The 57671-nt window shown below is 61.3% G+C and carries 38 protein-coding genes and 1 tRNA gene (1 of these 39 running past the window's edge); 14 read left to right on the top strand and 25 right to left on the bottom strand.

Annotated elements, in window-relative coordinates:
• The 4 genes from bioC to bioB form a co-directional block, all read right to left on the bottom strand.
• On the bottom strand, positions 1–689 hold the 5' portion of the coding sequence (gene bioC, locus CSC78_RS15905) for a malonyl-ACP O-methyltransferase BioC (RefSeq protein WP_162338838.1). 211 nt of this gene lie to the left of the window's left edge; 689 of the gene's 900 nt are visible here — the first part of the coding sequence; it begins with the start codon at positions 687–689; its stop codon lies beyond the left edge, outside the window.
• The gene (gene bioH, locus CSC78_RS15900; RefSeq protein ID WP_162338837.1) at positions 686–1462 is read right to left on the bottom strand and encodes a pimeloyl-ACP methyl ester esterase BioH; all 777 of its coding nucleotides are present in this window, start codon (positions 1460–1462) and stop codon (positions 686–688) included. Before bioH ends, bioC begins: the two co-directional genes overlap by 4 nt.
• A 53-nt stretch (positions 1463–1515) precedes the next feature.
• Complete coding sequence (gene bioF / locus CSC78_RS15895; protein WP_162338836.1) at positions 1516–2715, bottom strand: 8-amino-7-oxononanoate synthase; 1200 nt, start codon at positions 2713–2715, stop codon at positions 1516–1518.
• 118 nt (positions 2716–2833) lie between these two features.
• On the bottom strand, positions 2834–3910 hold the full coding sequence (gene bioB, locus CSC78_RS15890) for a biotin synthase BioB (RefSeq protein ID WP_162338835.1): 1077 nt from the start codon (positions 3908–3910) through the stop codon (positions 2834–2836).
• Positions 3911–3971: 61 nt separating this feature from the next.
• On the opposite strand from bioB, the gene CSC78_RS15885 reads away from it, so the two are divergent.
• Positions 3972–4676, top strand: coding sequence for a ComF family protein (locus tag CSC78_RS15885; RefSeq protein WP_162338834.1), 705 nt, complete (start codon positions 3972–3974; stop codon positions 4674–4676).
• A gap of 18 nt (positions 4677–4694) precedes the next feature.
• Here the strand turns inward: CSC78_RS15885 and CSC78_RS15880 are convergent, their stop codons facing one another.
• Together CSC78_RS15880 and ubiA are read right to left on the bottom strand one after the other, a co-directional pair.
• Positions 4695–6446 carry a DUF11 domain-containing protein gene (locus CSC78_RS15880; protein ID WP_162338833.1) on the bottom strand — a complete coding sequence of 584 codons (1752 nt, stop codon included), beginning with the start codon at positions 6444–6446 and terminating at the stop codon, positions 4695–4697.
• A 116-nt stretch (positions 6447–6562) separates the two neighbouring features.
• Complete coding sequence (ubiA, locus tag CSC78_RS15875; protein WP_162338832.1) at positions 6563–7465, bottom strand: 4-hydroxybenzoate octaprenyltransferase; 903 nt, start codon at positions 7463–7465, stop codon at positions 6563–6565.
• Between the two features lie 229 nt (positions 7466–7694).
• Between ubiA and CSC78_RS15870 the strand changes: the two genes are divergently transcribed.
• Positions 7695–7771: transfer RNA gene (locus CSC78_RS15870), tRNA-Arg, on the top strand.
• 134 nt (positions 7772–7905) lie between these two features.
• Here CSC78_RS15870 and CSC78_RS15865 read toward each other — a convergent pair.
• Entirely contained in the window at positions 7906–8838 is a 933-nt protein-coding gene (locus CSC78_RS15865; protein ID WP_162338831.1) for a hypothetical protein, read from the bottom strand.
• A 782-nt stretch (positions 8839–9620) separates the two neighbouring features.
• Between CSC78_RS15865 and CSC78_RS15860 the strand changes: the two genes are divergently transcribed.
• From CSC78_RS15860 to CSC78_RS18915, 3 genes are read left to right on the top strand one after another with little or no spacing between them, the layout of a single operon-like run.
• Positions 9621–10430: a TIGR04255 family protein gene (locus CSC78_RS15860; protein WP_162338830.1), complete on the top strand. Its 810-nt coding sequence runs from the start codon at positions 9621–9623 to the stop codon at positions 10428–10430.
• A 10-nt stretch (positions 10431–10440) separates the two neighbouring features.
• The gene (locus tag CSC78_RS15855) at positions 10441–11142 is read left to right on the top strand and encodes a Cro/Cl family transcriptional regulator (protein WP_162338829.1); all 702 of its coding nucleotides are present in this window, start codon (positions 10441–10443) and stop codon (positions 11140–11142) included.
• The gene (locus CSC78_RS18915; RefSeq protein ID WP_238391314.1) at positions 11129–12022 is read left to right on the top strand and encodes a glycosyltransferase family protein; all 894 of its coding nucleotides are present in this window, start codon (positions 11129–11131) and stop codon (positions 12020–12022) included. The genes CSC78_RS15855 and CSC78_RS18915 overlap by 14 nt, the downstream gene beginning before the upstream one ends.
• 74 nt (positions 12023–12096) lie before the next feature.
• Here the strand turns inward: CSC78_RS18915 and CSC78_RS15845 are convergent, their stop codons facing one another.
• From CSC78_RS15845 to CSC78_RS15820, 6 genes are all read right to left on the bottom strand, one after another.
• Entirely contained in the window at positions 12097–13899 is a 1803-nt protein-coding gene (locus CSC78_RS15845; protein WP_162338828.1) for an AIPR family protein, read from the bottom strand.
• Complete coding sequence (locus CSC78_RS15840) at positions 13890–14918, bottom strand: PD-(D/E)XK motif protein (protein WP_162338827.1); 1029 nt, start codon at positions 14916–14918, stop codon at positions 13890–13892. Before CSC78_RS15840 ends, CSC78_RS15845 begins: the two co-directional genes overlap by 10 nt.
• On the bottom strand, positions 14902–17778 hold the full coding sequence (locus CSC78_RS15835; RefSeq protein WP_162338826.1) for a Z1 domain-containing protein: 2877 nt from the start codon (positions 17776–17778) through the stop codon (positions 14902–14904). The genes CSC78_RS15840 and CSC78_RS15835 overlap by 17 nt, the downstream gene beginning before the upstream one ends.
• Before the next feature lie 21 nt (positions 17779–17799).
• Positions 17800–19305, bottom strand: a complete 1506-nt coding sequence (locus tag CSC78_RS15830) for an ATP-binding protein (RefSeq protein WP_202924196.1) — start codon at positions 19303–19305, stop codon at positions 17800–17802.
• The gene (locus CSC78_RS15825; protein WP_162338825.1) at positions 19302–21380 is read right to left on the bottom strand and encodes a sigma-70 family RNA polymerase sigma factor; all 2079 of its coding nucleotides are present in this window, start codon (positions 21378–21380) and stop codon (positions 19302–19304) included. Before CSC78_RS15825 ends, CSC78_RS15830 begins: the two co-directional genes overlap by 4 nt.
• A 77-nt stretch (positions 21381–21457) precedes the next feature.
• Entirely contained in the window at positions 21458–23056 is a 1599-nt protein-coding gene (locus tag CSC78_RS15820) for a DNA cytosine methyltransferase (protein ID WP_202924195.1), read from the bottom strand.
• A gap of 30 nt (positions 23057–23086) precedes the next feature.
• Here CSC78_RS15820 and CSC78_RS15815 point away from each other — a divergent pair, with 30 nt between their 5' ends.
• On the top strand, positions 23087–23560 hold the full coding sequence (locus tag CSC78_RS15815) for a very short patch repair endonuclease (RefSeq protein WP_238391313.1): 474 nt from the start codon (positions 23087–23089) through the stop codon (positions 23558–23560).
• Between the two features lie 79 nt (positions 23561–23639).
• On the opposite strand, the gene CSC78_RS15810 is transcribed toward CSC78_RS15815, so the two are convergent.
• Positions 23640–23891, bottom strand: a complete 252-nt coding sequence (locus CSC78_RS15810) for a helix-turn-helix domain-containing protein (RefSeq protein ID WP_056881498.1) — start codon at positions 23889–23891, stop codon at positions 23640–23642.
• 125 nt (positions 23892–24016) lie between these two features.
• Between CSC78_RS15810 and CSC78_RS15805 the strand changes: the two genes are divergently transcribed.
• The 6 genes from CSC78_RS15805 to CSC78_RS15785 all read left to right on the top strand — a co-directional run bounded on the left by CSC78_RS15805 (position 24017) and on the right by CSC78_RS15785 (position 29392).
• On the top strand, positions 24017–24253 hold the full coding sequence (locus CSC78_RS15805; RefSeq protein WP_056881497.1) for a hypothetical protein: 237 nt from the start codon (positions 24017–24019) through the stop codon (positions 24251–24253).
• Complete coding sequence (locus CSC78_RS15800) at positions 24246–25556, top strand: Arm DNA-binding domain-containing protein (protein ID WP_162338823.1); 1311 nt, start codon at positions 24246–24248, stop codon at positions 25554–25556. The genes CSC78_RS15805 and CSC78_RS15800 overlap by 8 nt, the downstream gene beginning before the upstream one ends.
• Before the next feature lie 117 nt (positions 25557–25673).
• Entirely contained in the window at positions 25674–26531 is an 858-nt protein-coding gene (locus CSC78_RS15795; RefSeq protein ID WP_162338822.1) for a hypothetical protein, read from the top strand.
• Positions 26431–26910, top strand: coding sequence for a BPSL0761 family protein (locus CSC78_RS19235; RefSeq protein ID WP_338015139.1), 480 nt, complete (start codon positions 26431–26433; stop codon positions 26908–26910). Before CSC78_RS15795 ends, CSC78_RS19235 begins: the two co-directional genes overlap by 101 nt.
• A 733-nt stretch (positions 26911–27643) precedes the next feature.
• Entirely contained in the window at positions 27644–28441 is a 798-nt protein-coding gene (locus CSC78_RS15790) for a hypothetical protein (protein ID WP_162338821.1), read from the top strand.
• Between the two features lie 78 nt (positions 28442–28519).
• The gene (locus CSC78_RS15785; protein WP_162338820.1) at positions 28520–29392 is read left to right on the top strand and encodes a DUF3553 domain-containing protein; all 873 of its coding nucleotides are present in this window, start codon (positions 28520–28522) and stop codon (positions 29390–29392) included.
• Positions 29393–29955: 563 nt separating this feature from the next.
• Here CSC78_RS15785 and CSC78_RS15780 read toward each other — a convergent pair.
• From CSC78_RS15780 to CSC78_RS15745, 8 genes are all read right to left on the bottom strand, one after another.
• Positions 29956–31761 carry a GmrSD restriction endonuclease domain-containing protein gene (locus CSC78_RS15780; RefSeq protein WP_162338819.1) on the bottom strand — a complete coding sequence of 602 codons (1806 nt, stop codon included), beginning with the start codon at positions 31759–31761 and terminating at the stop codon, positions 29956–29958.
• A gap of 57 nt (positions 31762–31818) precedes the next feature.
• On the bottom strand, positions 31819–32694 hold the full coding sequence (locus CSC78_RS15775; RefSeq protein ID WP_162338818.1) for a lysozyme inhibitor LprI family protein: 876 nt from the start codon (positions 32692–32694) through the stop codon (positions 31819–31821).
• 202 nt (positions 32695–32896) lie between these two features.
• Positions 32897–33919: a TerB family tellurite resistance protein gene (locus tag CSC78_RS15770; protein ID WP_162338817.1), complete on the bottom strand. Its 1023-nt coding sequence runs from the start codon at positions 33917–33919 to the stop codon at positions 32897–32899.
• A 477-nt stretch (positions 33920–34396) separates the two neighbouring features.
• Entirely contained in the window at positions 34397–35053 is a 657-nt protein-coding gene (locus CSC78_RS15765; protein WP_162338816.1) for a hypothetical protein, read from the bottom strand.
• Positions 35054–35124: 71 nt separating this feature from the next.
• Positions 35125–35577, bottom strand: coding sequence for a hypothetical protein (locus CSC78_RS18910; RefSeq protein ID WP_202924194.1), 453 nt, complete (start codon positions 35575–35577; stop codon positions 35125–35127).
• A 596-nt stretch (positions 35578–36173) separates the two neighbouring features.
• The gene (locus CSC78_RS15755) at positions 36174–36530 is read right to left on the bottom strand and encodes a hypothetical protein (protein WP_162338815.1); all 357 of its coding nucleotides are present in this window, start codon (positions 36528–36530) and stop codon (positions 36174–36176) included.
• Between the two features lie 407 nt (positions 36531–36937).
• Complete coding sequence (locus CSC78_RS15750; RefSeq protein WP_162338814.1) at positions 36938–37666, bottom strand: hypothetical protein; 729 nt, start codon at positions 37664–37666, stop codon at positions 36938–36940.
• Between the two features lie 143 nt (positions 37667–37809).
• Positions 37810–42819 carry a hypothetical protein gene (locus CSC78_RS15745; RefSeq protein ID WP_162338813.1) on the bottom strand — a complete coding sequence of 1670 codons (5010 nt, stop codon included), beginning with the start codon at positions 42817–42819 and terminating at the stop codon, positions 37810–37812.
• A 482-nt stretch (positions 42820–43301) separates the two neighbouring features.
• On the opposite strand from CSC78_RS15745, the gene CSC78_RS15740 reads away from it, so the two are divergent.
• Positions 43302–45971: a serine/threonine-protein kinase gene (locus tag CSC78_RS15740; RefSeq protein ID WP_162338812.1), complete on the top strand. Its 2670-nt coding sequence runs from the start codon at positions 43302–43304 to the stop codon at positions 45969–45971.
• Between the two features lie 44 nt (positions 45972–46015).
• On the opposite strand, the gene CSC78_RS15735 is transcribed toward CSC78_RS15740, so the two are convergent.
• From CSC78_RS15735 to CSC78_RS15725, 3 genes are all read right to left on the bottom strand, one after another.
• Positions 46016–49732, bottom strand: a complete 3717-nt coding sequence (locus tag CSC78_RS15735) for a TonB-dependent receptor (protein WP_202924193.1) — start codon at positions 49730–49732, stop codon at positions 46016–46018.
• A gap of 11 nt (positions 49733–49743) precedes the next feature.
• Positions 49744–54753, bottom strand: coding sequence for a DUF7507 domain-containing protein (locus tag CSC78_RS15730; RefSeq protein WP_162338811.1), 5010 nt, complete (start codon positions 54751–54753; stop codon positions 49744–49746).
• A 484-nt stretch (positions 54754–55237) separates the two neighbouring features.
• Entirely contained in the window at positions 55238–55987 is a 750-nt protein-coding gene (locus CSC78_RS15725) for a GntR family transcriptional regulator (protein WP_162338810.1), read from the bottom strand.
• Positions 55988–56109: 122 nt separating this feature from the next.
• Here CSC78_RS15725 and zwf point away from each other — a divergent pair, with 122 nt between their 5' ends.
• Positions 56110–57588: a glucose-6-phosphate dehydrogenase gene (zwf, locus tag CSC78_RS15720; protein ID WP_162338809.1), complete on the top strand. Its 1479-nt coding sequence runs from the start codon at positions 56110–56112 to the stop codon at positions 57586–57588.
• The last annotated feature ends 83 nt before the right edge of the window (positions 57589–57671 follow it).

Raw genomic sequence — 57671 nt, 5'->3', positions numbered from 1 at the left:
CGACGCTGCAACGCATTGGTTGCCCCCATCGCGCGCAGTTCACGCATCAGCGCGGGCAGGTCGTCGTAGGTCAGCGTGAAGCGGTCTCGGTCGAGCACCGGATCGCGGAAGCCCGCCAGCATCAACGCGTCGCCGAACTGCGCGATCGGCGGGAACGGACTGACGTGCGGGGTGTCGTCGGCGTGCGCGAACGCATCGCGAAGCTCCTGCAAGGTCTCCGGGCCGAAGGTCGAACACACCAGCAGGCCGCCGGGCTTCAGCACGCGACGGAAACCGTTGAACGCCGCCGGCAGGTCGTCGACCCATTGCAGACTGAGATTGCAGAACAGTACGTCGACGCTGCCCTCTGCCAGCGGTAGCGAACGCAGGTCCGCACAGACGCGCTGGAACGGCTTCCACCAGCCGGCCTGCTTCTTCGCCTCGCGCAACATCGGCAACGCGAGATCCAGCGCGATGACCTGCGCCTTCGGCCAGCGCTTGCGCATGGCGGCGGCCGCGTGCGCGGGGCCGCAGCCCACATCGAGCACGACTTTCGGGTCGACCGCGTCCTGTCCCTGGCGCAACGTCAGGTAGTCCAGCGACTCCATCAACCGCTTTTCGACTTCGTGCTGCAGCGCCGCCGCGGCGTCGTAGCCGGCGGCAGAACGCGAGAACGCGCGGCGGATGTGGCGTTGGTCGAACGTACTCATGCCGCGACATCCTGCGATAGCGCCTGCAGGAAGCGGTCGACGTCCGCCGCCACGAGGTCGGCATGGCCGAGGAACGGCGCATGCCCACCACCGGCGATCTCGACGAACTGCGCGTTGGGCGCCGCTTCCGCCGCCGCCCGCATCGCCTTCGATGGCACCAGCAGATCGCGACGGCCGCCGAGCCACAGGCTGGGCACGGAGAGCGCTGGCAGGGTTTCCCGCAGGTCGGTCTGTTCGAGCAGTTGCAGCCCGCGCTGCAGCGCCGCTGGCGCCGGTTCGCCGCGTGCGTAGAGATCCTGCTTCAGCGTGCGCAATTCGCTGCGTGCGTGCTCGGACCCCATCGTGTCCAGGGCCAGGAAGCGATCCAGGGTGCCGCCGTAGTCGCCGCTCAGATCGCTGCCGAATTGCGCGAACACACGGGGGAGCACGGCATGCGGCCAGCCGTCGCCGCGCACGAAGCGCGGCGTGGCCGCGATCATCGCCAGCCCGCGCACCTGCGGCGACGTCGCGGCCGCATGCAGTGCGAACAGCCCGCCCAGCGACCAGCCCAGCCACGCGGCGGGTGGTGTGTGCGCGAGAATGGCATCGACGGTGGCGTCCAGCGTCAGCGCGACCTCACTGTCGCGACTGTGGCCATGCCCGGGCAGGTCGACGAGATGGAGCGTGTAGCGGTCGGACAGGCGCTGCACCAGCGGGGCGAACACGCCACCGTGCAAGGCCCAACCGTGCAGCATCACCAGCGAAGGGCCGCTGCCAAGGGTTTCGATATGCATGCCGCGTATTGTCGCCGATCCCGCGCGACGCGGGACCACGCAGGGGCGTGCTGTCAGGCGACGGCGCCGTGCACGCGTTGCACGGCATCCCACGAGCGCGCCAGCGTCGTCACCAGCCCGTCCACGTCCTGCAGCGAATGCAGCGCCGACAGCGTCACGCGCAGGCGCGCCTTGCCATCCGGCACGGTCGGCGGGCGGATCGCCGGCACCAGGTAGCCCGCGCTGTCGAGCGCGGCCGACAGGGCGAGCGCGGTGGCGTCGCTGCCGCACAGCACCGGCTGGATCGGCGAATCCGAGGCCATCAATTGCAGGCCAGCCCGCTGCGCGCCGCCGCGGAAGCGGTTGACCAGCGACTGCAGCTTCTCGCGGCGCCACTGGTCGCGGCGCGCATGCTTCACCGCGACGCGTGTCGCCGCCGCCAGCGCGGGCGGCATCGCCGTGGTGTAGATGTAGGGGCGCGCGGTTTCAGTCAGGTGCTGGATCAGCGTCTCCTCGCCCACCACCACGGCGCCGTAACCGCCCAATGCCTTGCCCAGCGTGACCAGCTGCAGCGGGACGTCCGCGACGCCCATGCGCGCTTCCGCCACGCTGCCACGGCCTTCGGGGCCGCGCACGCCGACGCCATGCGCATCGTCGACGAAGAACAGCGCCTGCTGCATGCGCGCCACCAGGCTCAACGACCGCAACGGCGCGGTGTCGCCGTCCATGCTGAAGACGCCGTCGGTGACCAGCATCGCCGCACCCTCCGGCTGCAGCTTCAGCTGGCGCAACGCGCCTTCCGGGTCGAGATGCGGATAGCGGCGCAGCTTCGCCCCGGCCAGGCGGGTCGCGTCGAGCAGGCTGGCGTGGTTGAGCCGGTCCTGCACGCAGACGTCGCCGTCTTCGAGCAGCGCCTGCTGCACGGCGAGGTTGGCGAGGAAGCCGCTGCCGAACAGCAGCGCCCGCGGATAGCCCAGCCAGTCAGCGATGTCGCGCTCAAGCGCTTCGTGCGAGGCGTGATGGCCACTGACCAGGTGCGAGGCACCGGCGCCGGCACCCTCGCGCGCGGCGGCGTCCTGCAGCGCATTGGTCACTTCGAACTGCTGCGCCAGCCCCAGGTAGTCGTTGCTGCTGAATTCGGTCAGCCAGCGGCCGTTGACCTCGACGCGCACACCGTCGCGACGCGTGACGGTGCGGCGCGTGCGCTGCCGGCCCAAGGCGATGCGCTGCTGGCGCTGGGCGAGGATGCGGTCGTGCAGGTCGGTGCGGGTCATGTCGGCGTGGCCTGGCGATGAAGGCGCCGGGAGTCAGCGGGAGACCGTCGACGACGACGCGCCGGCCGCGTTACCGCGCCAGCGTGCGTCGTCCGATGCTGCCCCCTGTTGCCCCGACTTATGCCGCCCGGCCGCAGGACGGCTCGGAACGGGTGATGTCGGCATGCACCGTACCGCTGCCCGGGGCATCGGTTCTGTGATGGTCGTGCACGTTTTCCACCTGCACCGCCATCGGCCGCAGCCCGAGGCGGGCGAACAGGGCCTGGTCGCGCCCGGTGTCCGGGTTGCCGGTGGTCAGCAGCTTCTCGCCGTAGAAGATCGAGTTGGCACCTGCCAGGAAGCACAGCGCCTGCAGTTCGTCGCTCATCGCCTCGCGTCCGGCCGACAGCCGCACCATCGAGGCCGGCATCACGAGGCGGGCGACCGCGATGGTGCGGACGAACTCGAACGGGTCCAGTTCGGTCGTGCCATGCAGCGGCGTGCCCGCCACCTGCACCAGCCGGTTGATCGGCACCGAGTCCGGCTGCGATGGCAGGTTCGCCAAAGCCTGCAGCAGGCCGGCACGCTGGTCGCGCGATTCGCCCATGCCGACGATGCCGCCGCAGCAGGTCTTCATGCCGGCATCGCGGACGTGCTCCAGCGTATCCAGGCGGTCCTGGTACTGGCGGGTGTGGATGATGTCGCCGTAGAAGTCCGGCGCGGTGTCGAGGTTGTGGTTGTAGTAGTCCAGCCCGGCGTCCTTCAGCGCGTGCGCCTGTTCGCCGCTCAGCATGCCCAGCGTGGCGCAGGTCTCCAGCCCCATCGCCTTCACGCCGCGGATCATCTCGGCGACCTTCGGGATGTCGCGGTCCTTCGGCGACCGCCACGCCGCGCCCATGCAGAAGCGCGATGCGCCCGCCGCCTTGGCCTGCGCGGCCTTCGCGAGCACCTCGTCAGCGTCCATCAGCTTCTGCGCGGACACGCCGGTGTCGTAACGCTGCGCCTGCGGGCAGTAGGCGCAGTCTTCCGGGCAGCCGCCCGTCTTCACCGACAGCAGGGTCGAGACCTGGACCTCGGCCGGGTCGAAATGAACGCGATGCACGGCCGAAGCGCGATGCAGTAGCTCCGGGAACGGCAGGTCGAACAGGGCCAGCAGCTCGTCGCGCTGCCAGTCGTGACGCACGACCGGCGCATCGGAAGAAAAGTGAGCGGACATCGCGACCTCGGCGGAATACAGTCGGGGAAGTCTGGAAACCGGGCCCGGCCCTGTCAACCGCATGGATGCGCTGAAAGTTGACGGCTGGTGGCGCCACGCCACTCGCCTGCTGTTCGCTCCGCGATGCACGATCTGCCGCGAACGTGGCTACATGGACGTCGATCTGTGCTCAACGTGCATGGAACAGCTGCCATGGAACTCCGCCTGCTGCAGCCGCTGCGGGCTGCCGATGGCGGTAGCCGGGGAGTGCGGCGACTGCCTGCTGCATCCTCCTGCACTGACCCATACCCGGGCGGTGTTCGTCTACGGATTTCCGCTGGACCGGCTGGTGCCGCGCTTCAAGTTCCATCGCGACCTCGCCGCCGGACAACTGATGGCGGAGCTGATGGCCGGCCCGCTGGCGTTGGCGCCGCGACCGGACGCGCTCGTGCCGGTGCCCCTGCATCCGAATCGGATGCGACAGCGCGGGTACGACCAGGCGCTCGAACTCGCGCGCCCCCTCGCCGCTGCGCTCGCCCTGCCCCTGCGGTCCGACCTGCTGCGTCGTGTCCGCGCGACCGCGCCGCAATCCGAGCTCGATGCCGGTCAGCGCCAGCGCAATGTCGCCCGTGCCTTCCGGGTCGCGCCGCACGCCGCGATGCCAGACCATGTCGCACTCGTCGATGACGTGATGACCACCGGAGCCACCCTGCAGGCGGCCGCCCGCGTCCTGCTCGGCGCGGGCGTCAGGCGCGTGGATGCGTGGGTGTGCGCCCGCGTGCCGTGACGGCACGCGACCACGTCTTCAGGGCGTGAGGCCCGTGGCGGTGACGCGGCACTGCAGCGTCAGCACGACCTGGCCGCCGGCAGGCAGCGCCGGAATCGTCACGCCCGCCCCGGTCAGACTGGCGACCGGCACGGTGGCGCCCGGACAACTCGCGCCCCCGGACGCCGCGCACGCCGCGGTGGCGACCGGATCCGTGCAGTTCAGGCCGGCGCCCGGCGTGTCGCGGATGACGGTGCCGTTGGCGGCACTGGGGCCGGGATTGTTGGCGGTCACCGTGTAGGTCACCACGCTGCCGGAGAGTGCCGTCGTGGGATTGGCCGCCTTGGTGATCGACAGGTCGGTCCTCGGGATGCGCACGTTGCGGAAGACGCAGCTCAGCTGGTCGCCCGCCGCCGGGGCGAACACGAACGACGCGCCATTGCCGGCGGGTGCCGAGCCGCCGCTGCGCGCATTCGTGCAGGCATAGGTCGTGGTGTAGTCGGACAGGTTCGCGCCAGCTGCGCCGGTCTCGGAGAAGGTGTAGCTGGCGCCGACCGTCGCCGGGCTGACGATCGCGACCTGCGTCGGCGCGTTGGTCGTGCCCGTGGTGGTCACCGACGCGCCGGCGCCGGCACCCGTTCCAGCAATGGCGAGCGCGAACTGGTCCGCGGCCTGCAGGCGGCCATCGGGCAGTTCCTTGCTCAGGCGCAGGATCGGGCGCGCGGTGTTGGTGATCGCGCACACGATCTGGTCGTTGGCGGCCGGCGTGACGTTCCATGTCGGCGACGCCCCGGCCGGGGTGAACGCCGTGCCATTGCGGGTGCAGGCGATGGTCGCCGTGTAGGCGCCCGCGAGCGTCGATGCGCTGCCGGCCGCCATGGTGTCGCGCAGGTAGTAGGTCGTGCCGGTGGTCACCGCGAGTGCCGCCGTGCTGGCCTGCTGGCCCACCCCGGCGCCGGACGTGGTCGCTTCACGCACCGTGCCGGCGGTCGATGTGGTGCCGATCTGCACGGTGAACTGGTCGCTCGCATCGGCGCGCGGCGCGCCCAGCACCTTGTTCAGCGTGATGGTGGTGCCGTTGCCGGTGATCGAGCCGTTGCACCCGTTCGCGCTGGCCGCCGCGGCGGGGTCACGGAACGCCGTCGACGGAATGATCGCCGGCGTACCGCTGCCCGGCAGCGTCCAGCGCAGGCGCGCATGGTTGATGCCGCCATGGTTGAGCCAGTACATGCGCACCAGCGCGCAGCTGTTGGCATTGGCAGCGGTGAACGTGCCCAGGCTGACGTACGTGTCTTCGTTGGCGGTCCAGTCGTTCACCGTGCCGACCGGCACGTCGTACGACGCCGTGCGGTACGCGGTGTTGGCGTAGTCGCTGGAGAAGCCGAGTTCGACATTGTCGTCGTGCGCGATGCTGACGCTGTAGGTGCCCGCCGCCGGAAACCGGATCAGCGCGTACGACACGCGCCCCATCGCCTGCACGTTGCAGGACGCGACGCTCGTGGCCGGCGTGTCCATGTTGCATAGGTTGTTGGCCGCGGCGCGGTAGTTGATGTCCGCCACCGTACCGGTGCGCACGGCATTTGCCGGATTGGCGGCGATGGCCCGTAGCGCGTTCAGGCGGGCCGCGCCGGTGCCGGTGTTGTTGGCGAACGTCGGCGCGCCTGCCGGGCCGGTGTACACGGTGCCGACCCGGTCGTTGCCGCGGTAATCCTCCCACCGTACGGTCTGCGCTGCGGCGTTGCCGAGGCATGCCGCCAGCACCATGCCGATCATCCAGCGGCCGCATTTCACCCCAGGGAATCCTGCGATTCCCGATCCCCTGTCATGTTCTGCCATGTCGTGCGCGTGCGTTGTCACATTGATTAATGTGAACACTATCACGCTATCTCACGCGCATCGTGAATGCACTACGCCGTTCGGCGGGCCAGATCCAACGCCAGTCCGACGAAGATCGCCGCACCCACCCAGTTGTTGTGCAGGAACGCGCGGAAGCACGCTGCACGCTCCCGATGACGGGCCATCCAGAACTGTGAGGTGACCAGCAACGCGGCGGTACCGACGCCCGCCCAGTAATACGTGCCCAGTCCTGCCTGCCGCCCAACCAGATACAACGCGACGAACACCAGGGCATACAGCACGCCCTGGATGATCAGGTCGAGATCGCCGAACAGGATGGCCGTGGATTTCGAGCCGGCGCGCAGGTCGTCCTCACGATCCACCATCGCGTACCAGGTGTCGTAGGCGGTGGCCCACAGGATGTTGGCGCCGTACAGCACCCACGCGACGGTCGGCACGTCGCCCTGCACGGCGGCGAAGGCCATCGGAATGCCCCAGCCGAAGGCCAGCCCCAGGTACACCTGGGGCAGGTAGGTGTAGCGCTTGAGGTAGGGATAGCTGGCCGCCAGGAACAGGCCGACGACACTCAGCCACACCGTCAGCCGGTTCAACGTCAGCACCAGTGCGAAGGCGACCAGCATCAGCACGGCGAACACCACCAGCGCTTCGCGTCCCGATACCGCGCCCGTCGCCAACGGACGCCCGCGCGTGCGCTCCACCTGCGGATCCAGCCAGCGGTCCGCGTAGTCGTTGATCACGCATCCCGCCGATCGTGTCAGCCAGACGCCGGCAGTGAAGACGAACAGCGTCCACCCTGGCGGCATGCCGCCCGCGGCCAGCCACAACGCCCACCATGTCGGCCACAGCAGCAACAGCACCCCGATCGGGCGGTCGCCACGCACCAGTTTCCAGTACTGGCCCAGGCGCTCCCGCCAGCGCGGACCCCCGGCCTCGTCGTAACGCTCGTATCCCATGCGCAAGAGGGTAACAGGCCGGCTCGCGCACCTCGATTCCGCGTCGCGCGGCCGGAACTGGGCCATCACGCCGGTTTGCGGCTAGAATGCCGGTCCCGTGCGCCCGTAGCTCAGCCGGATAGAGTAGTGGCTTCCGAAGCCGCTGCTCATAGGCCAAAATCGGGAACCGCAGTGTCACCGGGCTACTACTCAAAAGTGGCTGACCCGAAGCAAAAAGTCCTTTAAAAACGCGCCTGTAGCTCAGCCGGATAGAGTAGTGGCTTCCGAAGCCATTGGTCGGGGGTTCGAATCCCTCCAGGCGCGCCATCCCCCATGTGACAAATCTGCGCCGAATCTGGGACACAGCCCCGGGGTTTCAGCAGCCCGGACTGAGTAATGGCCTTGTGGCGCGAGCAGAGCTCAAATGAAAAAGCCCCGGCTCATTGGCCGGGGCTTTGTCTTCATGCCGCCTTTGACGGCATCACATGACGCAACACTTGATCCAGCTTCTCCGGCCAACTACGGTCGTGAACGAGGCGCGCAACTGCCAGATCGCTGTTAATGACCTCGGCCTTGGTCAGTCGTGAAACGACTTCCCAGTCCGCTCCGAGAACATAGGTAGCGTTATCCAACATCCGGCTTTCAAGCACGTACAAGCCCTGCCTGGTGAAGCCGAAAACCCAATAGCCGTAGAACCCGGCACGCCCGATTGCGGCGAAGTCGGGGCCGTACTTCTCGACTTGGCTCGTCCGCGCACGAATTACCGGCTGTATGGAAGGCGGGGTCTTTTCGATGACCCGTTCAAGCTCCTTCCTAACCCGATCCCACGGCACCCGCCCCCGTGGAAACACCTCCCAATTGAGACGCTTGATAGGAGTCTTAAGCACCGGCAACAAATCGGCACGCAAGAATTCCACGTCCGCGAATCCTTCCACTACCAGGTTCGCCGCCACGAGCAATTCATCCGACTCGGTCGCAGTGTCATAGACCGGCGAGGCGACGAACCGTTGCCCGTCGTCGCGTTGGAAGATGGTGAACTCGATGCCGCTCCCCGCAACGTAAGTGCGCGGATAACGCTTGTACGACCGCAGGATGAAGTCGTCCACTTCAACCTGATGACTCCCGTGCCACTCCTTGCGACGCCACGATTGGAGACGGAACACTTCCTCCATCGGCGAGTCCCGATGAACGACTTCAAATCCACTGGCATTCCTTCGCGCAGCAGGCCCCAAGTGAACACTGGGCAAGACTGTTTGCCCAACGTCAAAGGGATCAAGAAAACCAAACCGCTTCAAGGCATCTGGACTGAGTCCAGACAGACCAATGGCGGCACGAACCGAGGCTCCAGCCTCGAACTCTGGCAGATGCCTTTCAAGCTTCAAAATGCGTTTCATTTGAATGGTGCTCGTAGGAAGTTGAACGGATGGGTTCAACGACCTCGTGCTTGGGGGCTGGCTTAGCAAGCCCCCGCCCCAAGTCCTCATCCGAGTCAACGACGCGGGTATGAACGGAAGTGCTTGCGGACGTGCTCAGTCCTGCCATGTCGGCGACGGACATAAGCACGCACGGGCACCGGCTTGCTCGAGATCACAGAGAACCCTCTTGTGAGAGGGAACGCACCGTTTCCGAGCTGAGGCTTTGACAGGCGACCAGGGGATATGGATTAATCCCCAAGTCATCTCGCGCAATGGGTTGACAAAGCAGCAACTCTTTAGTAGGCGAACCGTTCCAGTCGTTCGCTCTACCCGGAGGATCCGGTCAGGTTCAGGTGCGTTGGCGCGCACCAGAACCGCCGGGGCAAATCAGGTTGTGAAAGACCTAGGCCCCGCCCTCAGTGGCGGGGCTTTTTGTTCTCGGCCAAAAGGCTAACAGCCCATTAAGCCAAGTGTTGCAGATAACCCTGTGAATAAGTGGCTTGCGGTTCCGACCACAATCGGTCGCCCCCTGACCAACTTAGAACCACAAGATGTACCGTTCAGGCACAGTCCAAACGTACATATGGCCTCGGGCGAAGTCAACGCTTTTTTCTCCACTCTTTTCCTGGCAGATCAATTGCTTAGGTTGATCTCATCGCTTAAGAACACGCCGCAGAGATGGCCGAACTTTTATCAAGACCTCGTTGTCCAAGTGACAAGTACTATGTAAAGTGACAACTGGATTGTCAATCGGGGTTCATATGGGTGCCAAGCTCAAGAACGCGCCTGTGTTTTTTTCACTGGGCCAGATTCAACACAACCCACTGCTGAGCCTGGAGAACTACATACCCGCCATCCAGGAGAGCATGCGCAAGGCCGGCTACCCAGGCTTCAAGCGCACCCTCAGGGTGGCGTTCAACCTGAATCAGGCACTGGCTGGCAATGAAGGCGCCCCCTCCGAACAATTGCCGAGCGAACGGATTGAGATGTTTGTTTTCACAAACATCGACAGCACCAGTGGCTTCGTCATGACGGCTAACGGCCTCGCATTCCAGACGACGGACTACCAGAACTTCGAAGCGTTCTGGGCGGAATTGAGAAAGGGGCTCGAAATCCTGTCCACAGCAGTAGGAGGACTGGCATTTGCGGAGCGGCTAGGACTTCGATATCTCGACGCAGTGATGCCCAAGGCCGGGGAATCCTTGAGCGATTACTTGGTACCCCAGCTACTGGGCCTGCCCACGTGCATGCCGACGGCGCAATTTGCTTACTCATTCTCGGAAAGCCTACTGATAGCCGAGAATGTGGGCAGAGTCACAAGCCGGACAGTAATTCAGGAAGGTGGTATCGGCTTTCCGCCCGACCTGCAGCCACTTGGCCTGAACCTTCTGAACCGGTTTAGCTCTTTCAAAGGAGAGCATGCAATCCTAGACACGGACGGCTCCTTTGCTGAAAGGAGGCCATTTGATCTGGACGAGATTGGCACACACATGGACAAGCTCCATGACTTGGCTAGCGGTTGCTTCAAAGCATCGGTAATGCCGCACGCATCAAAGGCATGGAACGAATGAGGGGGTGGTGATGAGCAATTTGCGTACAGGCGACGATCATCGCTTTGCTGTTGGTGACGCGATCGCCAGGGCGAGGCTCTTGGAAAAGATGGTTGCCGATAAGCCTCAGGCAGCTGAGGCTCAGCCGATCCCCGCCTCACGTTTCCTATCCGGTGGATTGGTTGCCGCCTTCGTCGTTGGAACGGGGGGCCTTTTGACTGCGGACTACGTGGCCGCAAGAAACGACCGCGGATATCGATTGCAGGGGTTCGAATTCCGGGGGGGCGAATTCAAAGCAATATCCCGTCAACTGGTCCGGAGTTCCACGGAGAACCTGGCTCGCGTTCGCCATGTACTACGTCCGACAACCATTGAACTCGCGGTGCTTGTCGGAGTGTCGAGGCAAACCATCTACAACTGGCAGTCGGGACAGATTGTCGCCCCCCATAACGAGGCGCGACTCGAAGAGCTCGCGAAGGCTTCTGACTTGCTGGTTGCCTCCGGGATTTCCGGCGCCCTCCGTCCGTTGACGCGAAAACTGCCCGGTGGAAAGACGATTTTTGAGGCGATCCGCGAAGGCTCCACGCCTGAGGACGCAGTCAAGAAACTCATCTCCATGCTTGAGCGAGAAGTGCGCCAGCGCAATTCGATTTCACAGCGCTTGGCTGGACGGGCTCGGAAACCCATAGACATCAGCGAGATTGGTTCGCCATACCCGGATGAATCAGCCTGACTTGAGCGATGCCAATGTCCCGGAATGGGGGCGCAATACGCCATGGCGCCAAGGGATGTTCCTATCCCACGAAGCGGCGACGGCGTTTGGAATCGCCCATGATGGCGATCAGGATACCGCCATAGTCGTCATCAGCCATGACTGTGACCTTGCCCAGCCTCCCGAATCAGAGCCCGAAGTCGAGATTCTGATTGGCAAATTCATTGAGAAGCTCGATGGCAACTACAGTCACGGAAAGAACACGCGGACCCTTCATTTAGAGTGCACTGCAGGACCAGCGCCTCGCTTTGTTGCTCTTACCGGTTCGAATAAACGGTCGCTGCCAAAACTCAGACCCGGAATGCCATCCCTCGCGGCATTCGTCCCGCGAGACGAGATTCGCATGAGCCCACGGGAAAGGCGAACTCTCCAGCTCTGGCTTGCGTCACGCTACCACCGCTCGGCATTCCCCGATGAATTCGATCGACGGCTCAACGAAGAGACCGGAGTCAAAGAGCGCATTGCAAAGGCGTTCAAGGATTCAGGGGCCTACATATCCGCGATGTTTTTTGATATCGACGAAGGGCACGAGGTTCCGCGGAACGGTGCAGCTGATACCTATTCCCTGTACATCACGCTGATGTACAGCACAGCTTCCGATCCAAGTGAAGCGTTCGACGTTGCGCAGAAGACTGCAGACCGCATTGAGGAGATCTTTAGTTCAAGATGCAAAGTCACTGTAGACGGAGTTGAATCTTGGAAGTGGATCGAACTCTGCGGCATTGATTCTATTGCCGACGACGCAATTACGGTTGCTCAGTCACAAGCCCTGAGCAAGTGGCATGGCGATCACATTAGCTTGCGAACAGATCCCGAGCAGCCCGTTTTTGTTGACCGATAGGGATCTGACCCGGGAAGACCAAAGAGCCGCTCGGCACGAAGGCAACGTACAAGATGACCGAAGAAAACCAAGGGTCACTTTACTGGCGATATCTCTGGTATGAGAGCGCCTGGCGAGGACAAGGCAACTTTCTGGACCGATACCCAACACTCCTCCTTCTTTGCCCACTCTGAAATCATCCGGCCGTTGGCAGACGCATGGAGTGCCTGATTCACCTCTACCGCCCATATCCGGATCTGACTCTTGAAGGCATCTGAAACGTCCTGCTGCTCCCAAATCTTGTCGAGATCGACCTTGCTCGCGTACACGCGGGAAATCATCGAGACAATGTAGATCGCAACGTTGCCCTGAAACGCGGGAAACATGGGGCGCAAAAGCGAATGAACGCGCTTGAACAAGATGACCTTGGCAATCATGCGCTTGTAGCCTTGGACGTCTGGAATCGCGGATACACCCTGCTCCTCCTTGTCCCGAATCTCATCCATGAAGCGCGCGAAGTTCTTCTGTCCGCCCAAGCTCGCGAGGTCCGGCCGACCATCCCAGGCATTTAAGAATTTGGCAAGGTCAGTCTTAGTCAGGCGGCGAGCAGGCGGCACCACGACCGTCTTCAGGTTGCGGTACTTGGCCGGCGTCGATCCCTCCCGCGCCAGCATGGTCGTGTAGCTGCCCGCAGCTCGCTCGTAGAACCAGCGGCCAACACCATCCGGGCAATAGATCCTGTTGGACAGTTTCTCCAGCTCCACATGGAAGGGAGAATTTGCCGACAAGTCAGATTGCTTCACTGTGTTCTGGCTGTTGGCATATCGTGAGATGTCCGAGATCATCGCTTCTTCAGCCGCAGGGTCGTCAGTCTTCAAGACAACCACCTTGGCAGGCACACGGACCTTCCCAAGGTCGATCTCGGAATACTTCTTCTTGGTGAAATAGATCGAAGCGGTAGTCTGACCGCCGTTGACGATCTGCATACCCTTGAGCCATGCGATTCCTGGGCCACCCTGTTTGGTCTGCCCCAGTCTGGCCTCATCTGCGACGATGACGATACCGTTGTTATAGGCAACGAACTTCTCTGGGTCCGAACGAAGTGTCGCCTGGATCCCCTTGTTGACCTTTCCCGTGGCACTTAGAAACGACCGGACGTTGGCCTCAAGAAGGCGGGCGCCGTACTTTTCATAGAGGAATCTGAGGACATCGCCCGGAAAGACGGTCATCGCATAGTCGTAGGTACTCGGATTTCCCTCAATATAGACACAGGGCAATGGTCCGCCAGCGACATCGTCGAAGTTCACAACAAGCTCGTCCCGCGGTTTGCCTTCCGACCAGTGGCGATGAAGCCGCTCGATGTCCATTACTTCCAGCCTGACGGTCTTACCGTTGATCTCCCGAGACTTGAAGTTCTTGGCTTTGACTTGGCCATCGGTCAGGACATAGATCCTGATTTCGTCCAAGCCCGCATAACCCTTTTCAATGTGCACGGCCAGCTCATGGGCGTCATTCGAAGGGTCCATGGTTGACGCAAGTTTCCCTTGCGCCGATAGCGACAAGAACCGCAGGCACTGCTCGGCCGCCTTCTGGGTTGTCGAATCCGGCACCGATTGCAGCGTCTCCGCGTTCATGTAGATGCTGACAAACAGATCGAGTCTGTCGTCATCCTCAGAAACCGAGTAGCCGCTCAGCTTGATGTTGGCATTACCAACCTTGGTGTCGTAGTAGCAGACCTGCGGCTCGTACGTCATCCCCACATCTTCCATATGGCGCATGACGATTTCGGAGAATACGAGCTCGGGATACGGATACGGAGTACCGGATACGGTCATCCGCTCCGCAATTTCATCGCTCACTTCGGCGCGGGTTTGGACAAGGAATTCGATCAGTTCCACGCGACATTCACCCCAAGACTTTCAATGATTTCTTCGCATCTCGTCGCCACTTCAGGTATGGCGTCAAGATCCATCGCGTATTTGACGCGTTGCACAGCCGCAGGAACATTGGATCTAGTCAAACGAGGCGAATCATCGCGAATCAATCTATAGCCAAGATGGACTTGGACGAATCTACGCGTGTACCTCTCCCGCATGGCCTCGATGTAGCCCGCCGATAAGAGTTTGCTCCCCAATGCCGTCGTCGCTCCCGCAGCTTCCTGGACAACCTGCGCCAGTTCGTCACAAAGCTCCGGCAATGTCTGTCCGCTGCTTGTCTGCGAGAGGCGAACTGCACCCACATACAGGGGGCGTCGTAAGCTGTCATCCAGTTGATCGAGGTTTGCAATTTCCGCGACAAATCCCACTGGGGAAACCGTCGACTTGACTTCGACTGCCCCGGTCCCGATCAGGAAGTCGTGCAAACCATCCGCTGGACCTTCCCAAGAATCAATGACATCCGATGCGTTCATGCCGCTCTTCAAGATGTCCTTAAACACAAGTAATTCCCCGAACAGGCCAACTTCCTCTTCCGCTGATAGCACGCCGGTGCGGTCCCGCTTCATGAACTCCTGCCATGCACGAATGCGGGCCATCAAGGCGGAGTAGATGCGGCTTGGGTCCTCGTCACCCGCTTGAGCAAGTAGCGCCACCAGATCTGCGGCCATCAGTGTAAAAAGCCCCAGTTGCCCACCAATATTGCGAGCGAGTGCGAACCATGTCCGCCCAGTAGCCGCATCAATGGTTTCGGTCCGGGTAAGGCTGAATCCCTGCCCCCTTGGCAGCTGGACATCCCGTCCGACCGGAGAGCCTTCGATGCCAATCAGTAGCGATTCCTCATTGCCCGGCGCCCGCCGCCCTGCGTGGACGGTACAGTTTAATTTCCGAACAAGCTCGATAACTCTCCAGCCTTGGCCGCTTTCAGCTCCGAGAGCACGCCACGCTGCGGTCAGCTGATCCTGCTCATTCTGAAGCGCCATACTCAAGCTCCCAGGCGACATTGTTGATCTTGTAGTCGACCTTCACGTTCGATTTGCTTCCTGGGAAACTGATGCCAAAAGCCACAATGCCAGACGTCCCGACTTCGAAGTCGAGCCCGGCACCTCCCGGGTCCAGCACATAGACGACCAGAAGCCCTTCGTCGGGCCGTGGTAGTGCTCCAGGTGCCCCAAGGCCCCTGACCCTCCTGATAGCAGGCCCACTGGGGATCTCCGGCTGTCCGGCTTTCCCGCTTTTCGTCCATGCCTCCGCTGTCAACTCAAGCGCCGCATTCCACTGGGCTTCGTCCAGGCCAATCGATTCGTCCTTGGGGTCCAACAGCACTCCGATCGCGTATCGATCATCGAATTGGGAATCGCCTGTTCGCTTGGCCATGTTCACCGACACCCCAGGCGCAAGCTCAGACGGCCTTCCAGTGCGAACTCCCAATAGAGCAACCGTCCATTTTGTCAGCTCGCCGGAGCCGGCCATCATCCGGATGAAGTCCGACAGAGCGGCACTGTTGACACGATGAGCGGCTTCATTGGTCCTATATCCCTGCAGGAAATCGACAATGTGAGAATGCGGCACATCCTTCCATAGATGGCCATTCCACTGATGGCTGGTTGCACCGAATCTGCGCTCGAAAGCCTCTCCCGCCGATGGACCAAGTGCTCCGAAAAGCCTTGAGGCCGCATCGAAATTCTTCTGGATTTCGGACTTCCGGCGTGGCAGAGATACCGTTTGCATCAGTTGACCACTGAACGATAGCTGCAAGGTGCGGGCACTCCGCATCTTTATCTGCGAAGTAACCAGAAGCTCGGGGTGCGACTGGACCTTTAGTCCATATTCCCTCGGCGTCGCACCGGAATTCGCCATCAGGTCAAATTCCTCACGCAGTTCCGTGGCCGCATCCGAAACATGTCGGAACCAGCGGACAAGATCTGAAGAAGTGTAGAGACGGCTAAGGTCAAGATAGCCCGGCCGATAGCCGAACCACCGACCCATTTGCATCAGTGTGTCGTACATCCTGGACGCACGAAGGAAGTAGCTTGTGCACAGTCCTTCAAGCGTCAGGCCGCGGGCGAGCTTGTCTCCACCGATGGCAATAACCTTCAGTCCTTTGGCTTTGCTTTCCTCGTAGTCCAGCACGTCCTTTGCGGTGCCGTTGATCATTCGAACATCGATGTCATGCATTACATCTGGCAGAACGCCGACGATGTCCGTCCATTCCGGGTCTTCTTCCGGAACATTGCCGACCCCTGCCAAGCGAATTTGCTGCGTCGCGGGCAGGAAGTCAGTCTCCCAAAGCTCCCGAAGCTGCTCGATGATTGCCTCGTGGCCAATCCGGCGACTTATCCTCTGCCGCACGTCCTGCATGTATTCAGCGACTTGCTGATGGACGGCTGCTTGGACCGAGTTGAACCTGGTCACATGAATAAGCATTGAGCTGTGCTCGCCTCCTTGGCCGCGCAGTTCCCTTGCACTGCATGCAAGCAGAAAGGAGTTCAGCGCAGTCTTCAAACTTGGCGGAAGCGCATCGGAGCTCGAATACATTGGAACATGAACGGGCTTGTGCTTCACTGGCATCCAACCCGACTTTTCATCCTCGGACATGTAGTCCGCCACCTCCTTGATGAGAGGGAGCTGGCCTTCCCTACCATTCGGCCCAGGACGCCCGAACACTGTCCCCGGACCGACATAGTTAGACGGTGCGGCGAGATTCTGGATGAAAGCGGAGGGGAAGAGATCCGGCCCCTCCGACTTGGTCGTACCACGCTCGTGAATGAAGATGTTCGCGAACGGCGTGGCCGTGTATCCGACATACGCCGCTCTCGAGAACGAATGGAGTATTCGACGGATCAAGCGGTTGATCGTCGTGGGCTGATGCTCGTCGTCAGGATTTCCGTCTGCATCGACGACGGTCTCACCTGTGTCCACGGAGGCGTTGTCCGCTTCGTCGTCGATGATGAGAAGCGGAAGCTTGGTTACCCGCTTCTTTACTCGCGGCAATTGATCCTTTTCCGCGGTGAATGAATCATCCGAAGCGATCGGCATGTCGGCAACATGGTTCTGGATCCATTTCAACAACTGGACGAGAACAGACTTGTTTTTCTTGACGACAAATAGCCAAGGCCTTTGCTCTGGAGAGATCGCAAGTTGTGTGGCAGCACGGCCGCCAAAATCGCCATTGTTGGCCCGCGTCGTTGCGCAGTTAGGATTGATCGATTGGTCCGTGTCAATGAGCCCTACGCCTATGCGGCGCTGAACATTCGTGGCGCCATTGGTCTCGTATCCAAGAAACCCCTCCTCGAGACGGATCTGTGTCTGAGACCGGAGATTGTTGTGCAGACCGGCCAGCACGATGATGACCTTGTACTGGGCATCTGCCGCCTTGCAAACAAGACCGGTGTAGTTTGCGGTCTTGCCTGACTGAACATGACCTACGACCAACCCACGACGGTCCCACATGCCCGGACGCATTGGGTCTTCGAGCATGCTAAGGATTCTGTCTGTGGACTTGTCCAAAGCGTCCACTGCCTTCCAGGACAACTTCTTCTCTTGGAACTCCCTATAGCGCTGCCAGTAGCGCCAATCCTGCTTTCTCGCTGCATCAAGCCAAGGCTCATGACCCGACGAATCCACAAGCGAGGTGTCTTCGCCTATCCAGACGCTGAATCGGCGTATCAACTCGTCTGTCACAGCTTCACGATCAAGCGCTTCTGCCCATTTCGCGTGCATCCGCAAAACCAGATCGATCTTTTCTGCGATCAATGCCGGAGTGATGACGGACTTGTCCTCTTCGTCGAGGAGTAGCTCTTGAACAATCTTGACTACGCGGCTTGAATTCGAATCGTTCATTGTGTTCCCTGTGTTACGCAGTCAGTCGGCGGCGACATTGTCGGGCAGGCCCATTACCAAGTCGGGATGCAAGTCAAAGGGCTCGGTCACCAACAGTTGTCGACGCGCCATCGCCGGCGCCATACCTTTACGGAGGACAAGGTTCCGATACAGGACGCTCAACACTTCCAGAACCGACGAATCCGGTTCCGCGGTAAAGCCCCCTTTTGGCTGCTCACCGGTCTCGGCGGTGTCCAGCCAGATCCGCTGCACCGGAATGGTTTCCTCGAGCACACGGAGCAACGCTTCCGCTCTTCTTGCTATATCCCCACCCTCTTCCAGGAGGGACCGAACTACTGGATGCGAACGATCAACTCGATACCGGCGACCGGAAGCCAGATTCTCCGAAACCCATACCGGCGCCACTTGCTCGCCCCGCACCAAGGACGTATTCGCTTGGGCGCGGTGAAGAAATACCCTGCGCGCCCTATCGCGGACGTCTTCGGCCAGCCTTGTCAGCTGTTCACGGATCCGTACGGGTGGGTGCGCCGTAGACTTCCGTATGTCGATCTTCCAGTCGGAATCGGTGCTATTCGGGATATCAATGCGAATACGTGCCAGCCGGTGGGATTCGTCTTTCGACCACGATCTGCCGCGGCCCAAGCCAAGCCAGCTACCCGCAACCAGCAACCTCCGGCCTCGGTAGATATACAGCCCTTGCTGCGATGACCAACCCTCGGGGCCTCCGGCGTTCTCATATTCCTTTTCGCTCAGCCTGTCCTTGTGGGGAAGCACAAACGCCTGAGCATAGACGCGCCAGTCGGACGCGCCGATTGGGACTTCCGGTGACCGCCAAGTTGCCGAATGCCATGACAGAAACGGATCCCATGCGCTGACTCTCTGTCCGTTGATACGGAGATCGATTGAAGGTCCGCTACGATCAAGAAATCTATGGAACACCATGGCCAGGTGACGCTCTACCCGGTCTATGAGATCCAGGAAATCTCGCTCCCTGAAGCCTACAGATACGATTCTGTCGAGAACTTCCCATAGAACCACGGTTCCATTTTCAAGCCCTTCCAGGGAATGAAGCTTTGCACTTGAACCCTCGTGTGGCCCTTCCAGCAGAAACCAACCACCTTCGTCATCGTTGGCCAAGAAGTCCAGATCCCAACGCAGGCAGCTCACCTCACCATTCTTGCGGCTCGCTACCGTAAGCCGGCGGCATTGCGAGAAAGATGCCGTCTTCAAGCCCATGCCGAACCGGCCAAGATCCGCTGGATCCCGGGCTCGAAGTGGATTCATTTCGGCCAATCTCATGGCCCTATCCAACTCGGGGTCGGACATTCCCCGGCCGTCATCGCAAATCGTCACCCAACTGTCGCTTCCTGCCCAGTGGAATGTGATCTCAACCTTTGTGGCGCCCGCTGTGATGCTGTTATCGATCAGATCGGCGAGCGCCGTCTCCGTCGTATAGCCGAGTCCTCTCAATGCTTCGATCGTGCCGTCGGCTCGCGGTGGAGCACTCCTGGTCTTGAGCATGCTCATGCCTCTTCATCGTCATCGTCGGCCCAGAACGTACGCAGCTGGCGAGCGTATGAGGGATTCCGAAGTTTCACGAGCGCCTTGTTTTCGATCTGCCTGATTCTTTCGCGCGTCAAATCAAACATCTGACCCACCTCTTCGAGCGTCATTTGTTGGCCATCGATCAGGCCGAACCGATGGCTGATCACAGCCGCCATCCTTTCAGGCAATGCCGAGACACACAGCCGCATGACCTCTATAAGGTTCTGCGCGGTCGCGTATTCTTCCGGCCCCACCATCTCGTCTTGAACCGCTTCGACCGCCTCTCGGATCGCTTCTGATTCGTCGCTGCTCTCTGGCTCTCGAACTACGCCCAGGGCCTTGCCAACTTCCGCCATCGGCATGGCGGATTTCCTTGCAAGGACGTCCAAAGGCAACTCAGAGGCGGTATCAAGCCCCATGCTTCGCGCCACGGCATCCAGCTTGGCTACCTTTTCCAGCATGTGCACCGGAACCCGAATGGTTCTGGCCTTGTCCGCAACCGCTCGCGTGACTGCCTGTCGAATCCACCACGTCGCGTAGGTGGAGAATTTTGTTCCCCGGGAACAATCGAATTTCTCGACAGAACGAAGGAGCCCAAGATTTCCTTCCTGGATGAGATCCATTCTGGACAGGGCTGACCAGCTGTACTTCTTTGCGATGGAAACGACGAGCCGCAGGTTGGCTTCGACCATTTCCGTTCTGAGTACGTCGAGTTTTGCAATCGCAGCCGCCAACGGCGGGCATTCGTTGCCTAGACTCGCCAATCTCGAGTGGACCCATCGGATGCCGGCGATGGTGAGCTTGAGATCCAGAACCGCTCCGACGAGACGGTTGTCTGCGCGGCCACGATCGGAAGCGGGATTCCTTCGCTGACTAATTTGTTGCACTTCGTCGAGAAGTCCATTGAATTTCGCTACCCCGGTATTCGCTCCAGTTTCCGGGCCATCGTCCTGATCAATGGGTGTCGCCTCCTGTGGCGCTGCGCCATTGCCATCCCCTTCTTCCTGCTCCTGCTCGCCGATCCGGCTGACCGTGCCCACCTGCAACCTACCTGAGAGCAGCTCCTCCCGAATGGCCAAGAGAACGTCTGTTGCTGATTCGCTATTCGCGATCGCGCGGCACGCATCTCCGACAGACAGCTCGATCAGCCTTCCAATACGTTGTTCCCCCTCCCGGTCCAGCAATTCAGACCGCCCCAACGTCTTGCTCAAATGGAACGCGGGATCGTTTCCACGAGAGGCCAGCTCAAGCAGGTATGCCTCCACGTCAGTAAGGAGCTCTTCATCGGGTTCCGACAGCTCTTCAACTTCAGCTTCCGTCATCCACTCCGAATCATCGTCGGAGATGACAAATCCAAGTTCACCGGCCACTTGCTCGAGTCGTGCAGCAAGCTCCCCGTCACGCGATCCTTCCATTTCATGTGCGAGTTCGCGTATGCGGGAAATCCTCACGCAACCGTAATCGCGACCATCCACCAAAATACCTGCTAGGTGATTCCTTCCATCCCCGTCGAACAGAGTGCGTCTTGCCGTGAGATCCTGGACGTCCGGCAGATCAACTTCGAGATCCGACCAGTCTTCATAGGCATCGAAGATGCGATGCGCGGCCAATTCCATTTCGACCTCGGAAATGGCAATCCGGAGGGCCGTGTCGTCTTCAGGTGAGCTGACTTCCTGTTCTTCCTCCCACGCCCACTCCACGCCGTCCGGCGGGTCCGCGCTCGTTGTTTCGGGGGACGGCACTGATGGAAAATCTGGGGCGCTGCACTCCATCAAATACTCGGCCACTTCAATTTGGCCAGCAGCCCTCGCGATTCTTATCGCATCAATCCCATCATCGTCCGTGCTCTTTGGATCTGCTCCGTATTCCAAGAGAAGGCGACACAGCTTCAGATTGCCCTTCGTCGCAGCGAGCATCAATGGCGATCGCCCACGCTGATCGCGAGCCTCCGCACTGCCGCCGTTTTCCAAGTACGTTCGCACCAACTCCGCGTTGCCTTGCGAAATGGCAAGGCGCAGAAGCGGCTTGAGCGGTGGATGGTTCGTGCTTCCGTCCATCTTGGAAACTACACCGCACCGATACCTTGGAGGTGCTCAGGTCCTTCATTCATCTGGTTATCCCCCCGGAATGCCCCTTACTTTTTAATGATCGACCAGACCACTTGTGCAATTTCACGCGCCAGCATTGGCGGAACTGCATTTCCGACCTGGATGTATTGCTGGGTCCGGTTTCCCATGAACAGATAGTCGTCCGGGAAGGTTTGCAAACGTGCAGCTTCACGAACAGTGAGGCTGCGACATTGCTTTGGATCCCAATGAATGAAGGCGTGACCATCCTTGGAAAGATGGCTGGTCACGGTATTTGAAGGTCGCTCCTGCCTCTGCACTCGGAAGCGATCGGCGAATGCGCCGGATTCCCAATTCTTGTGATCCGGGGCCAGCCGCTTCGGGAATTCCTCGCTGGAGGGCGAGCGCTTGTGCTCCTTGGCGAAGGCCGCGCAGAACATGTAGCGGCCCAGATCCGACTGCATGTGGCCCCTAGTTTCATGGTTTAGAACCACCGTCTGGTCGGAGTTCCGCAGCTTCTCCGTAAAGCAACTCGTCCCTTCGCTGTATCTGATGGAGCTGCGCGGCAACCCGTGGGATGGCTTCAGCTTCTTGAGCCGCCCAGAGACATTCGGCATGCTCGTCCCAAGAACCTTTAGCACCCAATCCCGCTCGGACTCCATAGCCCATTTCCACAGCTCCGGATCGTCCTGCTGTCGACTCAATCCGCTCCGTAGTTTCGGCAGGCCTGCCAACGCTTTTTCGATCGGGATCTCGCTGTCAGATACAGGCAGCCCCGGCACCGTAGCGACGCCCGGATGCATCAGATCCTCGCGGATCCCCATGATGATCACCCGATGCCTTGCCTGTGGAATGCCATGGTTTTCGCAGCGGATGATGAAGGCGGCAGGGTTGTCCGCTACCAGTTCGGTGGTTCGCTTCTGCGCTTCATCCAGGTGGATGGGCAGAAGAACGTATCGCTTGTCCTTCTTGCCTGGTCGGGAGGACCCAGACAACGCCGCGGATGGGTCGGCCAGATCCCGCATGATGGCCGCGAACATCTCATTGTTCCCGACTTTCGATGTCAGGATGCCCTTGACGTTTTCCATGATGAAGACGGCGGGCGAATACTCCGCAAGGATGTCGAGATACTGCTTGTAGAGGAAGTGCTTCGTTGTGCCCTTGCTCCTGAAGCCTTTCACTTTTTTCTGCCGGGAACGCCCCACAAGCGAATACGCCTGGCATGGGGGGCCCCCGATCAGAATCATTTCCTCGAACTCATCCTTCACCGCCTCGATCCGATCAAGAAGGGCGCGATTGTCTTTTTCCACACCCAGTGTCAGGTTCAAGGCCTCCTCTTCGGCCTGATCCCAAAGCGGCTTCCATTTCCCCTCCCCGAAGTGGACGGAGGGCGGCAATGCTTCACCCTTAGCTACCTTTTCAAGGTAGGCAAAGTAGTCTCGAGGCACGCTTCCCTCCTGCCGAACCAGCAGTCGATAGAACGCGCGCAGACGCAAGGTTGAATGGGCAGATGCCTCCATCTCGGCAGAAACGGCAAGTTCGAACGGGTGCATGCCGGAGCCGGGAACGGTTTCGAAGCCGCTGAACCCCTCGCCCAACCCGCCGGGGCCTGCGAAGATGTCGATTACACCGATGGTGCTGCGTTTGCGTTTACGTGCTGCGGACAAGATCTGGACTCTGACGATATGGTTGACGTGATGAGCGCTGACAAGCGCTCCGCATTGATGTCACGTATCCGGGGCAAGGACACCGGCCCGGAATTGCGGGTGCGGAAGCAGCTCTGGCGAGCCGGCTTCAGATATCGATTGCATGACAAGGAACTGCCAGGCAAACCCGATCTGGTTTTGCCTAAATGGAAAACGGTCGTGTTTGTGCATGGCTGCTTCTGGCATTGCCACGCGGGCTGCCCCTACTTTCGCCTTCCCAAAACCCGCCCCGACTTCTGGGACGAGAAACTGCGACGCAATCAGGAACGGGACGAGACGGCAATTTCCGCCTTGATCGATGTCGGTTGGCGCGTTGCGGTCGTATGGGAATGTGCTGTCCGCAGCGACCCTGACGCCGTCGGCCGCAAGCTCGCCGCATGGGCTGGGCGAGGCAAGGGAAACATCCAGATCGAGGGACTTGATCAGAAAGTTCGAAGTCGCCAACTCCCTCTTCCCCGCATCTGAGCAGATGCTGGCCCCAAGACTCATGTCCGCCCCCTGTCAGCGTCCACCCGCGCGGCCAAGACCCTAGGCCATACACGTCTCACTGGACGATATCCGAGTGTCCCTGCAACTCGTCCGGGACATGCTCGACCAGATCCTCGATCCGGCATCCGAAATAGGCACATAGCTTGTCGAGCACGTCCGTTTGGACATTTGCTCCATGCTGGTTGACGAGCTTTGAAAGCGTCATCCGATTCAAGCCGGTGGCGGTTGCGATCTCCTGCAGTTGGACTCGCTTCCGCTCTCGGAACTCGAGGTCGGCTATCCGCTCCCGCAACTTGAATCTTAACATTGACTGAATACCGATTATTAAAATAATCAAACGATCTTGCTTTTCGTCATCCGATAGCTAGTATCGTCATCTCATGATGATTTTGACTATCACGTGATAGCGGATATCTGCATAGGAGAGCATTGATGAGCAGTACTTACCTTACCACTGAACAGTTGTCGGAACGCATCCACTACGACGTTCGAACCATCCGCAACCGCCTCAAAGATAGCGTCCTGCTGGAGGGCATCCACTACATCCGTCCCTTCGGCGGGCGGAAGCTCCTTTTCGTCTGGGAGGCCATCGAGCGCGACATTCACACTGCCTCCTCGGCCCACACCCCGCTGATCCCAATGGCAAATGGCGGCGTGGCACATGGCTAAGGTTCGCTTGCGCCCTGAGACCAACAACCTCTACTTGGACTTTTCGTTCCGCGGCAAACGGTGCAAAGAGCAGACCGCCCTGAAGGACACACCAGCCAACCGTCGAACCTTGGAAACTTTCGCCAATCGCATCAAGCGCGAGATGGCCAAAGGAACGTTCGATTACCGAGCGTTCTTCCCAGACAGTCCTCGCGCCAGCCAGTTTGACGGCGACATGCAGGCCACTCCGACGGCGGTGGCGACACGCAGCCATGCCTCGCCGGATAGGGGTCCCTCCACACCGACGCTGGGGCAGTTCGCCGGGACCTGGTACCAAGAGAACCTGCCGCGCTGGCGCCAAACCCATGCCGACACGGTTGAAGGGACCCTGCATCAGCACATCCTTCCCAAGCTGGGTGAGAAGCCGCTGGCTGAAATCACGCGGGCAGATTTGCTGGCCTTCCGGGCCGAATTGGGCAAGCAAACCGGCAAAGGCGGCGGCGCCCTGTCTCCCTCGAGGATCAATCACATCATGACGCCCCTGCGGATGTTGATGGCCGAGGCCTCCGAGCGCTATGAGTTCCTCACCCCGTTCCGGAACATCAAGCCGCTGCGCCTGCCCAAGCTCGACATCCAGCCGCTTTCGCTGGATGAGGTCCACCGTGCGCTCGGCACTGTCCGCAAAGACTGGCATCCGTACCTGGCTACCCGCTTCTTTACGGGAATGCGGACAGGCGAGATCAATGCCCTGGAGTGGAAGCACATCGACTTTGAGCAGGATCTGATCCTGATCCGCCAGTCGATCGTCAAAGGGAAGCTGGAGAACACCAAGACCGATGGCTCAATGCGGGACATCCCGATGGTTCCCTTGGTGCGGAACGCCTTGCTGGAACAGCAGAAGCTGGTTTCCGAGGACTGCCGCTGGGTCTTTGCACAGCGCAACGGTGATCCGATCAATCTGGTCAACTTCACCAACCGGGTCTGGCACCCCCTGCTCCGCCATCTAGGCTTGGTGCCCCGTAGGCCCTATCAGACCCGCCATACGGCAGCCACGCTGATGTTGGCTTCAGGCGAGAACCCGGAATGGGTGGCCCGAACCTTGGGCCACGCCAATACGGAAATGTTGTTCCGGGTCTACTCGCGATACGTGCCCAACCTCACCCGCAACGACGGCAAGGCCTTCACGGGGCTGGTCACCGCCTCTTCCATGCCGACCAGTAGCGCTGCCCGGACGAAGGATGCCCCGCATGGCACGGCTACTCCTTTGTCTGTGCTGACACGCAAACAGCTCGAAGCCTTGGTCGCCCAGCTGCAACAGCAGTAACGGCACCCTCAACAAGTTGTTCACCCACCGAGTTCGACCGGTCCAACGTGTTTGCGTCGGACAAAGCCCTCCTGCGCCCCAAAGCCCAGTCATAAGCCACTCATCCAAGGAAGACCAATGAACAAGCAACCCCTGATCACCCACCCCGTTACCTTCGATGCCGTTCTCGAACCAGGCCTGATCAGCGGCGATGGCCTCCAATCGGTGCGCGTGATCCATCCGGACGGCGAGCTCGCCGCGTGGACCTGGCATCACTTCAATGCAGCCAACACGGATTCAGTACTGACTGGCACCGTGAGTATCCAGCCCTTTGGCCAGCCAGTGGGATTGACCTCTGTCATTGACCGGATCCAGTGGCAGCCAGCCTTGCAGGTCATCGACCTCATCCCCGAAGTCGCAGGCACCGCGAAACTGGTTGCACGTTTCCGCTCACTGGTGGATCAGATCCGTCACCCGGGCTTGCAACAACTTCTGCATGACGTCTTTGCCCTGCGGCCGCTGTTCTACAACTACTGGAGCGCGGCGCTTGAGGCCGACGGCGAACCCTGCTCCTTGGCGGAGAAAGCCATCATCAATGCCGAACTGGTCCAGTGGGGTGTGGGGTTGTCATCCTTCCAGCGCGCCGTGGGGATGACGTTCGCCCTGCTTCGAAACGCAGGGCAGGCTTGGCCGCCGGAGCAATGGTCAGATGGCGAGCATGCCTTGCACCTGCTCAGGCAAATCGATGGATCCATGTCGCATCTTGCCCAAGGGTATCCAGAGGATGCGGACGTTCTTAGGGAACTGATGGAGCACGAGTACCGCCTCTCCCTCAGCCCGCTGGCCCTTTCCACCCTGGAGCATGTCAATCATCTGGCTGATACAAGCTGGCTTGATGCCCACTGGGGAGGATTGGACGGACAAGAGCCTAATGGCCCGAGCAACCTTATCTCCTTGGACGCCTTCCGGCGCCGTCGGGCTTCCGGGTCTGCTTGACACCATCGTGCCGCCAGACATCGGTGCAGTCGCGGTCTCACTACCTGATATCGGCCAAAGCCATGCTCTAACCCGACTATTTCGAGGCCATCTCATGACCATGCCAGATGAAAGGACCCGAGCGTTGTTGTGGGCAGGGAGTTTCCTTGTCGACATTGCGCGTGACGAAGCACTTCCCGTTTACATCAGGCGAAGGGCCGCAACGATCGCTAGACACTTCCCTACTGTGGAAGACGTCACCTGGCTGGCGGAGTCGATTCGCGAGTCTGTCCTCAGCATTCAGTTGGCCTCACCGGACCAAGCACTCCCCGAACAGAGTGACTGGGACTTCGAACCATTGAGACACTCCACGAGGCTCAGCTGGCCTGACGGCCCATAAATAAAAGAACAGGCAGCTATGCAATGGCACGGAAACCGAATGGACAAGACGACCGGACATACTGAACACACCTGCGGGTCGAGCAACATCACCGAGAATTTCGTTCAAAGGTACACAGGCAATGACATCCGCTCCGCATAAGCCATCAAGCAATTTCCTAGCGGGACTATGCGAGAAAAGAACCATTTCTCCGAGACTATTCGCCAAACGGTTCCATGTCGACTTGGAGACGCTCGCTGATCTGGCACACGTGCAGCCAGATGCCATCTCGCATGCTCCGGAGTCAGAGCCACTGCAGAACTACATGCGCAACGCCGCTAGCGTCATAGCCGTACTTACTGAGTTCAGTGACTTGGACATCGAGCGCGCCGTTACCTGGTTTCGCCATGCTCCATTGACAGAACTGGGAGGCGCTACCGCTGAGCAGTACGTGTCTCAGGGGAGGACCGCCGCGGTTCACGCCTACGCTCTGAACCTCATAGCAGGAGCTACGGGTTAGCTGTGAATCGCGCGTACAAGCCTTACTTCAAGCGGTTACGCCGGCCTAGTGGCTATTACCGGATGGAACTCGCGAGCCAGACGAACGTGCACTAGTATCTGCCGAGAAGCGTCACCCACCATCCTCTTGGGGAAGGGGAACCGAATGAGAATTGAGCCATCAGTTGTCAGTGATCTGGTCACAGAAGCGGACCGGCTACAACTCGCTGCTGTCATTCCTGCGGACTATGGCCGCATGGATATCGCCAAGGAGCTTTTAGACCTACGATCTCGGCTATCAAAGAAGATCGACGAGAAGCTGCAACCCTGGTTCATCCTGCTGGACGAAAGCGTCCAGTTCTTCGTGCAGTTCGAACGGTTCTTGTATCAGTTCCCCTTGAGTAGCGAGCTTATGGGTTACGCCGTCATGGTCTCCAAGCTCAAGAGAGACATCGTCTCGATCAGGGAGCTTCTGGCCATCGGACAAGACATGACGGCGCGGGTTCTGGCACGGACTTTTGTCGAGGACATCGAGATCGCGATGGCATTGGCATTGAGCGCAGACACATGCCGCGCCTTTGCGAGCACACATGATACGAACGACTTCTGGAACAAACACATCGGCTACGGCAAGGTGTACGACAAGATGACCCAGTATCTTCTTGCGTGCGGAGTTCCAGAAGATCGGGCACGTGTACTGGTAGAGCGTCATCGGGAGGCCAAGAAGATGTTCTCCGAGAGCACGCATGGAGGTCGCAACTCATCGTTGTTCAGTGCTTTCTCACCAGCACTTTCTGACCCCGGCCAACTCAACTTCCTTTCCTTAGGGGCACTTACCTACGCCACCGCCGAGTTGGCGCTCTTCGTGGCTCAGGAAACGCATGCCTTTGCAGGTTCAGTTGTAAACGGGACCATGCACCCGCGACCGCTTCATCTGTACGAGGAGTTTGAGACAACCGGCAGATTCATGACCGCCGCCGGCTCGGCCTACGTGCTCCAGGGACTTCTGCTTAGGTACGAGGAGTCGCTCCAATCTCTGGGGGACGCTCTATGAACTCCTTGGGCTGAACCGCGAAGAAGCTCCAGCTACTCAACATACAAGCGAGATTGGCCAACGAAAGAGGGGAACTGGATGAAATATCTGAAAGGTGAGCGCGTGGTCCACCCGGGGATGCCGACTTGGGGTGTCGGTGAAGTACTCGAGGAAGGCGGCGAGGATCACGTGCGGATCTTCTTCGTCGGTGCCGGCGAGAAGAAGCTTTCGTTGAAGCATGTCACGCCGCTTCGCGTCTCAGGAAGTGAAGCGGTACATCCCGTCTTGGACAACCTGAGGATCTCAAAGTCCGCCAGTGCCATCCGCTATAAGAGTCTGCCGGAGTCTATCCAGATCTTCCTGGCGCAGTTCCCCGAAGGATTTCGGGGGGAGCGATTCGCAAGACATGAGCGGGACTATAAGGACAAGGCCAACAGGCAAGCCTCTGACCTTCTCGGCAAGGAGCCATTCGACGCACTCCTGGCGGCAGGTGATCACGCTGAGGTGGTTCGACGCGCCCTCAAGCTCATCAATTCCACGAATCTGATCTACCCTGGCGAGAAGATCTCCCTCCGCGACGGCCTGAAGAGTGAAGCGGGACGCAGTCTTTTCTCGCTGGCTCTTCATGGGCTTTTGCACGGAGACAACTCTTTTGAGAGCCGGTTCTCTGGGTTCGCCAAGGTGTTGGATGGCATCGGTGCTGGTAAGTGGACAACAGCCACCTACTTCCCGTTCTTCCTTCACCCCGATCGGTACATGTTCGTCAAGCCAACGATTACACAGTTCGCGGCTGAGCTATGTGGGTTCGAGTTGAATTACACGCCCCAGCTCAACTGGCGAACCTATCACTCTGTACTTGGCTTCTCCCGCTATCTTTTTGACGCTCTAGCGGAGCTAGAGCCGCGAGACATGATTGATGTCCAGTCCTTCATGTGGTGCATAGCGCCCGGTACTTATGCCGACGGGGAGTAGTTTGGCAGCCACTGCGGCGACTTACCGCTTGGAGCTGGCGCGAAACTGCCTATCGGGGCAGGCAGTGCAGTCGGCTCTCGGCATTGATGCGGCCACGCTTACGGTCTGGCGCAAGCAACGGAGACTGCTCGCAGTTTGGCATCGACCCATCAATGAGTGGCTCTATCCGGACTTCCAGTTTCGGGATAACGCTTTGATTAGGGAGATGCCCGACCTGTTAGCCGTCTATGAGACCTACTCCAGTCAGGTCTGGAAGAACACATGGGGCATAGTGGAGTGGTTTATGTCTCCACATTTGCTGCTGGACAGTGAGCGGCCGGCAGATGTAATGGCCAGAGACCCCCAGCGAGTGCTCACTGTCGCGCGAACGGAGTTTTTTCAGGACCCATCTACCTTCTGGTGACCAGAAGATTCGCTGCTGCAAGCCGGGCGTCTGGCAAGCTCTCAAGGACAGGTGAGCTCTGAGTTCGGAATCGAATGCACTCTCGATAACGCGGATCCCCCGCAGCATCTTCCCGAAGCTTGAGTCGTATCCGACCCTTGGAACTTGTTCGCTCGTCTACCTAGCCAAGGGTGGTCTCGGAAGAGGAATGCTTGCCCATTACACCCTCGATAAGACTCATCAGATTCTGCTGGCGTTGCGCGTAGAACGTATCAAAATCATCGGCACGCAAAGCTTCTGTCGGGATTCGATGGCTCTTGAGAAGGACATCCATTCCAACAGTGTCCAGTTGCACCTGCCGGTGTGCTTGAAGGGAGGCAAGATAGCTGGATGGTGCGGCGCCGCCGATCATGCGATTCGCTTTGTATGAAATGGGGGTCTTGTTGATGATCGTGTCGTATCGACGGCGGGCGATGCCCTGCTTCTCGCACCAGTCACGTGGGAAGATGTGATGAATGTCGAGGGCGACCTCGTCTGCCTCCAGATCGCGAATGCGGGACTTCCAGAACAAGTCATGGGCCCCTTCACGCAGAACGAGTACGTTGATGCCCTTGTACGCAGCACTGAGGCGCGAGGTCAGAGATGCCAGACGATCTACTTGGAACGCTGCATCACCGATCGTCCGCGGGGCCGCGCCATTGGACTCGATCCATGCCACCAGCTCTTCCACGTCATTGGCCATGCGAGTCTCGACCGCACCGCCGTACAGCTCTCCAAGAATTCCGCACCAGAACCACTGAGCCAGCTTCTGGTGAATGCGCGGCTCGCGCCAGCGCTCATCAGCGCCGACAAGAGCCAGCACCGCAGCCAAAGGAGCCAGCTGGGTCCTGTAAGGCAGATCCCGGGGTGAGGTGAAACACTCTTGTCTGAGGAATTTGGCTGCGCGCAGGAATCCCTGCTCTACCTGGTCAGCCCAACGCTGGTAGGCCTCGAGTGGCAGTTCCAGTACCGAGGCTCGCTTGGCACTGACAGGCGTCACCTGCTTCCCCGTCTTGCCCTCGGCCAAATCAGCCCGCCGCTTCTCAAGGGTGTGCAACATGGTGATAGCCTGCAGGAAGTCGGTGTTCTCAACTCCCTTGAGGATGGCTTCCTTGGCCAAGCGTACCTTGCGTGATGACACCTGTCTCTGTGTGCTTCCAAACCAGTCATCGCGCAGGTTGTAGGCATCTGCGGCGTACGTCGCCGTAACCAGCTCGAACACAGACAGGGGCACGCCGCCGGTATTGACCTTCTCAAATACCAGGCAGACCGCCTCCTTGCTAGTCTCCTTCTTGAGCACAATCAGTGGTATTTGATACTCATTGTAGGCATCGAGCACCTGCCTCTTGAAATCAAAGAACAGCGGTACCGCTGCTGCGTTGTACTGATAGAGGTCCTGCAGCCATCCCATGACTTCCAGGATCTCCGAGCAGGGGAAGTAGAGTTGCTGACACTCTAGTTCGCGCGTAGAAAGGTCCAAATCGATCTTTCGACCGAAATCACTGCGCTGTTGGCGGCTGCCGTCAGTGGCAATGATCGCTTCGTCCAACCGATCCGACCCCGCTAGAGCGGTCGGAATATGGATGTAGTAGTAGCGATCTACTGGCTTGCCTTTGTCTGTCGTAGTCTTTACGGGGCCGGAGAGCTTAAGTACCTGCGTGAGCGTGGTCAGACGCTGCTGGCCGTCCAGAATTAACTTCTCGGATGCCAACAGCCCGTCAAGCGGAACGTTCTCGACCGGGCGCACCTGGAAGCGCACTGAGCCACCGGTCTCAAGCAGCATTACCGCGCCCACGGGAAAGGAGCGACCCAAGCTGACCAGCAAGCTACGAACGTGCTCGTCATCCCAGACCCAGCCACGCTGAAAGTCCGGCAGCTGGATCTTTCCGCTGACGATGTCCTTGAGCAGGTCTTTGAGCGGTAGCTTGGTACTGTCAAAAGTTGTCACGCAGATGCAACCTATTCTCTGGAATGGAAGGCCTTACGTCAGTTCCGGCAATTCGGATCAGCTGCTACGACGAGTATGGCTTCTTGACCATTCATGCTGGCAGCTCCTGCATTTCAAGTACTCAGTGGTATTCACGACATTGACTTTCACTTGGCGCCTCTTCTCGGTTCTTCCCGTGACGTTGTAGTTCTTGTCTCGGTGAACGTCGGTGAAAGTCTTCGTCTCATACTCGGTATGTCTCCTCTGATCACTGTCAGTAACGGAAGCTACCCGCCACTGCTTGCATTTCGGACAGCGACCGAACACTTCCTGGATTACGCCCCATAACCACAACAGGAAAACACCTGCAGCACCAAGGCCCAGCCATTTCAACCACCAAGGCGACTCAACACTCTCCCTTGCGATGTCGGGTGTCTCATCCACGACTTCGCTGATCACGATTTCCTGGTTCGGAACTACAGAGTCAGGCGGCGTCTCGACATTTTCTTGTGATGTTTCAACCGTCGGCGCGATTTCCGCCTCAAGTTCGGCGCGCACAAGCGCATCCTCATTCCGTTGCTCCTCGATGACAGCAGCCTCCAGGGACAGCTGCTCGATCTGCTCTTGAGTTGCATCTGGCAGCGTATTGATCGCCTGCTTGAGCTCCTCGATACGGTGCCCGTAGGAACTCTCCAAACAAGGAACATCACCCTTGCACGACTTCAGTCCGCGGCGAAATTCGCGTTGCTGCTTCTTGATTTGATCCATGTGTGGCTCGACACGGCGATACAACTCACCCATCACCGCGTCCTGCCGAAGAAGATCCTCAGAGCCGCAGATCTGCTTCTCCGACGGGTTCATAAAGACCTGATCACACTTGATGTCTTGGGCACTTACCGACGCACAGAACATCAGCCCGAAGATGGGCACCGCCAACAGGCGACTAAACTCCATCATGCTCCCCTAGAGGCCTCCCCAGGCCTGATGATCTATTATAGATTGCTGCGCATGCGGATCTAGTAGCCGACGTTCGGCGCCTCATAGACCGGAACTCGCAACCGGTTGCCGCTCACACACAGCAGTCGATATCCGCTACACCAGCCGACCATGGCGAAAGAGCCCCACACCATTTGTCGAGAAGGCGCTGGGTGACGGTTCAGGCACCACCAATTACGTCATCCACTTCCGCCGACGTGAAACCGAGAAGCCCTCCGACCTTCTTGATATAGAGCTTTTCCGTGATATGAAAGTCATCGTCCTTGCGAGCAAGGGCGATCATGTTAGATAGCAGCGCGATCGCAGTGTCGGGGCGACCAGCGATTACATCGATACCTTGTAGTGGCTCTGAATGACCCGACAATGACGCGCGCAGTCGCTCGCGCTGCCGGTCACTTAGTCCAGGGCTCTCCAATGCCTCATCTATGAGGCGCCTCTCAGTGTCGACGAGACGTCCATCGATCTTGGCTAGGTCGATCAGCACCTGCAGCTTACAAAACTCAAGCAGATCTCCGGCTTCTTCCTCGATCTCACTACTGGCCACAGCGAGCTCCACAGACCTAATCAGCTCCAGATCCCCCGTGGTGGGATCGTTGACGATCTCGTGCTCGAAAACTTCGCGAGCTTTCTCGCCGATCTTCTTGGTCAGGTAGCCCGTCCAAGCAGCCATCGCGGCCGCGCCGATGCCCGGCAACCATTTGCTGACAGCAGATTTCAAGGCCTGCTGAGCTATGCGTCCGCCCAGCAGCGCAATCATTTTCTGCATTACCCGCAGCGAAGCACGCCGCACTAGCACCTTGCCACCGTGCATGACTAACAGGCTACCCGCGCTGCTACCAACGGCGCTGACAAGAACACCCAGCAACAGCTCATTCGGAATTTCTTTCTGGCCCTGCGCGGCGCCGATGTCATAGATCAGCTTGAGCTGGTTTCTGATTACTAGCGTCAGTTCCGGCACCACCGCCAACATACCCCATGGTCCTGGCACTAGGCTGGCTGCACCGGAGATCGCTGCGTTCTGTGTTACAGCTGCGCGGACGAGCGCATCGATTGCCGCTGGACCGGGGATCTTGTCTGGATTTTCTTGGTAGTACTGGTTTTGAGAGACACGCACCGAGTCGAGTGCATCTCGCAGTACATCGCTGATCTTGTCCTGCAACTGCTCCGTAAGGCTTCCTTCCATGATCTCCCCTGATTTGTGGACTTGCTGCACCCCCCTACTCTTGAGCTGCGAAAACAACCAAAGACACAGCTCGAAAGGACGGTTGATGTTATCAACTATCGGCTACGCTAGTGGAAAATTTAGATGCACTGGAAGACACGGCGCCCCTGCTTGGCACCGATCAGGCATGGTCGTCAACCATTGCTGCAAGGTCTATTGCGGCCTTTCAACTCTACAAACATCACGTCTCAAATCTCGAGTGAGTACTCATAGACAGCCTTGTCGACTAGTCGAATGAGATTTCTTCGGATCAAGGCGGCATTCTGACTGAGTGTACCGTTGCCAATGAAAGCAGCTAGAAGCAGGGTTCTGGGTTGCAGCCGCTCCAACTCCGGGTAGAGCGACGGCATGCGACATTCGGTGGGGACCATGGTCATGTGTGCCGTCTAACGCCTGAGCTAAGCCGGCCCGCTGCGCGGTTACGGCGGAGTGACCACCTTACGCTGCTCTGCCGGGGCCGCGAAGCGGGCTCACCTTGAACGAACTACTAGGCAGCGTTCGAGAGATCTTAACGACGAATATCTTGAATACCGGGATCCCGTCCTCGGGATCCTCACCAGTGTGATGAATCTCTTCCGTGTACGTCGCCGAGATAGGGAGGCCTGAAATCGTGGCTTCAACGTGCTTCTCAATCAACTTGCGCTTAGTCTTGATGGCCGGAAAGGCAAGGTAGCAACCTTCGCACCCGTTGATCCAATTGTTTGCTTCCAGTAGCTGGATGAATCTTTCAATCTCTTTGACGATCTGATTTGCTTGCGGGTCGAAGCCTTTGAGTTCAACCGCCCAGCAGCACTTTTCATGCGAAAGGAAGACATCTATCCTGCCCTTGCGATGCAGCTTGAGCCTGTTTCCCTTGATGATCGCCTTGATGCCAACAGCGCTCTTCATAATCTCGAAGCAGACGTCACGAGTCCTCGCTTCTAGAGTGATCTGAACATCAATCCCACAGATTCCGTCAAACCCATTTGATAGGCTGTCGGCAGCCGCTACGGTTAAAAGGTACTCGGGTCGAATCTCTAGAAGGTCTTTGCGGTAGCGCCAAGACTTGTTCGTTGCAGAGACTATTGCTTCTACGAGTCGTTGTTCGATTGTCATTAGCTACCTAGCGCCTGAATTAAGCCGACCCGCGAAGCGGGTTCGGCTTGAAGGAATTGTTAGGCGGTGGCCTACGGAAATGTAGAGCGGCAGTCGCCGATTGCTTTGGCTGCGCCTTTAAGCGTGAAGGTTGACTCACGCCCATCAGGGAAGCGGACATAAACACTACTGTGTCTCTTGAACTTGTCTAGCACGTAGCGAAAGGTCGAATCACTGGCGTGGCTGTCAGAGACAATGTTTCCACTTGAATTGACCTGAATTGAATCCGGGTCGCTCTTGTCAAAGATCATGAGTATCTCGCCGCTCTTCGAGCTGTCCCCAGCAAGCGTGAAGCTAATTGAGCTGTCCATACCGCTGCCGTCCTCGCAGGCGACATAGATCTCATTACCAGAGCCGTGTGTCACTTGAGCCTCCGCGACGCCTTGCCCCCAGCCGGAGCGCCAAACCTTGTCCGACGTTTCGGTGGGCCAAGCAGTTACGGAAAAGCTAGTAACGAGCCCAAGAGTAAAAAATAAAAAGCGCATGAATTTATCCTAGTCGCCTAACGCCTGAATTAAGCCGACCCGCGAAGCGAGCTCCGCTTGAATGAATTGTTGGGCCTCAGGCCCGCCAAGAAACAACTAGTAATCACAATCGCCATACCTACAGCTGCCGCCGCCCGATCCGAGCCCTATGCAACTTGCGAATGTACCAAGAACAAAAGAGATAATTAGCAGCCAGGCAAATATGGTGCCAAGGATGTCGCCCAATGATCGCTTGTCACGACGATCTTGCTTTGGAGGCGGCGGGTCGAGTCGCGGTACTTGCGAGGACGGGGTCGGGTCCCTCTTGAGGTCAGGAGGAGATTGTGTGAAAACCGAGCCCTCCAACGGCCGCCTGCAGTTATTGCAGTAACTTTGACTCTTTGCAGTGATAGCTGAGCAGTAGCGGCACTTCACAAGCTGCATAAGAACTCTCGCTGAGGCCTAACGCCAAAGTTAAGCCGCGCCGCGTAGTGGAGCAGACCACATGGCAAGCTTTCTCTGCCATGTGGTTGGCGTAGCCAAGCGGTGTCGGCTTGAACGCACTGTTAGGTCGCGGTTCCCGCACAGCCCGTTCTCCTCCGCATTCGAACGAGGCGCTAAAAGTACTTGCGCCAGAAATCCGTCCGAGGCTTGGCGCGAGTGAGCGAGTTGAGCCACTCAACGATTACGTCGAGCTCCACCTGAGCTTGTTCGGCGTTCAGGTCACCGTTCCGCCAAGCGCGCCAAAGATGCTCAAGGAGATCTGGAAACACCCTCGGGGCGTATATGGAGTCGTTGCGGAGGTGACTGTCAATTGAATCGCCCTGCCAGATTGGATCGCTACCTTCCTGCCACACACACTTCGATTTCCTTGGCCCATTCGAGACGACCATCTCTTCGTTCGACATCTCGAACTTGTAGGTGTCGTCATGGCCCCAGCGCGGCGTATATATCTCTGCGGTTAGCGTGATCATTAGTTCCCCTGAATGTGTGTGTGCGGCCTAACCATCTAATGGCCGGATCCCTGGGTCCGGTTATACGACTTATCCACAGCTCGCCGCATGGTGGGCTATCCCCTTGATATGGCTCGATCTTAGGGCGACTGGGTCTGGCTAACAAGCCGATGTATAACCAGACCCGGCAAGGTGCAGAGGGTGCGCCACGGCGAATGTCCGCTTCGGAAACGGACATCGCGGCTGGCTCTGCAAGCAAGGATGGCATTGTTCGGGCAGTTTCTCTTTCCAAGCGCCAAGACAAGTCTTTCGGTATGGAGGCTGCTGGTGTCAAACGCGTATGTGGTGTCGGCTTGAAGTTCGATGACGCCGGCAAGCTAGTAGGTGCGTCGATAAGGTTGTGTCCTCCATGACTCACTTGCGACCTGTTAGCTCAACACCAGCTGATCTTGCATCTGATATGTATCCAACACCCACTGTCCATTGTCCCAATTGGCTTTTCCTGTCAGCTTCGCCCTAGCCATTACCCAAGACCATGCATCCTCAAGCGCTAGATTCCGAACGATGAAGTAGCGTCCGCCATCGATCTGAACCTCGCATCCCCGGGCATCACCTCGACCCAGACCGGTTACCTCCCCATCCACCTTTCTCGATTGGCGGTCCTTGTGTGCTGGGAGAGCTGAGATAGCTCTAGGAGTTGGCGCTGGAAGCGTTTGAGCCGCTCCGCTGACGTGATCAACTTCAACAAGAGCTCCTGCAGTTGCAAGGTCCTTCGATGCTTCAAGGATAGCCAGCATCCCCCTGGTTACCCCGCAGTCCGCCGCTGGTAATGGCCTAGGTCTCTCAGCGTTGAGCTCAAGACTAGCCACGCCTCTGCCGAGCTGCTCCAGCAGAGGCTCCAGGCCTGACTGCATTGAGCCCAGCTTCTCTGCAGAGTAGACATCTGCAAGATATGCGCCCTCTACGATGCGCACTTTCTCGATGGAAACGTCATCATCCAGCGAAGCCCTCAACGAGGATACTAGTTGATTAAACGCGTTCAAGACCTCCGGGGCTTCGAAGATTGATGCATCTTGACCTAGAAGGAGCTCATCACATCGCGCAGAAAGCGTTGCGATCAGTTTCCGCTCGTCAAAGGGAGTACTTACATCCGTCATTGCGTCGGCCTCATGACCGGGGCCGGCGGTCGCCGGCCGAAGACCGGCCAGCAAGTATTAGATTGCACGCCCCAGGTAACGAATACGGCTATGCGTCTGTGATTTACCCCCTCATAGCGCGTACTCGTCGTAACTGCCTTGCCTTACATCTGCCCGTCGCGCGCCCTCCGCTTCAGGCGCTCATCGGCAATCCACGCCGTCGCCAAAGCCCAACGCAAGGCCGGCCAAGCACCATAAGCATTTCCCTTGCCAGCCTTGAACGTGAAGGTTCGAACACCGTAGGACTCTTGCTCTTCACTCAATCGGACACTGGGCCAGAGCTCGCCACACAGTGCGCGCAGGTCGTCTATGGCCGCCTGGTCATGCAGCTGGCACCCTTCAGACATTAAGGCTCTCCGAGAGACGCTGACCCAGTCGGCAGCGATCGACGCCAGTCGGGGATCCTCCCTCACAAGGTACTCATCAATCCCTCGAGCGAGCCCCACGTCACGGGGGACTTCGATGCTGCCCCCCATCCCGAGTGCACCCAGTGTTCGAGCATTGAATGCCGAGAGCGCTTCTACTACCGATTCGACCTGCCGTTTCGTCGTGCCAAGGCGCTCAGCAATCCAAGACGTATCTGCACTCTCCGCCAGTGCTCGCAGGATGCGGGCGACACTCGACCAAGATAGGTCACCTGTATGCTTCGCCGGATGCGGCGGTTCTGGCAGATACATGCCTGATGACTGTGATGGCGATAGTCGCAGCATTCTTGCTACAAAGGCGCGCGATCCATGCACGCCGGCTCGCCTTGCGCCGTCGATCGTCTTGAGGGAAAGGCCGCTTACTCCTGCAGAGCCCTGTCTTGAACCCACCGCCTGGAGTGAGCCATCCAGCGACAGATATGCCCCTGGCTCGCTGAGGTAACTTACCAGTGGCGTGACCATCAGCGCGTGCCCGTTCAAGCGCATCGCCGCCGCCATGTCCCTCGCCCGGGGGTGAGGCAAAGCCATGGCCGCGATGTGTCGCAACCTGACTTTCCGTTTGCGCAGCCAGTAGGTTCTACCCTTCTGACGCTGGGTGCTCCATTTGATTAGGGACCCGATGCGATCGAAGATGGTCCGCAACTCATAGCGGGTGCCAACGGGCTGTCCCGGGATCTGGAACATCGGAATGCTCGACCTGCTTTCGACAGGGGTCCCAACACAGGCCTTGGCATGCCACCCTGCGAACCATGATCCGTACTTGCTCCAATGCCCGCCCTCCAGAGGAATGTAGCCCGCCGCCGTTGGTGTCTTGATGGATGCAAAACGACCTGTACTTCTCAACAGGATATAGTCCTGGCAGGAACCGAGGACGACATCATCCAAGGTCAGTCCGTGAATAGATCGCGGACGAGCACCGGAGGATTCTGCAAGAAGAGCGGCGGCCAGACAGCATTCCGTGTACCGTCTTTCCGTTGGGTCGGCGTCGGTCTTCCCGAGCGCTAGGACGTTGGCATAGAGTTCATCCAACACACGAGACGTCTCTGAGTCACTGAGCATCGCAGGATCACCTGCTGGTGTTTGCCGGCCATGTACTCGATAAAGGAGATGCCATGTCGGCTCTTTCACTTCGTAGCGCAATGCTGCGAACCGGAAGAATCGACTCAGTTCTTCCACTACCTGTTGGTGGCTTGAGCGCTTCGACCTCTTGAAGGCCGCGCTACATAGCGCTGTGACCTCGTCTTCAGATAGCGCTGTGAGCAGTTCGTCGGGTTCCAGCTCTCTCAGAACGGGCTCTATTCGATGGTACGTCTTCCGGATAGTCGACAGCGCTTGCCCTCCGGCACTACGCGGCCCGCCTAGCCGAAGCAGGTGCCAGACGTACTCCAAGAGAAGCCGACCCTTCGTCGGTTCAGTCCCAGCCCTTGCAAGAGCGTCTTCTACGAGCCTACGAAGTTGTAGCCGGCGTTTGTTCGGCGGTTCCGCGGGTTGGCCAAGTATCGTCTCAGAGAAATCGTGATCGAAGGCGCGCATTACTTCCGCGATGTGGCGAAGTGCACGATGAGCGGGGTTCGCACGCATGGGAGGTGATGCCAGCGTCTCGTCCAGGCTCTCATCCCCATTTGGGGAAGGATCCGGCGTGGTGAGCTCATCAATGACACCCCTGGCACGTCCGCAGGAGACCGCTGCCGGAATTGCCGCGCCACTGATTACTAGTCGTTCCGGTCCGTTGGCGAGAATTAGCTTTGATGTGTTCGCCGTCGCGATGAATCGCTGCAGAAGCTCTCGGTTAGCGACGCCGGCGGAGCTCAGGGAAGGTACCAGCTCTGCGATGAACGAGGCTAGGCGAGAACCTTGACGCTGGGCCAGCAACTCGACCGCCTGCTTCCAGCCTGTTTTCTGAACAAGACGCACTGCCAAGATGGCCGAGTCTCCGTAGAGCATTGCATGACCTTTCTGGAACGGCACTCGGACGTTCCACTCTTGGTTGTTCGCATGCTCCATGCTGTCGAGTGATCTGAGTACGTCCAGGACCTCATCCCAAGCACTGCATGTCGAGTGCATCAAGAGAGATAGCGCCGTCATCGCCGCCAGCTCTATCGCCTCAGGTCCATCTTGGCCGGCAGTCGCGAGCTTCTTGATCAAGGCAGCCTGCACTGCATCCATCTGCGCCACCGCTATACCCAAGCCCCGGAGGAACGGGCTGCGGACCTGATGCCTGGACACAAAAGGCACTTGAGGAAGATGGACGCGGCAGTTGTGCAGTCTGGCGACCCGCAAGAGTCCTTCCCGCAGCAGTCGAGCCGCCACATACCGATCATCGGGTCCGTAGGGACTTTTTGCGAATGGCGCCAGAATGGCTTCTACATGACGCCTGAGAATGTTCGGCTGGTTACGCTCGCCAAGGCGAGCGGGCGTGAGAGCCAGACCGTAGTTGGCCAAGGTGATCCGGTATTCCGGAAGGACTAGCTCAATGCCCGCCTTCAAGACTTCCAAGACTTTAGGCTTCAGTCTGTCCATCGATTCAGACAGCGCCACGTTGATAACAGTGTACGCGCGGGCAATTGCCTGATCGTGTTCCACATGCTTCTCACTCCAGTCACAGAGTGGTAACAGGGGAGCAATCTCAGCGGGATCTTTAGGTAGCGTCCCACCCTCCCAACCACTTTGGTCGAGCCACTTGTCCAAAAGTGGGGCCAACTCGTGCCCGAGCTTATAGGCAGGATGAGGGGCAGAATCGGACGTCGCATGATGGGCATGGGATAGCCAGCCCATTTGGAAGTATCTCAACTCGGGATCCACTCGCTCCTGGATCAGGAATTGGCATAGCCCATGTCGATGAACGTTGGGGCGATCGCCCCATAGCTGGCTCAACGACGTCAGTGTCTCTCGAATTTTGCATGGGCGTTGCTGACCAGCGTCCGCTGGTAGCTCAAAGAGGGGTGAAGCGCCTGCAAGCACTGAATCAGCGACGAGCCTTGCTGATCTGTTGTTGCTTCTCTTCGCTATTCGTCTCAGCTCGTCGACATACCCTTCAAGTTCGCCGACGAATCGCCACCCCGTGCATACCAAACGTGTCGCATGCGCTGGGTCGGCCTGTTTATCGTGCGCTATGGCCAGTGCATGCCTTGGAATGAAGTCGTGGAGCGTGAGCTCCAACACACTGTTGTTAGGTCGGTGACCGGTCGCTAGTAGAAAGTGGACAAGCAGCCGGTCGCGTCGCCGCTGCCAGTCCTGAAGCAGTCGATCTTCAGAGGGGCGGCCTTTGCCCCTGTGGGGGTCTCCTGCCAGCCTGGACCAGGCCTCAGCATAAGGAGGCTTGATCGGCCTCACTCTCGAGCCCAGCCAGTGATCCGCGGAACCTACCCATGTCTGCAGTCCTGGGCCTGAAAAGTTGTTTGCGCTCTCGACGGCTCTGGCGAGCTCAGCCGCAGGGTGCGCACCATAGAAGGTTGCGGCAGTAGACAGTCCAAAGGTATCGCCGAAAGCTCGCTGGGCTGCATCTATGCCCAGCGAGCCGGCCAGATGGATCGCCAAGGACAGGCGATAAGCCGACTTGGCGCAGTCCCGCACCCTCTTTGGAAGGCTCCTCGCGTCAGCCCCCAGCAACAGGGACTGTGAGCTATCAGGGTATTTCTCTTCCCTAAGTCGGAGTAGCTGCTCAAGCAGATCCACGCATTGGCCTGACAGCGGGAAGATGATGTCACCCCCCGTCGGGAGCCATCTTGAATCGCCTTCTTGAGGCAGGAAGTAGTTTGGGGGCAACACCTCTGGGCGACGGAAGGCTTGAATGGCTAGATCAATGACAGGAACACCACTTGCTGCAGCCGGCCCGAAGCCAATCCGAAGTGCCTCACGACTACTCAGTCCAACCTCGATTGCAAGCACCTCAAGCATGCCGAGCTCCGCCTCCAAGACATCCTTGGCTCGTAGCGCGAACTGTGTTGTGGAGAGCGCCAACTCCCAAGCTCGCTCCCGGAGATCCGCTGGAAGGACGTTCTCTTGCGGCCTAAGCAGGTCGGGGGCGCCCTGCCGGCTCATATGGGCCGACCAGTCCATGGCGAACCTCAACTTGCCACTCCGGATCACCTGCTTCACGTCCACGGACGACCCGATGCAGTAGGGCCCTTCATCGGGGTCCTCACCGGGCTGATCGCCTGGAGCTTCGGTGAGCGGACTTGGCAGGTGCAACGGGCTATCTACCAGTTCGTCCGGATCTGACGCCCCTCGGTCATCACGGGCGAACAGTGAGTGACAGTACGCCTCCAGCTCACTCTTCCAGAGCGGATCAAAAGTCTTATGCCCGGTAATACCAAGGTCAGAGTCTTGAGATCGAAGCCGCAGCATCTTCGCCAAGAGCAAGGATGGACCGGCGCAGTCGCCCACGGTCTCGTTCAGCTTCGAATGGCCCCTGAGTCCACGAATCGCCCCAGTGAGCTCGAGAACCATTTTTTCGCGCCCACCGGACAAGTGGGCTTCCAGCGCGAGCCAAGACAGCGTCCAGGCGATGCGATGCTTAGGGCGTTCGCGCAGGGACAGAAGGAAGGTGGCTAGCGGAAACTCCTCAGTACTGAGATCGCGGCCAAGGGAGTTGTTGGAGGCTCGCTCGACGAGCTCGTTCCCGTATCGCGCCGAATGAGCCAAGACACGAGGGAAAAGGTGTGCCTCCGCGGGAGCGTTTGCCAGCACGTTTCTGAGCCCTTGGCACAACGGACCCTGCCAAGCCGGCAACGCAATAGGCAGCCTCATTGTGCAAGGCCAACTGACCAGCTCCTTGAGACTGGCTGAAGCGCCAGCCTGAGCATCCATGCGTGCCACTACTCACCCACGACAACCTATGTGTGACACAAAATACCAGCGAAGCCCCCAACGTCAATGGACGCAGCATACCTTTTTGCATCATCGCATCCGACAAGCGTGATATTTATTTCTTAATTGAATCAATAATTTAAGATATCATGATGCATCTTATTTCTTTTTTAAATTCTTCTAAGTAGACTTTGGATAGTGGCTTCCGAAGCCAGGTCGGGGGTTCGAATCCCTCCGGGCGCGCCATCTTCTCTTGGCATCCAGGCATCCCGTCGCGAAAGCGCGATACCCTCGCGGCACTGGGTCCGTGGCCGCCTCGCCTGCCGTGCGCGCGACGTCCTGCCCTTGACCGACTGTCGCCGATGTCCGACCTGGAAGCCCGCGCGCTGGATCTGTTCGACAAGTACGTCGACCTCACGCCGTCGCAGCGTTCCGCCGCCCTCGCACGATTGAAGGATCGCGAACCCGCGCTCCACGACGCGTTGCTGCGCCTGTTGTCCGCCGACGCGGCTACACATCCGCTCGAAGTCGCGGCGTTCGACCTCCTGGGCGAGGTGTCCACGAGGGACGATGCCGACGACGCGTCGGCGCGCATCGGCAACCGGCTGGGCCCGTGGCGGATCGATCACGTGCTGGGATCGGGCGGCATGGGTACCGTGTACGGCGCCAGTCGTGCCGATGGCCAATACGAGAAGCAGGTCGCACTGAAGTGCATGCGCACCGAGATGTCGTCGCCCGCGCTGATCGATGCGTTCATGCGCGAGCGCAACCATCTCGCGCAACTCGATCACCCGCATATCGCGCCATTGCTGGACGGCGGCGTCGAGGCCGACGGCAGACCCTGGTTCGCGATGCGGCTCGTGCACGGCACCGCCATGGACCTGTGGGCGGACCAGCAGCGGCTGGGACTCAAGGAGCGCATCCACCTGCTGCTGCAGGCGTGCCAGGCACTGCGGTACGCACACGATCGCCGCGTGCTGCACCAGGACATCAAGCCGGGCAACCTGCTGGTGTCGACCGACGGCCGCGTACACCTCGTGGATTTCGGTCTGTCGGCGGTGACCGGCAGCCTGCACGGCGCCGTCGCCCCACGGGTCGCCGTGTCCAATGGCTACACCGCGCCGGAAGTGCTTTCCGGCGGCGCGGCGTCGGTCGCCAGCGACCTCTATTCGCTCGGCGTAATGCTTTACCAGTTGCTCGTCGGCGACTGGCCGCGTCCCCTGCTTCCGTTGCACGCCAGCTTCATCGGACGCCCTTCGGTGGCACCTGCCCGCGCTCCGTCCGCGCTGGCGATGTCGACCTCGCCGGAACTGGCGGTGAAGCGCGACTGCCAGGACCTCCGCCACCTGAGCAAGCGGCTGCAGGGCGATCTGGACGCGATCGCCCTGAAGGCCGTCGCGTTGAAGCCGGAGGACCGGTACGCCAGCGTCGGTGCGCTGATCGACGACCTGGAACGCTGGCTCACGCGGCATCCGGTGACCGCCCGCGGCCATCGGCGCGCGTACGTGCTCGGACGTTTCCTGCAACGCAACGCGCTCGCCAGCGCGCTGGCGGCGAGCGTGTTCGTCGTGGGTGCCGCCGGTGCCGGTGTGCTGGGCTGGCTGCATCGCCAGGACCGGCAGACGCTTCACGACACCCAGGCGGTCTCCTCCGTGTTCGAGCAGACCCTCGGCAGCGCGACCTTGTCGGGACTGGCGGACACGCGCCCTTCGTCCCGCACGCTGCTGGAAAAGACCGAATCAGGCCTGCGTGCGCTCTCGCTGGATGCCAGCCCTGCCATCAAGGCCCGGGCGCTCGCGTCACTGGCGCGCAGCTACGCAGCGCTGGGCGACTACCGGCATGCGCTGGCACTGGCGGGCGAGGCCCATCGCCTGCTGTCGAACGAGACGGTGGGCGATACCGAAACCCGGGCCATGCTGGCGATGCTGCTCAACCTGCAGGCGCGTCACGCAGAGGCGCGCGATGTCGCCACGCAGGGACTGCAGCGTTCGACGTCAACGCAGACGAACGCGAACCCGTCCACGCTCGCGCTGCTGGCCGAGCTCGCGCGCGCCCACTGGGGACTGTCGGAGTACGACGCCGCGTTCGATGCACTCGCATTCGCGCAGCGCAGCGCTGCCGGCACGTCCTCGCAGGCCGCCCTCGACATGCAGGTGGAACTGCTCGTGCTTCGCGCCCAGTGGCATCTCCAGTTGCTGGACCTGGCAGCCGCGGACATCGACCTGCGGAGTGCAGCCCGCGCGGCGTCCGCCCGTGCCCCGGCCGTGCAAGAGAGTGTCGGCGAGGCCAGGCTTCCGCTGCTGATGATGCAGGAGCGTTACGCGGAGGCGTCCGAACGGGCCACGACATTGCTCGACGCGCGCCGCCAGCGTCTGGGGCCGCACCATCCCGACACGGCACGCAGCCTGCGGCTGCAGCTCGACGTCGCCTCGCGAACCCCCGGCAACGCTCCCCTCGCGACCACCGCGGCGCAGGCAGCACGCGACGCCATCCTCGCCACCTACGGTGCCCGGCATCCGGAGTACGCACAGTTGTTGCTGCTCGAGGCCCGCATCGCATCCCGCGACGATGCACGCATGGGCGTGTCGCTTGCACGGCAGGCCGTCCAGTTGCTGGAGAGCACGCTGGGTCCGCGTCATCCCGTGACGCTGGATGCGAAGGAGGAACAGGCGATGGCATTGCTGGCGTTCGCCAGCCGCGCGCCCGCCTCATCCGCCCCGCAGCCGTTGCGCGAGGCAGCCGGGCTGCTGCAGGAAGTCATCCATGCCACCGGGCAGCGCCACTGGCCCGCGCCCGGCGCCAGACACCTGCTGGCGCAGGTGCTGCTGCAACGCGCCCGCCTTGACGGCCCGGCGTCGGTCGCGGATCGGCGCCAGGCCGAAACCCTGCTGCAGGACGCGCTGGTGGAAGCGAGCCGGCACTTCGGCGCGCGCCATGCCACCACCACCACGATCCGCGCGACGCTGGTGCAGGACTATCAGCCGGAGGCGGTCGAGGCCACCGCCGCCGCGCCCCGATCATCGCCCCCGTAATGCCCCGTCGCGGAAGGCCCTGCGCCGTCGCGCCGGGCCTGGCGTCAGTACGTGCCGACCAGGTTCAGGAACCAGCCCTTGTGGTCGTAGTCGAAGTCGGTCAGGTCGTCGCTGAAATCGGTGAAGTTGTAGCCCACGCCGATGCGGAAATTCTTGCCGAGGTCGCGATCGACGCCCAGCAGGACGCCCTGCTTCGAGCCGCCATCGTCCACGTCGAGCCAGCGGTACTCCGCCAGCGCGTGCCACTTCGTCCGCAGGTCGTACCGCACCTGAGCCGCGCCGAACGTGGTGGCCGAATCCAGCCACACGCCCGTGCCGCGCCCCATGCGCACTTCGCCTTCGCGACGCGCCAGCTTGCCGGCGAATTCCCAGCGCTGGTCCAGCTTGTACACGCCTTCGGACGACAGGATCTGCGACTTCTGGTCGTAGTCCGCACCACCCACCTGTCCCAGTGTGGCCAAGTCGTACAGGTAGGTGTAACGGCCGAACAGGCCCCAGCGCTGGTTGTCCCAGGGACGGTAGGCGAAGCCCACGTTGCCTTCGATGAAGCGGGCGCTGGCCAGCGGATCGAGCTGGTCGTCGGTGTCGGCGTAGTTCAACCGCGCCGCGATGCGCCAGCTCTCGTTGAACTTGTGCGTCAGCCGGTTGGTGCTGACCCACTGCTCGCGCTGCTCGGCTCCGTTGTCCTCGCGCCACTCCAGCTTGCTCTGCCAGTCGGTATCCGGCGACGTACGTCCACCGGAGACGCTGATCGCGCGGCGATCGACGTTGCCCCCGGCCGTGTTGGTCAGTTCGCCGTCGGAGAGCGTGAACCCCATGTTCCAGCCCTGTGCCGGATAGAAATCCATGCCGAAGGTGTGCGCCAGGCCGGAGGCGTTGCGCTCCTTCAGGAACTGGCTCTCGTTGTACAGGTTCACCTGGTTGGACAGGCGCCAGCGCTGTCCCAGCGTCCAGCCATTCTGGGCGCTGCGATTGAACACCGAATCGTAGTCGGTGGTATCAGTCGAGTAGGTGTAGGCGCCGTAGACCGAATGTTCGGCGGTCAGCCGATGCTCGGCGTTGACAGTGGCGGCTTCGCCACGGTCGCCCGTGGTGAGTTCGGCGCCCACGGACGACTGGTTGCCGTACAGGTACTTGCCACCCAGGGTCAGTGCGTTGTTGTCGGCGTACTGGCCGCCATCGTCGTCCAGCGTCACCTGCCCGATGCCGTAGAGCTCCAGCGAGCTGCCGAAGCGGCGCAGGTATTTCAATGCACCCAGCGTGCCGGCGGCGTCGGCCGCGGTGCCTTCCTGATCCACGCGGCGGACTTCCGCACTGAACGTGCTGGCGTCGTCGACGCGCCATTCCAGCGTGGCCTGTGCCTGCGTCAGCGATTCCGCCCCGCTTTCGGCGCGGGTGTAGCGCGTGTACAAACCCAGGTTGGGCGTGAACTGGCCGAGCAGCTCGGCGCCGTATTCGGTCACCGGACGGCCGGTGTCGTAGCGCGAGATGGAGTAGCCGGCGCTGGTGTTGCGCCACCAGGCGCCCACGCTCCAGTCCTGCTCCGTCCAGCCCAGTTCCTTGAAGTTGGCGCGGGCCTCGAGCGACTTGGCCTCGCCTTCGCGGAACAGCGCAGTGTCGTTCTGCTGGATGAAGCTCAAGCCGCCATTGTCGGAGAAGAACACCGGCGCGCCGAACGATTCGGTCTGCGCGTACTCGGCCTTGATGTAGGTGCCCTTGCCGGCCTGCAACGTCAGGTCGCCGGCGGCGAGCGTGTAATCCTCGCCCGCGCGGTTCTCCTGCACGTAGGTCGCGCCGACGCCGACATGGTTGCCGAACCAGTGCTTGCCACGGAAGCCTGCGGTGACATCGTCGGCATCGAAGCCCGACGGCACCCATTCGTAATCCACGATCAGCCGCTGCTCGAAGCCGTCCAGCGGAGTGTCGCGCGTGAGCGTGGGCGTGTTCTCGCGGGTGATCTGCGACAGCGGACGCGTCAGCAGCACGCGACCCTGCAACTCGTCGATCTCGTAGTCGGTGCCGCGCTGCAGGACCACGCGTTTTTCGGTGCGGCCAGTGGTCAGGTCGCGGATTTCGAGTGTCACCACGTCCGAACCCGGCAACAGGTCCGTATGCCGCAGGTAGTACAGGCTGCCGCCGGTACCGATGAACTCGTTGTGGCCCGGTGCGGTTTCCGCCTGCGAGCCGAACACGCGCAGTTCGGTGCCGGGATCGCCCCAGCGGTTGGTCGCGTTCGAGCGCCAGTTCAGCGCCGCGCCGTACAGCGAGCGCTGGTACTGCGCGTACTCGGTGCCGGTGATACCGGTGCTGTAGTTGCCCCACAGCGCCTGGTTCTTGTCCCAGTCCACGCGCAGGTAGAAGCGGCCCATCGTGTCCACGTCGCGGTACGTCGTGGAGTCGTCGCCATAGACCGGGTAATAGAGGTCCGGATCGAGGCGACGGAAGATGTCCTGCGGATCGGCCTGGGTAAAGCCGTCGAACAGGCGTTCGAGATCGCGCTGGGTGGTGTCGGCCTGCGCGGTGACGAGGTACTTGCCCGCGTACTTGGCCTTGCCATAGAACGCGAGGCGACCGTCGCTGATCACGTCGTCCTGGTAGCGCGTGTCGTTGGCGAATGCGGCGCCCGAGCCGCTGACCTTGTTCTGCGAGACGGTGACGTCGGCCAGGCCGACGCCGAAGAAATAGCGGCCGGTGACGTCCACGTCCAGTGCATGCGTCGCGGCACGCCGCGTGTCATCACCACCACCGCCGGTTTCGCCCACCCCGATCTCGAAGCGGTGACGACCCACCGGCACCAGATACTCGGCGACGAACTTGCGCTCCAGGTCCACCGGGTACTGCTCACCGTTGATGGTCAGCTGCGCGCCGTCGGGGATGTTGCGGCCCTGGATACGGATGCGGGAGCCGTACATCGGGATGTTCTGCTGGCGCAGCCCGTTGCCGGCGAACACGTCGTCCAGTTGGCGCTGCGCCTGCGCCTGCTCGCTCGACAGCGATGTGCCGAGGGCACGCTCGGCGCTGTCGCGCAGCAGGGTGGCGCCGCGCTCAGCCTCTTCGGGAGAAACCAGCTGCAGCGTGCGTGGATACGTCTCATCGAAGCTGTCGCCCTCGCCGTAGGCGCGCAGCACATAGACCAGCTCGTCGCCCTTGCGGAACGGATACCTGGCCGGCAGGGCGCCATCCCAATCGGCCCGGGTCACGCCGGCCAAGTCCAGCGGTACGGTGGCGATCGGCTCGATCAGATCGGCATCGCTGCTTCGATAGATCGAGATCTCCAGGCGCTTGATGAAGGCCGGATAGTTGCCACGCACGTAGAACTGCACCGGCCTGGTGATGCGCTGGCCGTCGAACGACACGATGGTCGGCGCGGACACCGACAGTTCCGGCTGGCCGAGCGTGGGATCCTCGGTCGCCCAGATGGCGCCGCCGCCAGGCAGATCGATGGAGAACTTGCCCATCGCCGTCGCCTTGCCCGGCTGTTCGGTTGCCACGGTAACCCGGCGATCAGGCTGCAAGGCCGGGGACGAGGACTGTTCGTTGGTGCCCTGGGTGACCGGCCTGTCGTAGCTGCGCGTGCGTAGCCGGAACAGCAGGCCCTCCTCGCCCGCGCACTGTTGGCCATCGCATTCCACCGGCGTCGCCGCACCGTCGGCCTTCACCGGCGCCGGCGAGGGCGCCTGCGCGGCGGCGACCGGAGCGGCACCAGCCAACAGGCCGATCAGCGTGTAGTCCAGCAGCTTCATCTTCATACGCTTCTTCATGATCCGCCCCTTCACTTGCGCACGCCGACAGGGGCTGTCGGATCGTTACTGGATTCCACGCGAACGTGTGCGCGCACCTCCGGGCTCAGTCGCTTGGCAAGGGCTTCGTAGACTGCTTTTGCGCGACGCATGCCAAGGGCGGTGTTGTACGCATGCGAACCCCGCACGTCGGTGTGGCCGACGATGGCGATGCTGCCGCCGCCCCGCTTCTCCAGTGCGGCCGCCACCTTGTCCAGCAACGGCTCAAACTCGGGGCGGATCGCTGCCTTGTCGGTATCGAACAGCACCGTACCCAGCAACGCGCCGCCTTCATCCACGCCAACGACTAGCGAACCGGGGTCGTCGACGTTACCGCGCGCACTGACCACCAGTGCCTGCGCGACGGCCGGTTCCAGCGTCTCCAGCAACGCCGCCTTGACGGCGTTGGCACGTTCGAACGCCAGTGCCTCGGCATCGCCGTTGGCGCTGATCACCACCTCGCCGCCCCCGTGCTTGCGCACCTGGGCCGCCATCGCTTCGATCACCGGCCGGTACTGCGCGCGGACCTCGGCGCTGCCGGGCGCGAAGAACACCTCGCCCAGCTCCAGCTCCACCTGCTCGCTGCCATCCTCGATCACCTGCTCCGGCAGCTTCACGCCGAAGTCGAAGCGGACCGGCACACCGGGAGTGATCCGGCGGAGCAGCGGGTTGTCGGTGGTGAATTCGGCACCGGAGGGCAGCGTGGACGGGTCGACCTTCAGGATGAAGTTGCGGCCACGCTCCCATGCGCCACCCGACACGCCTGCCAGGTGGTAGCGCCCGTACTGGTCGGTTTCGATCAACAGGCCTTCCACCGATGCGATACGCACACCGGGGATGCCGCGCTCGTCGATGCCGGTGTTGCGGATGACGTAGTCGACCACGTAGCCGCCCTCGCCCTGCGCCACGCGGCGCTCGACGGTCGGTGCAGCCGCGGTCAGGCCCTTGGCGGCATCGCCGGACTGCTCGACGCGCGTGTTGCCCGCGGCATCCATGCGCACCGTGACGCCCTGGTCGCTGGTCAGCACGAAGTCGTCGGTGAAGGCCAGTTCGCTCAACCGCTGCCGGATGACCACTTCATGGGCATCCACCGGATCCGCGGGCGACTGGCGACCGCTGATCGTGCCGACGGCGATGCCGTGCAGCATCGGCGAGCTGGCATCCGGCTCGGGCTGCGGGCCCGCACCGTGGTCGACGGTGGTCGAGTTGGCGATGTAGGCACCCGGTGCGAAGCCGCCCTGTACCTTCACGCCACCCAGCGTGGCGCTGTCCTGCCAGCCGTCGCCGTCGCGGTCGTTGAAGACCGTGCCGACCAGCAGGCTGTCATCCAGCATCGCATCGGCGGTCAGCAGTACTTCCGCCGTGGCCACGTTCGACACCGGCTCATCGATCGACGAACGCACCTGCGCCTGGTTGACGTGGGCGCCCGGACGGACACCCGCGCCCACCCGCAGCACGTAGACCAGCGTGGCGGTCTCGCCGGCACGCACGTCCACGCCAGCGAAGCGCAGCGGCCGGTTACCCGTGACCGTCACCATCCGGTCGGCATCGGCTGCCAGCAGCGAACCTTCGACATAGCTGAAGCCAGCCGCCGGCGTGTCCACGATGCTGCCGTTGACCAGGTCGGTGCTGCCCACGTTCTCCACCGTCAGCGTGTAGCGGACCAGGTCGCCGATGCGCACTTCGCGCACGCCGGCCGACTTGCTCAGGCGGATCTCCGGCAGGCCGACCAGGTGCTCGGTGCTGCAGGTCTGGCAGGTCGGCGGCGGATCGGTCGGATCCGCGCTGTTGGCTACGACCACGTTCGTCACGCGACCCGTCACCGAGGCATTCACGGTGGCCGTGTAGGTGAACGTCTGCGTACCCACCGGCGTACCGGCCGGCACGATGCAGGTCATCGTCGTGCCGTTGTAGGCGCAACCAGCCGGCATGGCGCCCAGCGTCAAGCCGCGATCCGGCGTGTCCACGAGGGTCACGGCGGAATCCAGGGCCGCCTGGCCAACCTGCACCGACAAGGTGTAGGTGATCACCTGGCCAGGCTGCACGGTCGCGCCGTTGGCGGGATCGGAGCTCTTGTTCACCACCACCGTCGGCGTCGCCACTGGCGTCTCGACGTCGCACTCGTTCGCGCACACCGGGTTGTCGGTACCCGTACCGACCACCGCATTGCGTACCACGCCGCTTGCCTGGCCATTGACCGTCGCGGTGTAGGTGACCGTGTAGACGCCCGGCACCGTGCCCTCCGGCAGCGTGCACACCAGCGGACTGGTCGCGCCGCAGGTGTAGGCACCCGCCGCGGTCACCGCACCGAACGTCAGGCCTGTGCCCAGCGTGTCGGTCAGGGTGATCACGCTGGAGGTCGGTGCCGCCGCCACCGTCGCAGTCAACGTATAGGTGATCACGTCACCCGCCACCACGCGGGTCTTGCCTGCCGGCAGCACGGCCGACTTGCCGTAGCTGACGATGGCCGGCAACGGCTCGGTCACGATGGTTTCTGTCTGGCACGCGCCCTGGCAGGTCGGGGCGTCATCGCCCGTCGCCACCACCACGTTGCGGACGAAGCCGGTCGCCAGCTCGTTCACGATGGCCGTGTAGGTCACCAGATAGGTGCCCGGCGCCGTATTCGCCGGCAGCGTGCACACCAGCGGGTTGCCCACGCCGCAGCTCAGGCTGCCCGCCGTCACCGTGCCCAGCGTCAGGCCCTGGCCCAGCGTGTCGGTCAGCGTGACCGGCGACGTGGTCGCGGCATCGCCGACCACGACCTGCAGGTTGTAGGTGAGGGTATCCCCCACCGAGACCTCGGTCTGGCCTACCGGGAGGACGACCGACTTGCTGAAGGTCACCGCGGGGTTCTGCACCGGGGTGTCGATCGTGGTCGTGCAGCCCGCATTCGTGCTGCCCGCCGGGCAGGCCGGACTGCTCACCACCGCCGTGTTGCGGATGTTGCCCGCATCGGCGTCGGCCTGCGTCACCGTGTACGTACCCACCAGCTGGCAGGTCGCACCCGGCGCCACGCTGGCGCAGCTGATGCTGGACGGGGTGATCAGCGCATCGTTCACCACCACGCCGGTCAGCGTCGTGTTGCCCGTGTTGCTCAGCGTGATCGTGTAGGTCAGCTCGTCGCCCACCGCGACCGCACCACCGGTGCTGTCTCCGGTCAGCGCCTTCACCAGGCTCTGGTCCGGCGTCTGCGGCACCGGGGTGTTGATCGTGGTCGTGCAGCCCGCATTCGTGCTGCCCGCCGGGCAGGCCGGACTGCTCACCACCGCCGTGTTGCGGATGTTGCCCGCATCGGCGTCAGCCTGCGTCACCGTGTACGTACCCACCAGCTGGCAGGTCGCACCCGGCGCCACGCTGGCGCAGCTGATGCTGGACGGGGTGATCAGCGCATCGTTCACCACCACGCCGGTCAGCGTCGTGTTGCCCGTGTTGCTCAGCGTGATCGTGTAGGTCAGCTCATCGCCCACCGCGACCGCACCACCGGTGCTGTCTCCGGTCAGCGCCTTCACCAGGCTCTGGCCCGGCGTTTGTGTGATCGGCGTGCTCGTCGTGTCAGGCGGCGAGGTCACCGACGGACCCGTCGGCGGCGTGCCCGTCGCGGTCGCACTGTTGTTCACCACGCCGGCATTCACTTCCGCCTGCGTGATCGTGTGCGTGCCCGTGCAGGTCGTGTCCTCACCCGGGGCCAGCGTCGTCACCGGGCACACGGCCGCCGCGTCAAGCTGCGCGTCGTTCACCACGATGCCCGTGATCGTCACGTTGCCCGTGTTGGTCACCAGGAAGCTGTAGGCGATCGTGCTGCCCGCCGTGCTGCCCGTCGGCGTGCCGGCCGTCTTGACGATCGTCAGACCCGGCGCCGAGGCGATCGGCGTGCTCGTCGTGTCAGGCGGCGAGGTCACCGACGGACCCGTCGGCGGCGTGCCCGTCGCGGTCGCACTGTTGTTCACCACGCCGGCATTCACTTCCGCCTGCGTGATCGTGTGCGTGCCCGTGCAGGTCGTGTCCTCACCCGGGGCCAGCGTCGTCACCGGGCACACGGCCGCCGCGTCAAGCTGCGCGTCGTTCACCACGATGCCCGTGATCGTCACGTTGCCCGTGTTGGTCACCAGGAAGCTGTAGGCGATCGTGCTGCCCGCCGTGCTGCCCGTCGGCGTGCCGGCCGTCTTGACGATCGTCAGACCCGGCGCCGAGGCGACGACGACGGTCGCGACGGCACTGTCGCAGGTCACGGGAACCGTCGCGGGAATGGTGCAGATCTGGTAGGGATAGCTGTAGCTGCCCGCAGCGGTGTTCGCAACCACGGTGATGGTGCCATTGGCATTCATCGTGATGCTGCCAACCGCGGGAACAGGCGCCGCACCCGGCGTCAGCGTGACATTGGTGCCGATGACCGCCGCCACATTGTTGGTGGTGTCGTTGGCGATGACGCTGGCTGTCGTGCCACCCGCGGCAGGAACGTTATAGCTATCGTTCACTGCGTCGATGGTCGGCCTCACCGTCGTGACTACCGGCGGCGTGGTGCAACCGGTGCCCACGCAGTCCGGGTCACCACCGCCGGTCACCACCGCCGTGTTCGACACGCTGGGTGCCGCCGAGGCCGCCGGTGTCACGTTGATCGTGAAGCTCACCGTGTTGCCCGGCGCCACGTTCGTCAGACCCGCCGACACTTGGCAGGACACGTTCTGGCCACTGATCGAGCAGCCGGCCGCCGAATTGATCGTCAGCCCCGCCGGCACCGTATCGGCCACCGTGGCGATGTTTGTGGTCGGCGCGGTGCCGTTGTTGGTCACCGTGAGCACATAGTTGTAGGCCGTGCCCACCACCGCCGTCGCCGGACCGCTCTTGGCGATCGACAGGTTCGGCACCACCACCCTGACCGTAGCGCTTGCATCGTTATTGTCAGGGTTCGTATCCACCACGCCGACGGGGACCGTCACACGGGCGCTGTTGATGACCTGGGTCTGCGCCAGCACCGGCGCCGCGGCCGCACTGCAGAGAGCCAATGCTCCAAACGCAAGAATGGAGGCGCTCTTCTGGGCCAAACGACGGAGGTGAGTGAAGACGTACACGGTGGTCCCTTACGCTGGATCGGGAGAACGGCCAGCCGGGACTGCCTCCCCCAAGGCTGTCTTGAAAGTCGCATTACCCCTCGGCGGCTCGATTGGCCAACCTGCACGGGCATACGTCACACATCGCACTTCGTTTGGTGAAGCGGACATCCCTCACAAATAAGTGAGATGCCTATTACACATTTACTTTAATTTAACGTCAACTCATTGACGTCAATAGGTAAGTACGTGAACTTCATCACAGAAGCGAAGCGAGGCGGCGTCAAAAGCTCGCCAAGACCGACCGAAGGCCGGTCCTGACGGATCAGCGGCGGCGGATCGACCGGCCACGACGGTTACCCCGCCGGTCCGGGTGCAGGCAGGCAGGGGCTGTGGAAGGGGATAACAGCGGGGAAGCGCCGGCTTGGCCGGCAGACGATCAGTCGCTCTGCAGTTCGGCGACGAAGTCGTAGGCGTCGCCGCGATAGTACGACCGGGTGGATTCGACGACCCGGCCATCCTCCAGGAACGCCCGGCGCTCGACCAGCAGACCCGGGGCTCCGACCGGCAGCTCGAGGTGGCGGGCCGCCTCCTCGTCCAGGGCCACGGCACGCAGGCGCTGCAGGGCGCGGCGTGGACGATGACCGTACGCGTCCAGCGCCTCATATAAAGAAGTGGTCACGCTGTCGGGATCCGGCAGCAGCGCGTACGGCACCAGCGTCCGCTCGATCGCGATCGGCGAACCGTCCACATGACGGAGGCGGTACATGCGCACCACGCCACTTCCGGGCGAGAGGTTCAGCGCCATCGACTCTTCCGGCGTTACTTCGCCGACCGAACGCTCCAGGAACTTTACCTGCGGGTTCAACCCGCGCTCGCGCAGGTCGTCGGTGAAGCTGGTCAGCCGCGAGAACTGGCGAAGGATGCGTTCGGCGACGAAGGTGCCGGCGCCCTGCCGTTGCACCAGCAGACCACTTTCGATCAGACCGGCCAGCGCCTTGCGGATGGTCACCCGCGAGAGATCGAGCAGCTGCGCCAAGTCGCGCTCGCTGGGAAGCGCCTGTCCGGGCCGCAGCACGCCGGCGTCCATCAGGTTCTGCAGCGCGCGGCGCAGGCGCAGGTAAGCCACGGCCCGGGTGGATTCACCGGTCTGCAGCCGCTGGTATTCCTCGAGCAGGTTCGTTTGCATGCGAATCAAGATACCAGTGCCGTACCAATATCGCAACAATCCCGTTGCAGTGCGGACCTGTTGGCATCTCGTGGTACCCCGGTGGTATTGTGGACACTCACTTCTGTTGCACCGAGACGCCCGTGACCGCGAAGACCCTGCCTGTCGACACCTTCGATCTCGTCATCTTCGGCGGCACCGGCGACCTGGCGCTGCGCAAGCTGCTGCCGGGCCTGCTGCGGCGCTACGCCGACGGCCAGATTCCCGAGGACAGCCGCATCATCGGTGTGGCCCGCGACAAGCAGGGCGATGCCGACTACCAGGCCAAGGTCGGCGAAGCGCTGGCCCGCCTCGCCGCCAGCGACGAGACCTTGAAGGCCAAGCTGCCCGCCTTCCTGCAGAAGCTCGGCTACCTGGCGCTGGACGCCACCAAGGATGAAGGCTGGGACGAGTTCGCCACCCGCCTGCAGTCCACCGGCGACCGCATCCGCGTGTTCTACCTGTCCACCAGCCCCACCCTGTTCGTCGCCATCTGCGACCGCCTGCGCGCGCATGGCCTGAACACCGGCAACGCCCGCGTGGTGATCGAGAAGCCGATCGGCCACGATTCGGCGAGCGCCGCGGTCATCAACGACGCCGTCGGCAGCGCATTCGCCGAAAACCAGATCTTCCGCATCGATCACTACCTGGGCAAGGAAACGGTCCAGAACCTGCTGGCCCTGCGCTTCGCCAACATCCTGTTCGAGCCGCTGTGGAACGCCAGCCGCATCGACCACGTGCAGATCACCGTGGCCGAGACCGTCGGCCTGGAGAAGCGCGCCGGCTATTACGACACCTCCGGCGCCCTGCGCGACATGGTGCAGAACCACCTGCTGCAGCTGCTGTGCATGGTGGCGATGGAGCCGCCGGCCGCGTTGCAGGCCGATGCCGTGCGCGACGAGAAGCTCAAGGTGCTGCGCTCGCTCAAGCCGATGCGCGGCGAGGATGTCGCCCACCTGTCCGTGCGCGGCCAGTACCGCGCCGGCGCCAGCAGCGGCGCCGCCGTGCCCGGTTATCTGGACGAACTGGGCAAGCCCGATTCGCGCACCGAGACCTTCGTGGCGCTGAAGGCCGAAGTCGACAACTGGCGCTGGGCCGGCGTGCCGTTCTACCTGCGAACCGGCAAGCGCCTGTCCGAGCGCGTGTCCGAGATCGTCATCGCGTTCAAGCAGATCCCGCATTCGATCTTCGAGGACAGCGCCGGCCCGGTGATGGGCAACAAGCTGGTGCTGCGCCTGCAGCCGGACGAAGGCGTGAAGCTGTGGCTGATGATCAAGGACCCCGGTCCGGGCGGCCTGCGCCTGCAGCACGTGCCGCTGGACATGAGCTTCGCCGAGGCGTTCGGCGTGCACCAGCCGGAAGCCTACGAACGCCTGCTGATGGACGTGGTGCGCGGCAACCAGACCCTGTTCATGCGCCGTGATGAAGTGGAAGCCGCGTGGGCCTGGATCGACCCGATCCTCGACGCCTGGGAGACCCAGCGCGATGCGCCCAAGCCGTACACCGCCGGTTCGTGGGGCCCCAGCGCCGCCGTGGCCCTGGTCGAACGCGACGGCCGCACCTGGCACGAAGACACCGTCTGACGCCGCCGGCCCCGCACCCGCGGGGCCTGATTCCGGCCGCCGGCCGACCTGCCTTCCCCCGGGAAGCCCCCACTCCCGAGACC

The organism is Pseudoxanthomonas japonensis (assembly GCF_010093445.1).
Classification (GTDB): domain Bacteria; phylum Pseudomonadota; class Gammaproteobacteria; order Xanthomonadales; family Xanthomonadaceae; genus Pseudoxanthomonas_A; species Pseudoxanthomonas_A japonensis.
This window is presented reverse-complemented; position numbering and strand designations above follow the sequence as displayed.

What these genes read in the sequence shown, in the direction of transcription:
- bioH (WP_162338837.1), bottom strand. Translation starts at nt 1,462, where the DNA reads ATGCATATCGAAACCCTTGGCAGCGGCCCTTCGCTGGTGATGCTGCAC.
- bioF (WP_162338836.1), bottom strand. Translation starts at nt 2,715, where the DNA reads ATGACCCGCACCGACCTGCACGACCGCATCCTCGCCCAGCGCCAGCAG.
- bioB (WP_162338835.1), bottom strand. Translation starts at nt 3,910, where the DNA reads ATGTCCGCTCACTTTTCTTCCGATGCGCCGGTCGTGCGTCACGACTGG.
- CSC78_RS15885 (WP_162338834.1), top strand. Translation starts at nt 3,972, where the DNA reads ATGGATGCGCTGAAAGTTGACGGCTGGTGGCGCCACGCCACTCGCCTG.
- ubiA (WP_162338832.1), bottom strand. Translation starts at nt 7,465, where the DNA reads ATGGGATACGAGCGTTACGACGAGGCCGGGGGTCCGCGCTGGCGGGAG.
- CSC78_RS15865 (WP_162338831.1), bottom strand. Translation starts at nt 8,838, where the DNA reads ATGAAACGCATTTTGAAGCTTGAAAGGCATCTGCCAGAGTTCGAGGCT.
- CSC78_RS15860 (WP_162338830.1), top strand. Translation starts at nt 9,621, where the DNA reads ATGGGTGCCAAGCTCAAGAACGCGCCTGTGTTTTTTTCACTGGGCCAG.
- CSC78_RS15855 (WP_162338829.1), top strand. Translation starts at nt 10,441, where the DNA reads ATGAGCAATTTGCGTACAGGCGACGATCATCGCTTTGCTGTTGGTGAC.
- CSC78_RS18915 (WP_238391314.1), top strand. Translation starts at nt 11,129, where the DNA reads ATGAATCAGCCTGACTTGAGCGATGCCAATGTCCCGGAATGGGGGCGC.
- CSC78_RS15840 (WP_162338827.1), bottom strand. Translation starts at nt 14,918, where the DNA reads ATGGCGCTTCAGAATGAGCAGGATCAGCTGACCGCAGCGTGGCGTGCT.
- CSC78_RS15835 (WP_162338826.1), bottom strand. Translation starts at nt 17,778, where the DNA reads ATGAACGATTCGAATTCAAGCCGCGTAGTCAAGATTGTTCAAGAGCTA.
- CSC78_RS15830 (WP_202924196.1), bottom strand. Translation starts at nt 19,305, where the DNA reads ATGAGCATGCTCAAGACCAGGAGTGCTCCACCGCGAGCCGACGGCACG.
- CSC78_RS15825 (WP_162338825.1), bottom strand. Translation starts at nt 21,380, where the DNA reads ATGGACGGAAGCACGAACCATCCACCGCTCAAGCCGCTTCTGCGCCTT.
- CSC78_RS15815 (WP_238391313.1), top strand. Translation starts at nt 23,087, where the DNA reads ATGAGCGCTGACAAGCGCTCCGCATTGATGTCACGTATCCGGGGCAAG.
- CSC78_RS15810 (WP_056881498.1), bottom strand. Translation starts at nt 23,891, where the DNA reads ATGTTAAGATTCAAGTTGCGGGAGCGGATAGCCGACCTCGAGTTCCGA.
- CSC78_RS15805 (WP_056881497.1), top strand. Translation starts at nt 24,017, where the DNA reads ATGAGCAGTACTTACCTTACCACTGAACAGTTGTCGGAACGCATCCAC.
- CSC78_RS15800 (WP_162338823.1), top strand. Translation starts at nt 24,246, where the DNA reads ATGGCTAAGGTTCGCTTGCGCCCTGAGACCAACAACCTCTACTTGGAC.
- CSC78_RS15795 (WP_162338822.1), top strand. Translation starts at nt 25,674, where the DNA reads ATGAACAAGCAACCCCTGATCACCCACCCCGTTACCTTCGATGCCGTT.
- CSC78_RS19235 (WP_338015139.1), top strand. Translation starts at nt 26,431, where the DNA reads ATGCCCACTGGGGAGGATTGGACGGACAAGAGCCTAATGGCCCGAGCA.
- CSC78_RS15790 (WP_162338821.1), top strand. Translation starts at nt 27,644, where the DNA reads ATGGATATCGCCAAGGAGCTTTTAGACCTACGATCTCGGCTATCAAAG.
- CSC78_RS15785 (WP_162338820.1), top strand. Translation starts at nt 28,520, where the DNA reads ATGAAATATCTGAAAGGTGAGCGCGTGGTCCACCCGGGGATGCCGACT.
- CSC78_RS15775 (WP_162338818.1), bottom strand. Translation starts at nt 32,694, where the DNA reads ATGGAGTTTAGTCGCCTGTTGGCGGTGCCCATCTTCGGGCTGATGTTC.
- CSC78_RS15770 (WP_162338817.1), bottom strand. Translation starts at nt 33,919, where the DNA reads ATGGAAGGAAGCCTTACGGAGCAGTTGCAGGACAAGATCAGCGATGTA.
- CSC78_RS15765 (WP_162338816.1), bottom strand. Translation starts at nt 35,053, where the DNA reads ATGACAATCGAACAACGACTCGTAGAAGCAATAGTCTCTGCAACGAAC.
- CSC78_RS18910 (WP_202924194.1), bottom strand. Translation starts at nt 35,577, where the DNA reads ATGCGCTTTTTATTTTTTACTCTTGGGCTCGTTACTAGCTTTTCCGTA.
- CSC78_RS15755 (WP_162338815.1), bottom strand. Translation starts at nt 36,530, where the DNA reads ATGATCACGCTAACCGCAGAGATATATACGCCGCGCTGGGGCCATGAC.
- CSC78_RS15750 (WP_162338814.1), bottom strand. Translation starts at nt 37,666, where the DNA reads ATGACGGATGTAAGTACTCCCTTTGACGAGCGGAAACTGATCGCAACG.
- CSC78_RS15740 (WP_162338812.1), top strand. Translation starts at nt 43,302, where the DNA reads ATGTCCGACCTGGAAGCCCGCGCGCTGGATCTGTTCGACAAGTACGTC.
- CSC78_RS15735 (WP_202924193.1), bottom strand. Translation starts at nt 49,732, where the DNA reads ATGAAGAAGCGTATGAAGATGAAGCTGCTGGACTACACGCTGATCGGC.
- CSC78_RS15725 (WP_162338810.1), bottom strand. Translation starts at nt 55,987, where the DNA reads ATGCAAACGAACCTGCTCGAGGAATACCAGCGGCTGCAGACCGGTGAA.